Source organism: uncultured Aureimonas sp. (assembly GCF_913775355.1).
GTDB lineage: Bacteria > Pseudomonadota > Alphaproteobacteria > Rhizobiales > Rhizobiaceae > Aureimonas.
Genome location: NZ_CAJYIU010000047.1, coordinates 1 through 46,467, shown reverse-complemented (window position 1 = coordinate 46,467; position 46,467 = coordinate 1). Strand labels below are relative to the sequence as shown.

Genomic DNA, 46,467 nt, shown 5'->3' with positions numbered 1-46,467 from the left:
CTCACCGGATTCCGGCCTGCATGCATGCGTCCGCGAGCGCCTTCCTGCACGCCGAGGCCATCGGCGTCGCGGGCTGCGTCCTCAGCGACGTGCGGATGCCCGAGATGGACGGGATCGAACTCCTGCGCCGCCTGCGGGCCGCCGGGTCGGACCTGCCGTTCATCGTGATGACGGGCCACGCCGACGTCCCGCTTGCGGTCGAGGCGATGAAGGCGGGAGCGATGGACTTCATCCAGAAGCCCTGCGCCGGGGAGGCCTTGCTCGAACTCGTCGGCCGCGGGCTGGACAGGTGGCGCGAGATGTCCGCCGGGAAGGCGCGGCAGGCCGACGCCAGCGCCGGGATCGCCGTCCTGTCGAAGCGGGAATTGAGTGTCCTCGAAGAGGTGGCGCGCGGGAAGGCGAGCAAGGTCGTCGCGCACGAGCTCGGGATCAGCGTCAGGACCGTCGAGGTCCACCGGGCGAATATCCTCGCCAAGCTGAAGGTCGACAACACGACTTCGGCCATCGCCAAGCTCGTGGCTTCCAGGACCTAGGACCGTCTCGCGGAGCGCTGCCCTTCGATTCCGGCTCCCGCCGCCTCAGTCCGTCTCGCAGACCCGGTGAGTGTTCCGGCCGGCGTTCTTCGCTCGGTAGAGGGCGGCATCGGCGCGGCGGTACAGGTCTGCCGGAAGCTCGCCCTTGCGAGCCCGCGCGATGCCGATGGACACCCCGACTTGAAACGCCTGGCTCCCCGCCAGGATCGGCTCGCCGACGCGTCCTGCGATAAGGGACGCGAGGCGCTCGGCCACGTCGATCGGTCGATCGAATATGAGGGCGAACTCGTCCCCGCCGATCCGGGCGACGAGCGTTCCATCCTCGCAGACCGACCGCAGGCGTGTCGCCACGGCCTTCAGGACATCGTCGCCGGCCGAATGGCCGAACCCGTCGTTCACGCCCTTGAAGCCGTCGAGGTCGAGCAGCATCAGCGTTGCGCCGTCCGCGGTGACCGCGTCCGCGATGGCACCGTTGAACTCCGCCCGATTCTTGAGGCCCGTCAGTTCGTCGTGGTTGGCCAGATAGAGCGTGCGCTCGAGGAGATCCCGCTCGGCCGTGACGTCCCGCTTCACCCCGAAGATGCGGACCGCCGCGCCGGCGTCGCCGACGTCAGCCTCACCCTCGAGAAGGGCGAGATCTTCTGCATCATGGGCCTGTCGGGCTCGGGCAAGTCGACGCTGATCCGCCTCTCCAACCGCCTGATCGAGCCGAGCCTCGGCCAGATCCTCGTGCGCGGGACGGACATCGCCAAGATGAGCGAGGCGCAGCTGCGCGAGGTGCGCGCCAAGCACGTGGGCATGGTGCTCCAGAACGTCGCGCTCCTACCGGAACGCACCGTCCTCGAGAACGCCGCGTTCGGCCTCGAGGTGCAGAAGGTCGAGAAGGGGAAACGCCTCGACGCGGCCCGCTCTGCGCTCGCCAAGGTCGGCCTCTCCGACTGGGCCGACCGTTTCCCGCGCGAGCTTTCGGGCGGCATGCAGCAGCGCGTCGGCCTTGCCCGCGCGCTCGCCGCCGATCCCGAGATCATCCTGATGGACGAGCCCTTCTCGGCGCTCGACCCGCTCATCCGCCGCCAGTTGCAGGACGAGTTCCGCCAGCTTTCGAAGACCCTCGGCAAGTCGGCGATCTTCATCACCCACGACCTCGACGAGGCGATCCGCGTCGGCGACCGCATCGCCATCATGAAGGACGGCGCGATCGTCCAGGTCGGCACCGCCGAGGAGATCGTCCTCAACCCGACCGACGATTACGTCGCCGACTTCGTCGCCGGCATCTCGCGCCTCCACCTCGTGAAGGCGCATTCCATGATGCATCCCGTCGACGCCTTCCGGGCCGCACGTCCGGACGTCGACATCGACGCCCTGCCCAGCGCGAGCGCCGACGCGGACGTCGAGGCGCTGATCCGCATCGTCCTCGACAAGCGGCGCGAGGCGATCGCCGTTCACGACGCGGGAACGCTCGTCGGCGTCGTGACGCTCCGCAGCCTTCTCCAGGGCGTCAAGGGCAAGGGCTCCAACGAGGCGACGGCGCTCTAGGCGCCGGCAAGTTCGAACCGGAGGCGCGCAGGCATGGACCTCTAGCAACTCACACAGTCGTTCGACACCGCGGTCGACGACGGGCTCATCTGGCTCCAGGACAACGCGACCGGCTTCTTCGACGGCCTGCGGGCGCTGCTGGACGGCGTCTACGAGAGCGTCGAATGGTGCCTGTCCGCACTGCCCTTCTGGGTCGTCGCGGTCTTGGTGGGCCTTCTCGGCTGGCGCACCGTCGGCGCCCGCTTCGGCGTCGCCGCCGCGCTCGGCCTCGCCTTCTGCGCCGTCATGGGCCTGTGGCCGGAAACGATGCAGACGCTCGCGCTCGTCCTGTCGGCCAGCCTCCTGGCGCTCGCGCTCGCCATCCCGCTCGGCATCCTCGCCGGCTACAATCCACGGCTGAACGAGGCGCTGACGCCGGTCCTCGACATGATCCAGACGCTGCCGCCCTACATCTATCTCCTGCCGGCGATCGCACTCCTTGGCTTCGGCCCTGCGACCGCCCTGGCGGCCACCGTCGTCGTCGCGATCCCTCCCGCCCTGCGCCTCACGGCCCTCGGCATCCGGCATACGCCGCTCAATTTCCTCGAGCTCGGGCGGGCGAGCGGCACCACATCCTTCGACCTCTTCGCCCGCATCCGCCTGCCCTTCGCCATGCCGAGCATCATGGCGGGCGTGAACCAGACGCTGATGATGGCGTTCGGCATGGTGGTGATCGCCGGCATCGTCGGTTCCGGGGCCTCGGGGCCACGATCTACGACGCCGTGCGCACCCTCGACATCGGCAAGTCGATCGACGGCGGCATCGCCATCGTCATTCTCACCATGGTGCTCGACCGGGTCACCGAAGGCGCGGTGCAGAAGCAGAAGCGAGCCGTCGCATGACCGAGCTGGGCTTCACCCTCTCGCCGGGCTCGTACATCGCGCCCCTGTTTTCCTGGCTGAACACCAACTTCCACGGGTTCTTCGCCGCCGTCTCGACTGGGGTCGAGAGCGTCCTCGCCGCCGTTCTCTGGGTGCTGACCCTGCTGCCGGCCTGGGGGCTCATCGCGGTGGTGGCGGCTCTGGCCTTCGTCCTCGCCGACTGGCGCGTCGCGCTGCTCGCGGTCGGAACGCTCGGCTTCTGCTGGGCGATGAACCTCTGGGCGGCCTCGCTCCAGACGATCGCGCTGGTGCTGGTGTCCGTCACCGCGTCCGTCGCCATCGCCTTCCCGCTCGGCGTCCTCGCCGCACGGCGCCCGAAGGTCGAGGCTGCCTTCCGGCCGGTCCTCGACGTGATGCAGACCGTGCCGCCCTGGATCTACCTCATCCCCGCCATGATGATCTTCAGCCTCGGCCGCGTGCCGGCCCTCATCGCCACCGTCGTCTACGGCGTGCCGCCGATGCTGCGCCTGACGACGCTCGCGCTCAAGCAGGTGCCGAAGAACTTCCAGGAGCTCGGCGACGCGCTCGGCGCCCCCCGCTCGACGGTCCTCTGGATGATCGAGCTGCCGCTGGCGAAGCCCACGCTCCTCGTCGGTCTCAACCAGTGCATCCTCCTGTCGCTCGCCATCGTGGTCCTCGCCGGTCTCGTCGGCGCCGGCGGTCTCGGCGCCGAGGTGACGCGCGGGTTGATGCGCATGGAGATCGGCATCGGCCTTCGAGCCGGCCTGTCGATCGTCGCCGTCGCGCTCCTCCTCGACCGCCTGTCGCGCGCCGCCCTCGACCGCGCGCCGCGCCGCGGCCTCGCCTGAACCTATCGCAGCATCGGGAATACCGGCATGACCATCGAACAGCGGATCGGCATCATCGTCGGCAACGGCTGGCTCGGAAGCGCGATCGCCTCGGCCGCCGTCGCGGCGGGCGCAGTCGATCCCGCCCGTCTCACGGTTTCGGGACGGAGCGACCTGTCGACCTTCCCCGACCTCCCCGGCGTCCACCGCACCAACTCGAACGACGAGCTCGTCGAGCGCTCCGACGTCGTGATCCTGTCGGTCGGTCCGGCGCAGTTCGCCGACGTGCGCATCGGGGCTGCGGGCAAGCTCGTCGTCTCCGTCATGGCCGGTATCCCCGCCGCCCGGATCGCAGAGCGGACCGGCGCCGCGCAGGTCGTGCGCGCGATCCCGAACGCGGCCGCCGCCATTCGTCGCTCGTTCACGCCCTGGTTCGCCACGGCCCCGGTGAGCGCATCCGGCAAGACTCTCGTCCAGGCGCTGTTCAAGGCCTGCGGCGAGGCGGCCGAGGTGCCGGACGAGGGTCATATCGACTATTGCGTCGGCATGACGGGATCGGGCGCCGCGTTCCCCGCTCTCCTGGCCGAGGCGATGATCGCCCATGCCGTGGCTGACGGTCTGCCGCGCGACTTCGCCGAGCGGGCGGCCAAGGGCGTCGTCGCCGGGGCCAGCCAGCTCCTCGCCCAGCCCGGCGCGGACGCGGCACGCGTCGTCCGGGAGATGATCGACTATCGCGGCACCACGGCGGCGGCCCTTCTCGCGATGCGCGAACGCGGGTTCGACGAGGCCGTGGCCGCCGGGCTTGCGGCCGCGTCGGAAAAAGCCGCCGCGATGAGCAAGGCCTGACGGGGGACGGGACGGATGGAAACGGAACGCTCCACGACCCGGCGCGACACAGCGCTGCAGACCTTCGTGAACCGCCTGCGCGAGGCCTTCGAGGCGGCACGAACGAGCCCGGACAGCGACGCCGCGCTCGGGCGCATCTTCCAGGCGCTCGACAGGGTCGCACCCCGCGGAACGACGGCACCCGAACGCCTGCCGGTGTGCGAGCACCTGCCGACGGCGATCGCCGCGGTGCGGACGGCCCGGCCCCCCTTCGCGGACCTTGCCGAAGGCTTCCGGGCGATCGAGCCGGACCTTCGCTGGGCGCGGCGCGCGTCCGGCGGCCCTCATTCCAGCGACAACTGGCCGGACGGCCACGCCAACGCGACCATTCTCGGCTCGGGCGGGCTGGAGGATCGGCGGGACGTATCCGTCGGCGTGTCGCTTCTGGCCCCGAACGTGCGCTATCCCGACCACGATCATGGCCCGGAAGAGGTCTATCTCGTCCTCTCGCCCGGCCGCTTCCAGCATGGGTCATCCGGCTGGTTCGAGCCCGGCATCGGCGGCACGCTCTACAACGAGCCGAACATCCGCCACGCCATGGCGTCCGACGATGCGTCGCTCCTGGCGTTCTGGTGCCTCTGGATGGGTGGGGCGACCTGAAAGGACGTCGCGGATCGCCGGCCGTTCGATGCGCCAAACCCACACAGGGAATGGGTCCATGCCCACGCTTCTCGTCATTAGCCACCCCGAGGTGATCGTCGATCCCGGCAGACCGGTCGAGCGATGGTGCCTCAGCCCGACGGGCGTCGATCGCATGCGGACCTTCGCGCAGTCCCCGATGGCCGCCAACGTCGGATCGATCTGGTCCAGCACCGAAACGAAGGCGATCGAAGCCGCCGGCATTCTGGCCGGAGCTCTCGGCGTCGGAATCCGCGTGTCGCACGACCTCGGCGAAAACGATCGCAGCGCGACCGGCTTCCTTCCCCCGGACGAGTTCGAGAGCGTCGCCGACAGGTTCTTCGCATCTCCCACGCAGAGCGTTCGCGGATGGGAGCGGGCCGTCGATGCACAAGCGCGCATGCGCAAGGCCGTCGCTCGGATCGCAGACAATCACCGGGAAGGCGATCTCGCCATCGTCGCGCACGGGGCGGTCGGCACGCTTCTGTTCTGTGCCCTATCCGGGAAGCCGATCAACCGATCCTTCGACCAGCCGTTCCAGGGACACGTCTGGACCGCAGCCCTTCCCTCGCTACAGCCCATCACGGGCTGGACACCAATCGCACCTCGCATCTGAGCTGTCGCCGATCCGCCGATCCCGCGGGGACGCTGCCGGATCGGATTTCGGCCCCTTGCAGACGAACGGTCCGATTGTTGGTAGGACGGACCGCATGACGGACCAAGCAAACATTCGCGTGCAACGCGCCGATCATGTCGGCTTCGCTGTCGCATCCCTCGACGCGGCCCTCCGGTTCTGGATCGATGGGCTCGGCGCGCGGCTCGTGCGGACGGGCGAAATGGGAGGTGCGTTCCTTGGTCAAGTGACGGGAGCGCACGGGGCCGAGGTTCGCCTGGCGATCGTCTCGCTGGCGGATCAGATGATCGAACTCCTGGAGTATCGGGGGTTGGATCGACCAAGCGTGCCGGCCAAGCCGTTCGACCCTGGCTTTGCGCATCTGGCCCTCGTGGTCGATGACATCGACGCACTCCTCGCGCGGATCGCCCCCTACGGATGGAAGGCACAAGGCACGCCACAGCTGATCACGGGCGGCGCGCGGGCGGGGACACGGGTGATATACGTCGTCGGCCCTGACGGTGGGACGATCGAGTTCATGCAGCCGCCAGCTAGCGCGCAAGACCACTGATCTCGCCGAGATAACATCCGCTTTCCACCCGGTCAGGACGATCTCTCCCGTGGAATCGAATGGCATGGAGCGGTCGGTCCGGACATGTCCGAGGGTGCCTTTCCCGTGCGCCCCCGTCCGGCATGGAGACGAGTGCCGCCGATGGGGCGGGGACGGGTCACACGGCTCGCGCGACCGAGGACCGCCAGACGAGGGATGCCTCGAACACGCGATCGGCAGCGCCCTCGACGATCCCGTCCGCGACGATCCGCACCGTCCAGTCGGCGATATCATCGACGGGCTGCGCGAAGGTCGTCAGATCGTAGGACGCCCAGCCGGCCTGCTCGATGTCGTCGAAGCCGATCACGCCGACCTCGTCCGGCACGCGGCGCCGGAAGCGGTGACGGGCGGCGTCCATGACCCCGCAGGCCAGGAGGTCGGTCACGGCGAAGACGGCATCGGGTGGATCGTCGGAGGAAAACAGCGCCGTCCCGCCCTGAAGACCGCTCTCGTAGGCGGTCGCGCCGCCCTCCCAGACCGCGACCTCGACGCCGGCGGCGCCAGCAGTCGCCAGAAAGCTGTCCCGCCGGATCGTCAGGCTCGGCGTGCCGATCCCCGAGGTGACGATGGCCAGGCGGCGATATCCGGCGCGAAGAAACAGGGTCGCGGCCGTTTTCGCTGCCATCGCATTGTCGACGGAGAGATTGACCGTGCCCGGCAGATGATCGTTCCGGTTGAGAAGGACAAGACGCTGCCCGCTGTCGAGGCAGCTTTGCGCGATCGAGCGGTAGGGCGTGCCGGACAACACCACCGTCGCGTCGGCGCGGTAGTTGAGCGTCTGGCGCAGAGCCCCCTCCACGTTGCCGGAGGCCCGCCCGGCATTCAGCACCATGACGACCTTGCCCGCCTCCTGAAGCGATCGCGACAGGCTCTCGAGCAGCCGCGAGAGATAGGGCGTGTGGATGTCGGCGACGACGAGGCAGACGATGCCCGTCTGCTGGCGCATCAGCCCGCGTGCGAGGTGGTTCACGTGATAGCCGAGTTCGGTCGCCGCCGCCTCGACCTTGGCGCGGGTGTCCGCCGAGATGCTCGCGCCGGGCGTGAAGGCACGCGACACGGCCGAGCGCGAGACCCCGGCCAGCCGTGCCACCTCCTGCGCGCTGGCGAAGGCGGGCCCGGCGGTCACATCGCGCGTCGTCTTGTTCAGGACCCTACCCTCTTGCAATGCCGTGCACCTCTTGCCGGGACCATATTGACGGCCTGATCGGCAGTTGACAATCGATGACGCAACGTCGAGCTTGCACAGGAGTGCAAAACGATAACGATGCTGGGAGGCTCGACCATGCGCACCAAACTTCTCGTCACGACCATGCTTTTCGGCGCCCTGGCGGCGGCCCTGCCTGCCCACGCCGCCGGCACGCTCAACCTCGTCTGCGCCGCCGACGTGAAGTGGTGCGAGCTGATGGAGCGGGAATTCGAGGCGAGCCACGACATCGACGTCAACATGGTGCGGATGAGCTCGGGTGAGGCCTATGCGCGCCTGCGCGCCGAAGCCCGCAATCCGAAGACCGATGTCTGGTGGGCGGGCACGGGAGACCCGCACCTCCAAGCCGCCGACGACAACCTGACGCTGGAATACAAGTCGCCCGCCTTCGACCAGTTGCAGCCCTGGGCGCAGCGCCAGGCCGAGGTGTCGGGCTTCAAGACGGTCGGCGTCTATTCCGGCGCGCTCGGCTGGGGCTACAACACGCAGATCCTGGAGAAGAAGGGGCTGGCCGCGCCCGCCTGCTGGAAGGACCTCACGGACGCCAAGTACAAGGGCGAGATCCAGATCGCCAATCCCAACTCCTCGGGCACGGCCTACACCGCCCTCGCCACGCTCGTGCAGCTGATGGGCGAGGACGAGGCCTTCGCCTATCAGAAGGCGCTGAACGCCAACGTCACCCAGTACACGAAGTCGGGCTCGGCCCCGGTGAAGGCGGCGGCGCGCGGCGAGACCGGCATCGGCATCGTCTTCATGCACGACGCCGTCGCCATGACCAAGCAGGGCTTCCCCGTAAAGACCGTGGCGCCGTGCGAGGGCACCGGGTTCGAGGTCGGCTCGATGTCGATCGTCAAGGGCGCCAAGAACCTGGAGAACGCCAAGGTCTTCTACGACTGGGCGCTGTCGCCCGAGGTCCAGTCGAAGGCCGGCGAGGCCGACAGCTTCCAGCTGCCGTCGAACAAGGGCGCGACCGTGCCGCCCGAGGCGCCCAAGCTCGATGACATCAAGCTCATCGACTACGACTTCGCCAAGTACGGCAACGCCGCGACGCGCAAGGCGCTGCTCGAGCGTTGGGACCGCGAGATCGGCGCCGCCGCCAACTGATCCGGCCTCGGCGGGCGCCGCCTCGGCGCCCGTCGTCCTCCAGTCCTCGGGAGATCCAGCCGATGGATTCGCGCGCGCGCCGGCTCGACGGTGCTCTCACCCTCGCCCTCGTCGCCTTCGTCCTTCTGCCCTGGTACGGCATCGGAGGCGGCCTCTGGTCGCTTCGCTGGCTCGGTGCGTGGCCCCTCTCCCCGGACGCCGCGCCGGGCCTCCTCCAGATCGGCCTGCGCTCGGCGCTCTGGCTCGTGCCACTCGCCGCGCTCGTCGCCGCGGCCGTCGCCCTGCGCTTCGTGTCCCCCGGCGAGCGGCGCGGGCGGTGGCTCACGGCCGTCGGCGGCATTGGCCTCGCCTTTCTCGTCTCGGAAGGTCTGGCGATCGGCTACGGCGGCTGGAACTGGAGCGGATGGGAGAGCCTCTTCGGCGCACTGGACGACGGCCAGCCACCGTTCGGCCTCGGCGCTTTCGCGCTGGCGCTCGCCTTCCTTCTCTTTCTCTCGTTCGGCCTTGCCGAGCGCGGGCGCCTGCGCGGCGACGCCTTCGTCCTGTCGGCCATCGCGCTCGTCGTCGCGCTTGTCACCGCCTTCGTGCTTTATCCGCTGGCGAGCCTCTTCGCGGGCGCCTTCCAGGCCATCGACGGCTCGTTCGACGCGACGAGCTTCCTCGCCAACATCCAGGACCCGTCGATCTGGTCGCTCGCCTGCCTGACGGGCGCCGGCAGTTGCGGCCTCGCCTGGCGCACGGTGACGCTCGCGATCTGCACCGGCCTCGGCACGACGATCCTCGGACTCGCCTTCGCGCTCGTCGCCACGCGCACGGCCTTTCCCTTCAAGCGCCTGCTGCGCCTCCTGACGATCCTGCCCATCATCACGCCGCCCTTCGTCATCGGCCTTGCCCTCATCCTCCTGTTCGGGCGCTCGGGCGTCGTCACGCAAGGCATCCTGACCCTGACGGGCCTCGACGGCGGCCGCTGGCTCTACGGCCTGCCCGGCATCTGGATCGCTCAGATGCTGAGCTTCACGCCGATCGCCTTCATGGTGTTGATCGGCGTGATGGAGGGCATCAGCCCGGCGATGGAGGAAGCGGCGCAGACCATGCGCGCCAACCGCTGGCGCACGTTCTGGACCGTCACCTTCCCGCTCATGCGCCCCGGCCTCGCCAACGCCTTCCTCGTCGGCTTCATCGAGAGCATGGCCGACTTCGGCAATCCGCTGGTGCTCGGCGGCAGCCACGGCGTCCTGTCCACCGAGATCTTTTTCGCGGTCGTCGGCGCGCAGAACGATCCGGCCCGCGCCGCCGTCCTCGCGCTCGTGCTTCTCGGCTTCACGCTCTCGGCCTTCTTCCTCCAGCGGCTCTGGCTGCGCGGGCGCAGCTACACCACCGTTACCGGCAAGGGCGATGCCGGCCGCCATGTGCCGCTCGACCCGAAGCTGCGCGCTGCCGCGGTCAGCGTCGTCTCGATCTGGGTCGTCTTCACGCTGACCGTCTACGCGATGATCGTCGCCGGCAGCTTCGTGCGCACGCTCGGCCTCGACAACACCCTGACGCTCGAACACTACGCCAAGGCCTTCTCGGTCTCGGCCGGAGACGCGGGCCTTCGCTGGACGGGCGTCGCGTGGGACTCGTTCTGGACGACGATGGAGATCGCGCTCATCGCCGCGCCCCTCACCGCGCTCCTCGGCCTCCTCTCGGCCTATCTCCTGGTGCGCCAGCGCTTCGCCGGGCGCGAGATGCTCGAATTCGTGCTGATGCTCTCCTTCGCCATCCCCGGCACGGTGATCGGCGTCTCCTACGTCCTCGCCTTCAACCTGCCGCCGATCGAGATGACCGGGACGGCGCTGATCCTCGTGATCTGCTTCGTGTTCCGCAACATGCCGGTGGGCGTTCGCGGCGGCATCGCGGCCATGAGCCAGCTCGACCGCAGCCTCGACGAGGCCTCGCTGACGCTCGGCGCCAATTCGTTCACGACGCTGCGGCGGGTCGTGCTGCCGCTGCTCAAGCCCGCCATCGTCGCGGCGCTCGTCTACTCGTTCGTGCGCTCGATCACCTCGATCAGCGCCGTCATCTTCCTCGTCAGCGCCCAGTACAACATGGCGACCTCCTACATCGTCGGCCTTACCGAGAACGGCGAGTACGGCGTCGCCATCGCCTATTCCACCATGCTCATCGTCGTCATGATCTGCGTGATCGCGCTGTTCCAGCTCGCGGTGGGCAAGCGCACGCTGCGGCGCGAGACCCGCAACGCCGCCCCGGCGGCCGCCGCCACGCTTTCGCAGGAGACGCCCGCATGACCCAAACCCCCGCGGTGAAAGGGTCCGTCCGCTTCGACGCCGTCGAGAAGCGCTTCGGATCGGTGGTCGCCATCCGCTCCCTGTCGTTCGACATCGAGCCGGGAACGCTCGTCACGCTGCTCGGCCCCTCCGGCTGCGGCAAGACCACGACGCTGCGCATGCTGGCGGGCCTGGAGCAGCCGACGGCCGGGCGCATCCTCATCGGCGGCCGGGACGTCACCAACCTGCCCGCCAACGAGCGCGACGTGTCGATGGTGTTCCAGTCCTACGCACTCTTTCCGCACATGAGCGTCGGCGAGAACGTCGCCTACGGCCTGCGCTCGGGCGGCCGGCCGAAGCGCGAGGCCCAGGAGCGCGCGAAGCAGGGCCTCGCGCTCGTCGGGCTGGACGGCTATGCCGAACGCCTGCCGAGCGAGCTTTCGGGCGGCCAGCAGCAGCGCGTGGCCGTGGCGCGCGCCCTCGTGCTGGAGCCCCAGGTGCTCCTCCTCGACGAGCCGCTGTCCAACCTCGACGCACGTCTGCGCCGCCATGTGCGCACCGAGATCCGCGAACTGCAGCAGCGCCTCGGCTTCACCGCCGTCTACGTGACGCACGACCAGGAGGAGGCGCTGGCCGTCTCCGACCGGATCGTCGTCATGCAGGCCGGCGAGATCGCCCAGGCCGGCACGCCGCGCGAGCTCTACGAGACGCCGGCCTCTTCCTTCATCGCCGATTTCATCGGCGAGGCGAACGTTGTCCCCTGCGAGGTCCGACGGCGCGAGGACGGACGGCTTGAGGCCCGCCTCGGCGACCTGCGACACCCGGTGCGTGCCGCGCCTGCGCCCACGCGCGAGGGTGCCGCCAAGCTCGCGATCCGCCCCAACGCCATCACGCTCGGCGAGCCCGGCCCCGGCCGCCTCGACGGGCGTGTCGCCAGCGCCGCCTATCTCGGCGACCATATCGAATACGAGGTCGAGACCGCCCACGGCCGCCTCTTCGTCGTCGATACGGCCATCGAGACCGTCCGCCCCGTTTCCAGCGACGTCGGCATCGGGCTGCACGAGCGCGGCGTCGCCCTGATCCCTGCCTGAGAGAACACCCATGTCCGAACCGATCGAGCCCACCCGGACCGCCGTCGCGGACCGCCAGAGCCTTGCGGAAGCGATCGCCCGCGAGGGCGGCCGCGTCGCGCTCGCCTACTTCCGTGACCGGTCCCGACTGACGATCGACCAGAAGATGAACGGCCAGGACGTCGTCTCCATCGCCGACAAGGAGGTCGAGACGCTTCTGCGCGAGCGGATCGCCGCGCGCTTTCCCGACGATGGGCTGCTCGGCGAGGAATACGGGCTTCAGGACGGCTCGTCGGGCTTTCGCTGGGTCATGGACCCGATCGACGGCACGAGCCCCTTCGTCTTCGGCATCCCCGCCTGGTGCGTGTCGATCGCCGTGATGGAGGGCGAGACGATCGTGGCCGGCGTGATCTACGCCCCGACCACCGACGAGCTCTACTCCGCCCGGCGCGGCGGCGGCGCGACGCTCAACGGCCGGCCCATCCGCGTCTCCGGCGAGGCGACGCTCCAGACCGGCATCCTCGGTCTCGGCGCCAATCACCGCGTTCCGAGCACGGTCGTCTCGCGCGCCATCGGGCGGCTTCTCGACGAGGGCGGCATGTTCATCCGCAACGGATCGGGCGCGCTGATGATGGCCTATGTCGCCGCCGGCCGCCTCGCGGCCTATTGGGAGCCCCACATGAACGCGTGGGACTGCTATGCGGGCTTCGTGCTGATCGAGGAGGCGGGCGGCTGGATCGTCGACCCGTCCGGCTGGAGCGCGATGATGGCAGGCGGCCCCGTGGTGGTGGGCTCGCCGGGCACCCGGTCGGACCTCCTGCGCATCATCGACGCATACGCCGCCTGAACGGAGCGGTGCCGGCACCACTCCCCTCATCCTCCGGCCGATCCGTCGGCCAAGGCCCCCGTGATCGCCTTCCCTCTCCGCCGGCTGCGGATCGTCGATGGTTCGGGACGCTGGTGCAGGCCACGCTCCGGCGTTCGTCCGCCCTCGGTCGGGCGGGCCGGACCCCACCGGTCCTCGGTAGGCGATCTGCCGCGATGTCCGGCGCCGAACGGCCGCACATGTCCCGTCCCGTCGCCGGAAACGGCACGCGCGCCCGTCCGGGCGTGACCGGCAGCGGTCAGGCGTCCGGGCGCTCAAGGCACGTCGCGACGGTTCCGAGCGTGAAACGGACGCCGTCCGGCGCATAGTCGAGGTGGGCGCTCGCCTCGAAGTTCGCCGCGATCACCCGCTCCAGAAGCTTCGAGCCGAAGCCGCGCCGCCGTGGCGCGGCGACCGGCGGACCGCCCGCCTCCACCCACTGGAACCAGAACCGCCCGCCGTCTGCGCCCCATCGCACGCTGGTGCGGCCGGCGGCGTTCGACAGGGCGCCGTATTTGACGGCGTTGGTCGCCAGTTCGTGGATAGCGAGCGACAAGCCGATGGCCTGCTGGGACGACAGGCGCAGATGCGGACCGTCCAGGAGGATGCGCCCCGTCCTGTCGTCGTGCGGCGAGATCGCGGCCCGGATGACGTCCGCGGCGTCCGCTTCCTCGAACGTGGAGCTTGCGGTGAGGATGTCCTGCGCCCGCGCCAGGGCACCGAGACGAGCGTCGATGGCCATGCGACCGGCGTCCACGCTCTCGGCCTGGCGCAGCGTCTGCGAGGTGATGGCCTTCACCACCGCCAGCGTGTTCTTCATGCGGTGCGCGAGCTCGAGGTGGAGAACGCGCTGCTGCTCGTCCTGCCGGATGCGGGCGAGCGCCGCCTGCGTCCGGTCGGCGACCTGACGCACGAAGAGGATATCCTCGGGCGACAGCGGGTGAAGATCCTCGAAGTGAACGAAGGCGACCATCACGAAGCGGCCCCTCTTGATGACCGGGAAGTTGAGAAGGACGCGGATGCCGAGCGACACGATGGCCTCGGCGTTCGCCATCGTGCGCGGGTCCGTCGTCACGTCCTCGATGACGACGATCTCGCCGGCTTTCAGGTCTTCGATATAGGTCCCGTAGTCGCGAAACCGGAACAGGCCCTCGATCGCCACGGCCCCGTTCCGCCGCCAGTTCTCGTGCATCATGACCGTCTCGGCCTCTGGATCGACCGTGCCGATGCCCGCGCGGGTCGCGCCCAGCGTGCGGGCCATGACCTCCGAGGCGGCCATGGCGACGGCGTGGGTGTCCGTCAGGGTTCGCAGGTGCTCGCCGAGTTCGGCCAGCGCCGTCTGGCGCCGCAGCTGATCGACATGCGCGGTCACATCGTGGCCGACGGTGAAGATGCCGACGACCGCACCGTCCTCCACGATCAGCTGGTAGTGGATGTCGAGGTAGTTCTGGACGCCCGGCACCGCGGGGTCGGGCTGGGGCGACCAGGGCGAGGCCCGCATCGTGCGCGGCACCTCGGTCGCGAAGATCTCGTCGAGAATGTCCGCGTAGCCCTGGTCGACGGCGTCCGGCAACGCGTCGCGTACGCCGAGCCCGATCACGTCGCGTCCCCCCTCGGCCTGCCGGTGGGCCGCGTTGACCAGTTCGAAGACATGATCCGGTCCGCGCTGGAGGGCCATGAAGCTCGGGGTGTGGTCGAACAGCGAGGCGAGCGTCTCGTGCCCGCGTTTAGATTGCGCGCTGGTCTGCCGAAGGCGCTCGACGAGAGCGTCGCGTTCGCCGAGAAGCTGCCGCATCTCGATCTCAGTGACAACCTGCCTCGCCAGATGGCGCAGGACCGCCGACTGCCGGTCCGTCAGCCCGGCCGGACGCGGCAGCGTGTCGATCACACGGAAGGCACCGAGCGCCTGTCCGCCCGACGACACGAGCGGGACGCCGGCTTAGAAGCGGATGGCCTCCGGTCCCGTCACAAGGGGATTGACCGCACTGCGGGCGTCGAGCGTCAGGTCGGGAATGACGAGGATCTCGGAGCCGCCGAGCGTGAAGGCGAAGATCGATCGGTCGAGCGTCGTCTCGGCGGGCTCGAAACCGACGCGCGCCTTGAACCACTGACGCTCCCGGTCCAGGAGGCTGACGAGCGCGATGGGCATCTCGCAGATCTCGCAGGCCACGGCCACGATCGCGTCGAACGCGTGCTCCGCCGGCGTGTCGAGGATGCCGAGCCCGTCCAGAGCCTTCAGCCGGATAGGGTCGCGCACCGCATCCGCGGGGAACGAAGCGCCCATCGGGGCGTTCGCAAGGTCCGTGACTGAATTCGTGGACATCTCGACGGCCTAGCCTGCCACCTGCCGCAGGCGCCTCGCGCTTGGAATGTAGCGGAACGACCCGCCTTGGGAAGTTCGGAGGCGGCGCGTTCGGGAACTGCTTCGCCGATGCCTTGCCGTCGGCCGCCAGGCGGGCTTCCGCCCATGCGTTCCGCGGCCGCTCCGAATGCTGTGCCTCCGTCAAAACCGGCCGGCTCAGGGGCCGGCATCGTACGGTGACAGGGGGATCGTCGCGGCGCTCATCACCTCTTCATCCCGTCGTGGTAGGCGACGCGCATGACACGTTGGCTCTCCACCACCAAACGATGGGCCCGGACGATCAAGCGCGACGTTCACGCGCTCTGGATCGCCGCCCGAGACCCTCGCACACCCGTTTCGGCGAAGATCGCAGCAGGCGCCGTGGCCGCCTACGCCCTGTCGCCGATCGACCTGATCCCCGACGTCATTCCCGTCCTCGGCTATCTCGACGACCTCGTGATCGTGCCGCTCGGCATTCTGCTTGCGGTGCGGCTGGTGCCCGCCGACCTGATGGCCGAGTTCCGCAGCGCGGCGGAGGCGAAGGGCTCACGGCCGGTGAGCCGGGGCGGGCTGCTGTTCGTCGTGGCGATCTGGCTCGTCGCAGGCGCGGCGGCATCGTGGTTCGCGTGGCGGTCTCTCAGCGGAAACTGAGGCGACGCGGTCCGGCGCGGCCCGCGCCTGTCGGCTGATCGGCCGGCCCCCGTGCGATGGGCTCCTTCGCTTCCGCCTGCGCTGGACCCGCCGCCGACAGGCGCATCGCTCGCACGCCTGATCGCGCGACCCCGGCGACCGCGCGGGCGAAGGCCGCGCCCACGGCCGTCGGGCGCGAGCTCGTGCCGCTCGTCAAGCGGATGCTCGACGAGTTCGACACGTCGCTGTTCTCGGTGCGCGAGCTCGGCCGGCGCCAGTCCGTGGTGGTGACCATCGCCTGCCTGCCGACGGCGGCCTTCCGCTTCCTGCCGCGGGTCATCAAGCGCTTCAATGAGCAGTACCCATAGATCCGCTTCCGCATCCTCGATCTCAGCGCCTCGGACGGGCTGGCGAGCGTGGCGCGCGGCGAGGTCGAGTTCGGCATCGACCTGTCGGCGTCATCGGACCCCGATCTCCAGTTCACGCCGCTGATGGACGATCCGTTCGTCCTGGCCTGCCGCAGGGATCATCCGCTCGCCGCGACGGGCGGCCCGATCCGGCGGTCGGAACTGGAAGGGCACCGGCTCATCACGGTCGGCCGGACCAGCGGCAACCGGACGCTGCTCGATGCGGCGCTGGCGCGCTCGAACCTGCGCCTGCAATGGTTCTACGAGGTGACCCACCTCTCGACATCGCTCGGCCTCGTCGAAGCGGGGCTCGGCGTCTCCGTCCTTCCGCGACTCGCGACGCCGCAGGACGACCACCCCCATCTCACCACCCGGCCGCTCATGGAACCCGAGGTGTCCCGCTCGATCGGCGTGGTTCGCCGACGCCAGAGCCGCCTGTCACCGACCGCCGGGCACTTTCTGGAAATGCTTCCCGGCGAGTGGCGCAAGGCGCAGGCCGGCGCGCCGGCGAGCCCCTCCCCGGACGCCCGCCGCCTCCGCCCCTCGCCCGAACGCGACGCCGCCGGGTAAAACGGGGCGGTCCGTGCCGCCTTCGGACGACATGCCCTTTCGGCCGAGGCGGCGAGACAGGGCGGGGAGCGGACGAGCCCCCGGAGCGTCCGCCTAGAGCGCCGCATCGATGCGCTGCGCGACCTCGGGGCTGACCCACGTCTTCCAGAGGTCCGGGCGCGTCTGGAGGAAATGCAGCGCGCCGTCCTTCCCGGTCCCCTGGTTGTCCGTCGTCCAGGCCATCACCGCGTTCAGCGTGTCGTTGCTCCAACTGCGCGCCTTGAGGTAGCCGATGACGGCCGGGTCGGCCGCGTCGGCAAACTTTTTCGAGACCATCGTCGACACCTTTTCCACCGGCCAGGCATTCGGCTTCGGGTCGGGGCAATCGGCCACGGAGGTGCAGCGCGACCATTCCTCCTTGTTCTCCGGCACGCCGAAGTCGACCTTCACCATGTCGACCTTGGCGAGGAGGCCGGTCGGCGAATAGTAGTAGCCGAGCCACCCCTTGCGGTTCTCGTAGGCCCGCAACAGCGCACTATCGAGACCGGCCGACGAGCCGGGATCGATCAGCTCGAAGCCCTTTTCCTGGAACCCGAAGGCCTTGAACAGCTGCGACGTGATGGTCGCCGCGCCCCAGCCGGACGGGGCGCCGTAGAAGCCGCCCTTCGACGGATCTTCCGGCGAGGGGAACAGTTCGGGATGGGCAAGGACGTCCGCGACCGTCCTGATGTCGGGATGCGCCTCCTGGATGTAGCGGGGCATGAACCATCCGTTCAATCCGCCGTCGAGAAGGATCGGGCCGAGTTCGACCACGCGTCCTTCCCCGATCCCGTCCTGGATCAGCTTGGGCGCGACGTTCTCCCAGGCCTCGGGGACGATCGAAGGCTCGCCCCTTTCGATCATGGACGTGAAGGCGGTGATCGTGTCGCCGGAGATGATGTCGGCGTCGCAGCCGAACCCTTCCGTCAGGATGAACTTGTCGAGCTCGGCCGCGATGTCGCCGTTCTGCCAGCTCATGCCCGCGATGGACACGGGCCCGCAGTCCGCGAGGGCACTGCCGGACAGGAGGATGAGAGGGAGTGCGAGCTTGATGGCGGCCATTCTCATGATCTTCATCCCCTTGGGTTGTTGCTAGTCTTCGATGAAACATTCGGGCCGACCGCGCGCGGGTGCTATAGGCCCTCGTCCGCGGCGGCCCTGGAACCGGCGGGCTGACCGACATGCCGGCCGACGCCGTCGGGTCTCGGCAGCCCTGCGTGCAGGCCGGCCAGCGCCGCCACCTTCGAGCGCACCTCCGGCGGTGCCGGAACGGATCGGCCGGCTTTCGTGTCGACATGCAGGAGCATGTGCTCGCCGGTGGCGAGAAGGCTCCCCGTCGCCGCGTCGAACATCCGGTGGAAGACGTGCAGCCGCTTGTCGTCGGCGGCGATCACCTGCGTCGTCGTCAAGAGGCTCTGGCCGATCGTCGCTTCGCCGAGGTGCCGGATATGGCTTTCGACGGTGTAGTAGCTTCGCCCGGCCTCGATATAGGCCATGTCCACACCGACGAGACGCAGCAGCGCGTCGGTGGTGTCTCCGAACACCTGGAGGTAGCGGTGCTCGGTCATGTGTCCGTTGTAGTCGACCCAGGCGCTCGCGACCCGGGTTTCGAGAAGGCGCAGCGGTTGCGTCGCGTCCCGGGGGGTCTCGACCGGCCCGGCCGAGCGCCAGAGCCGATGCTCGAAGTCCTTCAGGAGCTTGCCGGCGCCCCAGCCGCGGCCTCCGTCGCCCCCCTTCAGCGCCTGAAGGATCCCGACGAGGTTCTCGTCGCGGATGCGCTCCAGTTCGCGGATGGAGCGGCCGCCCGCCTGTTCGTCGGACTGCCGGCCGATCTTCTCGACCAGCGCGTCGTCGAGATCGACGACATCGGTGAGTTTCGTCCACGGCCACTGGAGGCAGGGCCCGAACTGGGCGAGGAAATGGCGCATGCCCGCTTCGCCGCCGGCGATCCGGTAGGTCTGGAAGAGACCCATCTGCGCCCATCGGAGGCCGAAGGAGTAGCGGATCACGTCGTCCAGCGTCTCGACGGTGCAGATGTCGTCGTGGATCAGCCAGAGTGCCTCGCGCCAGAGCGCCTCGAGCAGCCGGTCGCCGACGAAGGCTTCGATCTCCCTGGCGATGGGGACGCCCTTCATGCCGATCGCCTCGAGCCGGTCGATCGCGGCCGCGACCGTCTCCGGCGCCGTCTGCCGGCCGCCGACGATCTCGACCAGCGGCAGGAGGTAGACCGGGTTGTAGGGATGGGCGACGAAGACGCGGCCGGGATGGTGGAGGCCCTCCTGAAGGTCGCTCGGCAGGAGGCCGGAGGTGGACGAGCCGATCAGGGCATCGGGCCGGGCCGCCGCGTCGATCTTGGCCAGCACCGACCGCTTGAGGTCGAGCCGCTCGGGCACGCTTTCCTGGATCCAGTCGGCCTCCGCGACCGCCTCCTCGAGCGTCCGGCAGAAGGTCAGCGTGCCGCGCGGCGGAAGCGGCGCCCCGGTGAGAAGGCCGTAGGCCCGCTCGGCGTTGGCGACCACCTCCGCGACGATCCGCTCGGCCTCCGGGTGCGGGTCGAAAACCCCGACGTCGATGCCGGCGAGGAGGAAGCGGGCGATCCAGCCGCCGCCGATGACGCCGCCGCCGACGCAGGCCGCCCGGGCGATCCGGCTCATGCCCGGCCTCCGCGCTTCTGGAGCTTCAGCCGCTCGCGGACCTCGGCCGGGCCGACGATCCGCGCCCCCATCCCTTCCGCGACCTGCGCCGCCTTCTCGACGAGCTGGGCGTTGGTCGCCAGAACCCCCTTGCCGGCGTAGAGATTGTCCTCGAGGCCGACACGGATGTTGCCGCCCGCCAGCACCGCCGCCGCAGGGTAGGCGAGTGCGTTGCGGCCGATCGAGAAGGCCGAGAACGTCCAGCCGGGCGGCACGTTGTTGACCATCGCCATGAAGGTGTTGAGGTCGTCGGGCGCCCCCCAGGGAATGCCCATGCAGAGCTGGATCAGCACGGGATCCTCGATCAGGCCTTCCTCGACGAGCTGCTTGGCGAACCAGAGATGCCCGGTGTCGAAGGCCTCGATCTCCGGCCGGACGCCGAGCTCGGTCATTCGGGCGGCCATGGCGCGAAGCATGCCGGGCGTGTTGGTCATCACGTAGTCGCCGAGGCTGAAGTTCATCGTGCCGCAGTCGAGCGTGCAGATCTCGGGCAGGCACTCGGCGATGTGGGACACGCGCTCCGTGGCGCCGGCCATGTCGGTGCCCTGCACGTTCAGCGGAAGCGGGCTTTCGACGTCGCCGAAGACAAGGTCGCCGCCCATGCCGGCGGTGAGGTTCAGGACGACGTCGACCTCGGCGCTGCGGATGCGGTCGGTCAGCTCCCGGTAGAGATCGTTGCGCCGGCTGGCCGCCCCCGTCTCCGGGTCGCGGACGTGGCAATGGACGACCGCGGCCCCGGCCTTCGCCGCGTCGATCGCGGAGGCCGCGATCTCCTTCGGCGTGATCGGCACGTTCCGCGACTTCGCCACCGTATCCCCACTTCCGGTGACGGCGCAGGTGATGAACACGTCTCGGTTCATGGCAAGGGGCATGGCCTTCCTCCTGGCTTGCGAGGCCATTACGAAGGAAGCGGGACGCCGACAGTTCGCATAAACGGAACCGTTCTCGACGAAATCGGAAATTACGCGACCGATGCGTGTGTCTCGATGGCGCCCCCCCGGACGGAACAGGCCGTTCCTCCCGGCCGCGACGGGGCGATCGCTCAGCGATCCGTCGGTGGGCGAGCGCGATCCAGGAGCCGCCGCCGCGTTTCCGACGGGCTCTCGGCGAAGCAGGCCCGATAGCTGCGGGCGAAGGCGGAGGCGGAGTTGAACCCGGCGTCCGCCGCGATCTCGACGAGCGGGGACTGCGTCTCGATGACCTTGCGCCGGGCGGCGTTCAACCGGAGCGCCAGGTAATGGGCATGGGGAGCCGAGCCGAGGGATTGCCGGAACAGGCTCTGGAGATGCCGGGAGGTGACGCCGAGGCGGCGGGCGATGCGGGACAGGGGGATCGGCTGCTCGATATGGCCCTCCATGATCTCGAGCGCGCGCGAGACGCGGCTGTCGCCGACCTTGCGCGTGCCCGATGGTGCCGGCGGCGGTTCGCTCAAGGACGTCGCGCGCTCGTAGCTGAAGAGCCGGCCGACCTCGAAGGCCAGCGTCTCGCCCTGTCGCCTGCGGATGATCTCGAGCATCAGGTCCACCGTCGGCATCGGCCCCGCCGAGGTGATGCGCTTGCCGTCTATGACGAAGCGGTCTTTGATCAGGTCGACCTGCGGATGAACCAGGGCGAATTCCTCCCGGTCCTCCCAATGGATGGTCGCCTTCGCACCGTTGAGAAGGCTCGCGTCCGCCAGAAGCCAGGCGCCCGATTCCACGCCGACGATGAGGCTCCGGTAGCGCGCGGCGCGCGACAGCCGCATACGAAGATCGCGCGACGCCGCCGCACGCCAGTTGTAGCTCGCCAGCACGAAGAGCGGCCGCTCGTCCGGCTCCCGGTCGAAGGGCCCGTTGGCCGGGATCGGCAGGCCGCTCGTCGTTGGAACGGGCAGGCCCTCCAGCGTCAGCACCCGCCATCGGTAGAGTTCGCTGCCCGATATCCGGTTCGCGCCGCGAAGCGGTTCGACAACCGCCGCGAACAGGAGAAGGTTCGTATCCGGCAGCACGAGAAGATCGAGATCGAGCCGTTCGCTCGAGCGAAGCAGCATGGATGTTGCCTCCAGACGGCGCCAAGCGCCTTCGCTCAGGGAAGCTACAGGAAACCGTCGGGGAACGCTCCGGCGCCGTCTCTGCATCCTCGCGCCGGGGCGGCGAACCCCGCCGGCCGATCTGCGCAACGCAACGGCCGGCCGGGCGGGATGCCTCAGGCGATGACGCCGCCGCCGTCTACCCGCACGGTCGAGCCCGTGGCGAACGGCGTCGTCATCAGGAACAGGACGGCGTTGGCGATGTCGTCGGGTTGGCCGACGGTCCTGGCAGGCAGGTTCGCCGCCGCACGCTCGAACATCGCCTGCCTCGCCTCGTCCGACAGCTTCGACCACAGCGGCGTGTCGATCGTGCCGGGCGAGACCGTGTTGACGCGGATCGGGGAGAGTTCCAGCGCCAGACCGCGTGCCAGGCCGTCGAGCGCGGCGTTGATCGCCCCTTGCGTGACCGATGCCGCCGACGGGCGATCGGCGAGATAGCCGGTGATGAAGGTCAACGAGCCCCGATCATTGATCCTGGCAGCGCGGGCGATCCGGTAGGCACCCCAGAACTTGCTCTCCATCGCCTTGCGCGCGTCCTCGAGCGGCAACTTGCGCACCGGGCCAGTCGCGGTCTGTGCGGCCGACACGACGACATGATCGAAGGTGTCGCGCGCAGCGAAGAAGGCCTCGATCGCGTCCATGTCACCCGTGTCGAGAACCGAGGCCTCGGCATCGGGTCCCAAGGCGGCGCGCGCCTCGTCGAGCTTGGCCTGAGAGCGGGACGCGATCGTCACCGCCGCCCCGACCCGATCGGCCTGCCGGGCGATGGCGAGCCCGATGCCCGAGCTTCCGCCGACCACCAGCACGCGGCGTCCGTTGAGTTCCTTCATCGTCTGGTTCCTTTTCAGCCTTCGATCGGCCCTGGAACGCGCCAGGGCGTCGATCCGGTTCAACTGCCATGCGGAGAGGGGCAGGCTCATCCGGCCGCTGCCCCGTCCTGCGGCTCAGAGGTCGGGAAAGAGACCCCGGACCGGGCTCACGCTTTCGAGCAGCGAGGCGACGTGCAGGATGGTCGATTCCGCCTGCCAGGCGCCGACGACCTGCACGTTGATCGGCAGGCCCTCCCGGCTCGTCCCGAACCGCATGGCGAGCCCGGGCAGTCCGGTGACGTTGAGCGGCACGGTCGCGCCCTGGAGATAGGTCGCGTCGACCTCCTGGCCGTCGATCGTGAACCGGTCGACCCCGTGCTTGTGGGCGGGGATCGGCAGGACATGCGTGATCAGGGCGTCGAAGCGCGTGAAGTAGTCGGCATAGCCGTCGCGCAGCCGCTCGGCCGCCTCTTCGGCGTCGATGAAGTCGGCCATCGACGTGTCGGGCAGGGACAACATCGTCTTCGCCATCTTGTACATCTCGCCCTCGTGGCCGCGCGTCGCTCGCGCGAAGGCGGGCTTCATCTCCATGACGTGCAGCCGGTTGAAGACGTCGAGTGCGAAGTCGCGCTCCAGCGCCGGAATGCCGACAGGCTCGACATGGACGCCGAGCCCCCCGAGCGCTTCGGCAGCCGCCTTCACGGTCGCCGCGACCTCCGGGTCGACGGGCCCGAAGCCGGGGCCGACCATCCAGCCGACGCGCAGCGGTCGGTCCGGCCGCGCGCCAAGCCCTGCATCGAAGCCGCCCGCGATGGTCGAGAAGGCGTCCTGGCCGTCGGGGCCGGCAAGCTGCGAGAAGGCGAGCGCCACGTCCCGCACCGAGCGGGCCATCGGCCCGACATGCCAGAAGCGGCGCGGCGCGCGCGGCCAGATGCCGGTCATCGGCACGCGGCCGTGGGTCGCCTTCATCGAGGTGATGCCGGTCTGGGCAGCCGGTCCGCGCACGGAGATGGCGAGATCGGTGCCGAGGCCGAGCGGGGACATGCCGGCCGCGATCGCCGCCGACTCGCCGCCGCTGGAGCCGCCCGGCGTGCGGGTCAGGTTCCAGGGGTTGTTCGAGCGGCCGGACAGGAGATTGTGGCTTTCGATCCAGTAGGAGAACTCCGGCAGGTTGGTCTTCGCCAGAAGCACGCCGCCGGCCGCCTTCATGCGCGCGACGCTGGTGGCGTCGCGGTCGGGCGTGCGCCCCCGGAAGATCGGCGAGCCGCGCTGCGTCGCGACACCGGCCGTGTCGATCGAGTCCTTTACCGTGAAGGGGACGCCGTGAAGCGGGCCGAGGTCCTCGCCTGCCATGACGGCGGCCTCAGCGGCCCTCGCCGCGTCAAGCGCGCTTTCGGCGACGGTGACGATGGCATTGACCTTGGGGTCGACGGCTTCGATGCGATCGAGATGCGCCCGGACGACCTCGACGGGCGAGACCTCCTTCGAGCGGATCAGTTCGGCCAGACCGGACGCGTCGAGGCGGGTGAGCGAATGGGTCATTTAGAGAATCCTATCTATCACTTGATAGGCAAAACCTATGGCTTCACAAACCGCGCATCAACGTCTATCTATCACTTGGTAGAAAAAATTTTGCAGAGGCCGACGATGGGTTCGAACGTCCGGGAAGACATCATGACCGCCGCACGGCGCGCGGCGCAGGCGCACGGTTACACCGGGCTGAACTTCCGCGAACTCGCGGCCGAGGTCGGCATCAAGAGCGCGAGCATCCACTACCACTTCCCGACCAAGGTCGATCTCGGCGCGGCGGTGGCCAAGCGCTACTGGGAGGATTCGCAGGCCGTCCTCGACGGCATCTGGAACGGCGGGCCCGGCGCTTCGCAGGCCTTGAGGGCGTATCCGGACACGTTTCGCCGGTCGCTCGAGAACGGCAACCGCATCTGCCTGTGCAGCTTCATGTCGGCCGAGCACGACGACCTGCCGGACCCGGTGAGGCAGGAGATTTCCCGCTTTGCCGAGATCAACGTGGCCTGGCTGACGAGGGTCCTGTCGGCCGCGACCGACATGGAGACTGGTGCCTGCGAGCGCCGCGCCCGCGCGATCTTCGCGGCCGTCGCCGGCGCCCAGCTCATGGCCCGCAGCCAGGCCGACGTCGGCGTGTTCGACACCCTGATCGAGGGGTATCGGGACGCCGGGCTGCTGCCCGCCTGACGGCGTCGGGGAGAGCCGGGCGGATCCGCGCCGGCTTCAGGTGCCGCGGGTCGATCGCCCGGCGCGAAGGGCGGCAGGCGACCGGAGGGTCGCCGACGGAAGGCTAGAGCCAGCCCTTGCGCCGGAACCACCAGTAGGGGACGGCGGCGGAGACGATCATCATGCCGAGCGCCATCGGATAACCGACGCGCCAGGACAGCTCGGGCATGTGCTCGAAGTTCATGCCGTAGATCGTGCCCACCAGCGTCGGCGGCAGGAACAGGACTGCGGCGATCGAGAAGACCTTGATGATCGTGTTCTGCTCGATGTTGATGAGGCCGAGCGTCGCGTCCTGGAGGTAGGCGATCTCGGCCTCCGTGCGCGCTTCGTATTCCGAGAGCGAGCGGATGTCGCGCTCGACCGATTCGAGGCGCTGCAGCGCGGCGTCCTTGATCCAGGGTGCGCCCGGCCGAGCGAAGAGGACGAGGCGGTTCAGGCTGAGAAGGCTTTCGCGGATGATCGCCAGCATGCGGTTCTTGCGGCCGAGCCGGATCAGGAGCTGGCGCAGGACCATCGAGCGTTCCTCGGCCTTGCGCACGTCCTCGTCGCCGTAGAAGATCGCGGTGGACACCTCGCCGATCTCGGCCTCGGTCGCTTCCAGAAGATCGGCGACGCGCTCGAGGACGCTTTCCAGAAGCGAGCCGAACACCGTTTCGGACGACAGGTCGGCATCCGTCGACTTGGCCGCCTTGGCATCGAAGGCGCGGAACGGCATCAGGTCGGCGTAGCGGACCGTGACGAGGCAGCGCCGGGTCAGGACGAACGTCACCTGCGCGCGCGAGGGCTGGGTCTGCCCCGCCGCCTGGACGAGGACGGCCGTCATGACCAGCGCCCCGTCCTCCTCGTAGAGACGCGAGGACTCCTCGATCTCGGCCATCTCGTCCTTCGTCGGCACCTCGATACCCAGCATCCGCTCGACGGCGCGCTCCTCCTCGCGCGTCGGGTCGTGGAGATCGATCCAGACGAGCCCGTCCGGCATCTTCGAGCAGTCGCTGCCCGACGGCTTCAGCCGGCCGCCGTCGACGGTGTGAAGCGTCAGCATTGGGAGGCCACGCGCGGAAGGGCGACCACCGTATCCCGGCGGCCGGACATCGGGGTCATGAGCCCGTCGCACCGCATGCCCCCGGCGGGATCGAAGGGCGCTTCCTCCAGCATGGTTCGGCTCGTCATTCCCGTCCCCCCATGACCTCGTCGGCTGGACCGTCCGCCGCCCGTGCGGTCCGTTCGCCGCACCGGCCCATCCGATTGTCGCGCGACATGATCGCGAGAACGCCGCACGGCTCTTCCGGCAAATGGGCGCTCGCCCGAAAAGTCCACAAGGAGCGTGATCCGACCGTGTCCTGCGGAATACGGGGATCCCTGCCCGGCCGCCGGGTCCAGCGATCGAATGGCCGTTGCCGTCGAGCCGGATGGCGCGGACGACCGGTCGCCTCCGAGCCGTTCGATACCGGCGCATCGGCGCGGCGACGGAGCCCGCCCGAGGCCGGCGGGACCGCCCCGGCTCGCGCGCGCCGTCAGGACGGCGGCACGAGACGCAGGAGCCGCCCCTCCTCCCCATCGGTCAGAACCTGGATCGAGCCGTCCGGTGCCACCCTGACGTCGCGCATCCGCTCGCCCAGTTCGGCAAGAAGCAACTCCTGCCCGGTGACCCGACTGCCCTGCCGGTGGAGGAGGCGCACCGTTTTCTCCGCGAGCGCGGGCGCCAGGAGCGCCCCCCGCCATTGCGGGAACAGGTCTCCTTCGTAGACGGCGAGCCCGGCGGGCGCGATCGAGGGCGTCCATTCCAGAAGCGGCGCCTCGAAACCCGGCAGCGAGGCGAAGGGCGTGACGCGCGCGAAGCTGTAGTCGAGGCCGCCGGAGACGAGCGGCCAGCCGTAGTTGCGACCGGGAACCAGCCGGTTCAGCTCGTCCCCGCCGCGCGGCCCGTGCTCGGCGACGAGAAGCGTGCCGTCGAGAGGATCGAGCGCGATCCCTTGCACGTTGCGGTGCCCGAGCGTCAGGATTTCGGACGCAGTGCCGGGCCGGCCGGCCAGCGGGTTGTCCGTCGGGATCGACCCGTCGCGGCCGAGCCGCACGATCTTGCCGAGCGTGTTGGCGGGGTCCTGCGCGTCCTCGCGCCGGTCGAACCCGTCGCCGAGCGAGAGCGCGAGGGTTCCGTCGGGCAGGAAGGCGATGCGGCTTCCGTGGTTGGAGCCGCCGGCCTTCGGCGTCGCGGTGAAGAGGACGCAAAGGTCTTCGAGCGCGCCGTCCTCAAGGCGGGCGCTGACGAGCCTCACGTTGTTGGCCTCGGCGTCGCCGTGCAGGAAGGTCAGAAAGATTCGCGCGGTCTCGGCGAAATCCGGGTCGACCGCCACGTCCATCAGGCCGCCCTGCCCGGCCGTGTAGATCGGCGGCAGACCGCTCACCGGCTCGGGGTCGAGCGTACCGTCCGCATTGACCACGCGCAGCCGCCCCACCGCTTCCGTGACGAGGCGCCGCCCGTCGGGCAGGAACGCCAGCGACCAAGGCCGCTCCAGCCCCTCGATCTCGGTGACGACGCGGTAGAGGCCGGGATCGACCCGCGGCGCCGGTTCGGCCCGCGCGCACGGCGCCGCGCCGAAGACGAGCACGGCGCACGTCAGCAGCATCGAGCCCCACGAGCACGAAGCATGCGCGTTCACGTCAATGTTTGGGTTCATTCGCGCCGCCTCGCCACCAGTTAGACAGCCAACATAGGCAAGGAACGGCCGGCGGCGCCGCTGCACAAGGAATGGTGAACGATGACCCGAACGGTCACCCATTTGGCAATCGCGTTTCTCCTTGCCGTGCTGGCGACGGCGGTCGCGGCCAGCATCGTTCAGACGCAGATCAACCTTGGCCGGCTGGTGGAGCTCGGCGCGGCCGTTCCGACGGGACTTCGCGCGCTCACGACGGCTCAGGATATGGCGCGCTTCGGACCTGTCATGGCCGCGATCACGGCCGCGGCCTTCCTGCCCGCGTTCCCGGTCGCCGGGCTTGTGTCCCAGACCCTGCCGCAGGCTCGGATGCCGATCTTCGCGCTGGCAGGCGCGGTGTCCCTCTGGACGGCGTTCGAGGTGATGGGCGTCTTCACCCCGATGCCGACCCTCGTCGCCGCCGTCCGCACGCCCGAGGGGCTGATGGCGATGACGGCGACGGGCCTCGTCGGCGGGACCCTCTTCGCCGGCCTCACCGCGGTGCGGCGCCGAAACAGTCCCGCACGGATCTGATCCCGGCCGGCGCACGGCCGCTTAAGATGCCTCGGCGCTCCGCCCGCGGGCGGACGCGAGCGGTCAGAAATCCTCCCATTCGGAGGAAGCGGGGGCGGTCTTCAGGGCCGCGCCGCCGCGGCCCGTGCTGCGCAGCTGGGTGACGCCGGTCCGGGGCCTGCCCGGCTTTGCTGCGGACGCGGCCGGGGCCGTGGAGCGGATCTGGAAGCGCTGCGTGAGGGCGGCGAGCCGCTCGGTCTCCTCCGTCAGGGCGTGCGCTGCCGCCGTCGTCTCCTCGACCATCGCCGCGTTCTGCTGCGTCACGTGATCCATCTGATCGGCGGCCGAGGTGACCTCCTTCAGGCGCTGGGCCTGATCGCTGGCGCTGTCGGCGATACGCGAGACGATCGCGCTGACGTCGCCGACCTTGGAGACGATCTTTCCGAGCGACGAGCCCGAGGCGGAGACGAGCTCGACGCCGATCGCGACCTGCGAGGCGGAGCTCGAGATCAGCGACTTGATCTCCTTCGCCGCCTCCGCCGAGCGCTGGGCGAGCCCGCGCACCTCCTGCGCCACCACGGCGAAGCCGCGCCCCGCCTCGCCGGCGCGCGCCGCCTCGACGCCGGCGTTCAGCGCGAGGAGGTTGGTCTGGAAGGCGATCTCGTCGATCACGCCGATGATCTTGCCGATCTGGTCGGACGAGGTCTTGATCGCGCCCATCGCGGCCACCGCGCGGGCCACGATCTCGCCGCCGGCCGCCGCGTCGCGCTCGGTTCCGGTCGCGGCCTTCTGCGCGTCGCCGGCGCCGGTGGCCGTTCCGTCGATGGCGACGGTCACGTCGGCGAGCGCGGCGACGGTCTCCTCCAGCGAGGCGGCCTGCTGTTCGGTGCGGTGGGCGAGGTCGTTCGAGGCGCTGGCGATCTCGCCGAGCCCAAGGCGGATCGTCCCGATGGATTCGACGACCGTCCCGATGGCGCCCTCGAGCGCTTCCACCGACGTGTTGAACGTCCGCCGGATAGGCTCGAACTCTGGCGCGACGGCGGCGGACATGCGCACGGTGAGATCGCCCTGCGAGAGCCGCGCGAAGCTCTCCTCGACGAGGTGGACGAAGACGCGCAGGTCCTCCGACTTGGCCTGATCGACCGCCGCCTGACGGGCAATGCCGGCGGCGCGGACCTCGCGGCTCGCCTCGGCGTCCGCTTCGAGACGGCGCTTTTCGAGAGCCGCATCCTTGAAGACCTGTACGGCGCCGGCCATGTCGCCGATCTCGTCGCGGCGCGCCGTCGCCGGAATTTCGACCGACGTGTCGCCTTCCGCCAGACGGCGCATCGTGCCGGTCAGCCCGACGATCGGACGCGAGATCGTGCGCACCAGCAGCCATCCCATGAGGAGCGCGATGGCGCCGCTGATCGCGAGCGAGCCGACCATCGTGCGCAGCGACATGACGTTCGCGGCCTCGGCCGCCGCCGTGTTGGAGGCGATCAGGTCCTCCTGGATCTTAAGCGCGTCGTCGAGGAGGTCGTAGGCCTGCGTCAGCGGAAACTGCTTGGGCAGCGCCAGCGCGTCGGGCCGCGTTGCGGGATCGCGGCCGAGCTCGATCATCCGGTTGCCGGCCTTCTCCCACCAGGTCTCGACCACGGCGCGCGCCGCCGAGACCTTCGCCTTCTGCTCGCTCGACGGCGACAGCGCGAGAAAGCCGTCCGCGGCCTTGAGGAACCCGGCCTTCGCGTCCGCGTAGGTCTTCAGGAAGCGCTCCTCGCCCGTCAGGAGGTTGTTGCCGATGGCGTTCTGCTGCCGGTAGAGCGAGGCGCGCATGCGCTCGGCCTGCAGGGACGCCAGGAAGTTGCTGGTCTGCGCCCCGTTCGCGACCGTGGCGTCCGTCATGCTCGACCAGAGCAGGCCGTTCGCGGCCAGAAGAACGGTCATGATCGCCGCGAAGGCGAAGACGATCTTTCGGGAAATGGTGATCTTCGGCAGCATCGGCACAGGATCCACGCAGAGACGATCGTCGGCGACGGTCACGACATCCCGTTTTATGACAGCCGGATGAAGGTTCCGTTGCGCGGTCTTCCCGATGGACGGCCCCACGCATCCGCCTCGTTCAAGGATACCCCGCCAGGAGCACAGCCGCGCCGAGGAGCACGACGCCGATACCGGCCCAGCGCCACCGGCGCATCGGCCGCAGGAGCGGGGGCTTTGCCGCGAGCGGGCGCTCCAGATGCCGGATCGCCTCGGCGCGGAAGGGCGACGTGCGCGGCGGCTTCCAGCCGAAAGGGTGCAGGCTCCCGCTCATGCCGTCTCCTCCTCGGCGATACCGGCGACGAGGTCCGATCGGCGCAGGAACTCGGCCGGCGTCCCGGAGAAGCGGCAGGTTCCGTCGATGAAGTGGACCGCGTCGGCCGCCGACACCAGGGTTTCCCGGTGGGTGACCGTGAGGCAGCCGATCCCCCTCGCCCGCAGCCGCTGCAAGAGCCGCGCCTGAAGCAGGTCGGGAACGGCGTTGGTGCCCTCGTCGAGGACGAGGAGGCGCGGCCGGCCGATCAGCGCGCGGGCGATCAGGAGACGCTGCTGCTGCCCGGACGAAAGGGTGTCGGGGCCGACGATGGTCTGGATCCCCATCGGCATGGCCGCCACCTCGCCCGCGAGATCGACGAGTTCGAGCGCCTCCCACATCGCCGCGAGATCGTGGCCGCCGGAGCCGCGCAGGTGTCCGCGGATGGTGGAGGTGACGTCGAGGCGGTCGCCCTGGAACACGGCGGCCATGCCCCGACGCCACGATGCGAGGTCGATCTCGTCGAGCCGTCGCCCGTCGAGCTCGATCCGCCCCTCGCTCGGGCGGGCGAGGCCGAGAAGAAGCTGCAGCAGCGTCGACTTGCCTCCGCCCGACGGCCCCGTCAGCACCGTGACGCGGGTCGGGTCGATCGCAAGGTCGAGACCCGACAGGACGAGCGCCGAGGAACCGGGATAGCGGTAGCCGACGGCGGTGCAGCGCAGCCGCGCCCCACCGCTCGAAGCCGCCCAGCTCCCGGCCTCGCGCGGCGCGGCAAGGAGCGCGTCGGCAGCGCGGCCCCGAAGACGCCCGCCGACGGTGTCGGCCAGCGAGCCGCCGAGGCTCGAAACCGAGAAGGCGAGGAGCCAGCCGAGCCACCCCGCAGCCAGAATGTCGGCGGAACCGCTCGACCCGGCACAGAGCATCGCGACGAGCCCGAGGGCGAGACCCGGCGCGACGGCCAGAGCCGCATCGCGACGCCGCGCGAAGCGGCGCTCGACGGCCTCGAACGCCGCATCCTCCCCGGCCCAGCGCGCCGTCATCGCACGATCGGCGGCGAGAAGACGCAAGGGCGCCAGGCCCGACAGAAGGACGATCAGGCGGCGGCGCATCGCGCGCCCGGCCTCCAGCCGCGGTCGCTCGAACGCGCGCGCCGCCGCGACGGCGGCAAGATGCGGTCCGAGCATGAGGAGCGCGAGGGCCCCCGCCGGCACGAAGACCGCAACGCCCTTCAGCCCGGCGAGCGCGGCAAGGGATGCCGCGGCCAGGATCGCGGCGGGCATGCCGCTCGCCACCGCAGCCTGGATTCGCTTCCGCCCGTCGCCGAGGCCGTGAAGGCCGAGCACGAGATCGGCGGGGCGGCGCTCGCGCCCGACGTCGCCGGGAAGGTCTTGAAGCAGCGCCACGGTCGCCTCGGCCTCGGCCCGCTCCAGGTCGGCAGACAGCCGGTCGCGGGCATCGAGCGCCTGGACCGAGAAGCAACCGGCGGCGGCCAGCGCGAGACCTGCCGAAACCAGTCCGCCCGTTGCCGCAAGGATCGGCACGCCCGCGAGGGCCGCAGCGCGCGCTGCGGACAGGAGCGCCAGCGCCCCGATCGCGCCCGTCCGGCCGACGAGAAGGTCCGTTCGCCAGCCGCGGATCGAGGTCGCGGGCGGGGACGCGGCGCGCGAAAGCTCGAAGGCGTCCTCGTCGAGGTCGGCGAGGCTCGCGGCATCGAAAAGCCCCGCCGCCCCGCCGGGCCCGGCCTCGCTCCATCGCATCGCGCCGTCCCGCAGGCGCAGGAGAAGCGGCGTGCCGTCGCGGCGGAAGGCGAGAAGCGGGCCGAACTCGACGCCATCGAGAAGCGTCGCTCCGAGGCGCACCGGGCGGGCGCGCAGGCCGCGCCGACGAGCTCCTTCGCCGACAAGCGCGTGGCGGTCGTTTCCGTCGTCCAGGTCGAACCGGCCTACAGCCAGCTCCATGCCGAACTCGTGGGCAACCGCGTCGAGCAGCGCCGCGACCGAAGGCTCGGCCGCCGATGCGATCCGGCCTTCGGGTGCGGGCGAGGGACCATGGGCGGAGAAGCCGGCGGTCGATACAGGGGGCGCCCGACGGCCCTCGATGCGAACGATCCGGTCGCCGGCCCGGAGGGAGGCCGCGCGGTGGGTGACGAGAAGGAGGGCGCAGCCGCGACGCCGAAGCGCCGCGCGGATGCGCATCTCGGTCGCAAGATCGAGATCGTCCACGACATCGTCGAGGACGAGGAGCGACGGGTTGCGGGCCAGCGACCGCGCGATCCCCATGCGCCGGAGTTCGCCGCCGGAGAACTTGCGCCCGAACGCCTGAACCGGGGCGTCAAGGCCGCCAGCCCGCGCGGCGAGGACGGTGTCGAAACCAGCGTCCCGGATCGCGCTCCAGAGGTCGGCGTCCGAAACCGCGGAATCGTCGAGGACGAGGTTCTCCCGGACGGTGCCCTCGAAGACCAGCGGCGCGCGATCGACAAGAGCGAGGCGGCGGGCGCGCACGTCCCGCGGCACCCGCCCGATCGGCACGCCGCCGAAGAGAACGTCACCGGCTTCCGGCGAGAGAAGGCCGAGCGCGATCCCGACGAGGGTCGACTTGCCGCCGCCCGAAGGCCCGCAGAGCCCGACCTGTTCGCCGGGCCGCACGCGAAAGCTCAGGCGGTCGACGACCGGCGGCCCCTTCGGATTGAAGCGGAAGCCGACGCCCCGCACGTCGAGACCGGTGCCGGTGGGCGCGATCGGCCGTTCGGGCGCTGGCTCGACCGGCTCGTCGAGGACGTCCGCGGCGTGCTGGCCACAGCGTCGCATGTCGCCAAGAACGCCGCGCAGTCCAGCGAGGGGAGCCGCCGCCAGTCCGAGGGCACCGGTGAGAAGGAGGAGGCCGCCCAGCGCGCCCGCCTCGGCAGGAGCGGTCAGAGCCGTGCCCGCGAGCCCGGCAAGGGTCAGCGCGATGGGCGCTGCGGCCAGACAGGCGGGGGCTCGGGCGATCCGCAGCTCTGTCAGTCGCCGGAGGGCGAGGCGCCCGATCCATTCGTGGCGGAAGGCGTCGCCCGCGGAGCCGATGCGATGGGCCGCCGGTCGCTCGATCGCGGCAAGCCCGGCTTCGACGGTGTCCGCCCGCCCGCCACCGGTCGCCCGTTCTAGGCGTCGGCGGTGGAGGCTCGCGACCGCGACGAGGAGACACCAGAGCGCGAAGACGAGGACGAGAGCCGCGCCGGCAGGTGGCGCAAGAACCGCCGCGCCGGCCAGGATCACCAGACATTCGAGGACGGCTGCGAGCGCCGGGGCGACGCGGGCCTCCAGCCGGATACCGCAGTCGCGGACCGCCTCGAACAGTGCAACGAGGACCTCCGGCAAGCGATAGGCGTGGAACGCACCCGGCAGGTCCGGAAGCCGCGCGGCGAGATCGAGACGCAGGCGATGCGAGACACCGCGCCCGGCGCGAGCGAAGGCTCGGGCCGACACGAGGCCGAGGAGCGCGACGAGCCCGGTCGCGGCTGCGATCGGGACGACGGAACGAGCCCCGTCGGCAAGAAGCACCGCCAGCCCGACCGTCACCGCCCCTCGTGCCCCCGCCGCCGCGACGCCGAGGGCGAGCGGCCCGAGCGCGGGTCGAAGCCGCCAACGCCACCACGCGATCTCCGCGGCACCGGCGCGTGTCCGGTCGTCGGGACGAAAGTCCGGGCCAGGCGTCATCTCGAGCGCGATGCCGGTGAAGCTCTGGTCGAAATGCGCCCGCGTCAGTTCGATCCGGCCGCCCGCCGGGCAGTTGATGCGCACCCGTTCGGGCCCGACCGCTTCGACGACGACGAAATGGATGAAGTTGAGATGCGCGACGAGCGGGAGACGCCGGCTGGAAAGCGCGCCCGGCTCGGCGCGGATCGCGCGGCATTCGAGCCCGTAGGCTGCCGCCGCGCGCTTCAGGTCGGTCGCCGACAGGCAATCGCGCGAGATGCCCATCGCGGCGCGGAGCTCCCGCGCCGAAACCGAACGCCCGAAATGCGCGAGCATCGTGCGCATCACGCCGATCCCGCATTCCGTCGTCTGGAACTGCGCACGCAGCGGCGTGCGGGGAACCCGCGGCGGAACGAAGCGCCGGAACCGTGCGGCCAGATTCGCGATCCGATGCGGGGCGCGAGCGCTCAATCCGCCCCCGCCAGATGGAGGCGGCTGGTGAAGACACGGTCCACCCGCAGGGCCAGCGGCGCGAAGCGGCGCATGGTGAGCGCGAGCATCGCGCGGGCACCCGGATGGGTTCTGTAGCTCGCGCGCGAACGCGGGCCGTAGAGTTCCGCCTGCCGCGAGAAGGCCTGGTGGTATCCCGCGATCAGGATGCCGCTCCGGCTGTGCGCCTCGGCACAGTAGGCGGCGGGATAGTGGACCGAGACGGCCTCGTCGCTCGTGGTTTCAGGTCCGAAACCGGTCTCGGCGCGCTGGCCGATCAGCCAGCCGACCAGGTCGCCGCCGCGACGCAGGACGAAGCTGAGATCGAGATCGAAGCTCGTGCGCCAGGTGAGCGGGTCGGGCGGCCGGATGTCGGAGCCCTCCCCCAGACATCGCTCGACCGCGGCTTCGTCCCGCGCGGTTCTCTCGCTCCAGGGTGTGAAGGCATAGGGCTCGGGACGTTCCAGAAGGCGTCGCACGCCCGGCCATCGCCCTCCCACATCGGACATCGCGCCGGCAAGACCCACGATCTGCACATTTCCGAGGTTCGGCTCGCTCCAACCGGCGTTCGACAGCGCCGCCTCGAGCGCGGGGCGCGAGGCCAGATGGTCCGGGTAGTGCGTTTCGATCCGTCGAATGCCGCGCTCGCCCGCCGCCGACGCGAAGGCTCGCATGAGCTGCGTGGCGATCCCCATTCCGCGGCATCGCCGGTCGACCATCAGCGAGAGAAGACGACCATCGCCCGGACCACAATCTCCGAGAGCCAGTCCCGCCGGACTGTCGCCATCGAAGGCGCCGATTGCCAGCATCGAGGGGCGCGGCTCGGCGACGAGCTTTGCGAGGCGCGGATAGGTGAAGGCGGCGAAACCGGGATCCGGCTTCGAGAGACATTCGACCGAGATTGACACGACCGCATTCCCGTTCTGCGCTTCGGGGGGGCACCCTTCCACGCGGCGATCTCCGGTCGAGGCGGCATCACCACGACCAACCGCCCCCACGGACCTCTGCCCTGCCTGCCGCGTGACGCAGACATCCCTGTCCATCCTTCCATCGCGAAGGTTGCCCGCCAAGCCATCTCGCCCGAGGGAGCCGCCGATTTCGTCCCGGATGACCGTCAAAACGTCCCAGGACGGATCGAACGGCTGGACGCGCGAGTGGGCGCGTGGCGTCTGAAGCTTCGGGATCGGTTCGCCACGACCGAATTCGGCCCGGCGTGTCTGTCGGGCCGCGTGGTTCGCGACGACATCGGCCCCATCCACGTCGTGCTTGCCGGGTGAGAACAGCATGAGCATCGAAACGGTCAAGGCGTTTTTCGTTCAGGCGGACAGCGACCCGTCCCTGTGCGAGAAGTTCCGATCCGCAGCTCTCGACAGCGCGGAGGCTGTCAGCCGTCTCGGCCGCGAACACGGCTACATCTTCTCGCCCGAGGACGCGATGGCGGCCTTCGAAGACTACGAGTCGGGCGAACTCTCGGACGAGGATCTCGACCTCGTGTCGGCCGGCGGTAGTTGCCCGCAATATCCTTCTGGTCAAAGCGACACCGGCGGTGGCCCGACCTGAGCGGAAGCGCTGGGTCCGGGCTAGACGCCGGTTCCACAGAATCGCCGGCGCTCCGCTCGACAGCATGCGACAAGCGGGATTGATCCGCCTCATCAATCGTTCTCCGCGGATCGTCAGAGGAAGAACTCGTCGGACGCGCGACCGCTGCGGCCGGATCGCGGGAAACGCGTTCCCGAAGCGTCGCGTCAGCGGCCGGGCTCGCTTCGCACGTCCGCCATGTGCACCGCCACGGCCCCGGCGGTGGTCCACCAGATGCGCGGGTCGTCCCGCTCCCGCAGGCGCGTCAGGACTCGATCGAGGTGAAGGGCGCGGTGGGCCTGCCCCATGATGTAGGGGTGCAGCGCGATCCCGAGAACGAGGGGGCGGCGCTCGCATTCGCCGAGAAGCTGGTCGACCGCGTCCTCGATCATCGCCGCGAACGTCGCCGCTTCCTGATGGCGCGAGACGATGGACGGGATGTCGTTGATCTCCTGCGCGTAGGGGATCGACAGGATCCCCGCCCCGCTGCGCGTCTCGAGCCGGATCGGCTGATCGTCGTGCGCCCAGTCGAGGACATAGGTGAAGCCCGCTTCCTCGAGGAGGTCGGGCGTGTGGTGGCTTTCGGAGATCCAGGGCCCGAGCCAGCCCTGCGGCCGGACGCCGATCCTGCCGAAGTCGTCGAGCGTGCGCGCGATCATCGACCGCTCCTCGTCCTCGCTCAACTGACCTTGCGCCTCGGCGTTGGTCCGGCCGTGCGCGGCGATCTCGTCGCCCCGGTCGCGGCAGGCTTCCACCAGTCCCGGACACCGCTCGATCGCCGCGCTGTTGACGAGCGCCGTCGTCGACAGCTCCAGCCGGTCGAACATCTCCATGAAGCGCCAGGCGCCGACGCGGTTGCCGTAGTCGCGCCAGGCGAAGTTCATGACGTCGGGCTCGGACTGGGACGGCGCGAGCTTGGCGCCCAACCCGTCGCCGAACCCGAAGACCTCGTGATTGACGCCGAAATAGATGGCGAGCCGCCGCCCTTCCGGCCAGGAATAGTCCGGCCGCCGGACGATGGGCGAATAATCGTATCGGCCGTGATGCGGCAGCTCGGACATGGCGTCATCCTCGGCTCGGGCGGCCGCCGCGCCGCGGCGCCGAAGGGCCGAAGCGAGCGTGCGCAATGCTGCGCCGCGTCAGCCGCGCCGTCCTAGACGCGCGGGACGGGCGGCAGTTCCCTTACTGCGACGGGCCGGGTTCTCCCATGTCCGCCGACGGCGTGCCGAGGCGCCCGTCGGGATCGGATCGTGGGCGGACACCGCCGTCGCCCGCCAGCGCCCCGTCCGTCAGAGGGTCCGGTACATCACCAGCGCGTCGACGGCGCCGAGCGCCGGGTGCCGGAAGGCGCCGGGCAGCCGCCCGACCGTCTCGAAGCCCATCGCGCCCCACAGGCCGACGGCGCGAACGTTGCTGCTGACCACGAAATTGAACTGCATCGCCTCGTAGCCGAGCGCGCGCGCGCGTTCGAGCGAATCGGTGCACATCAGGCGGGCGACGCCACGTCCGGTGGCGGCCTCGGCGGTGACGTAGCCGCAATTGCACACGTGGCTCCCGCCGCCGGCCTGGTTCGTCCGGATGTAGTAGGTCCCGAGAAGCGTGCCGTCCTCCTCCGCCACGAAGGTGTGCTTGTCCGGCGCGGTCCAGTAGGCGACGAGCTCGTCGTCGCTCATGCGCGGGTCCAGCGCATAGGTCTCGCCCGCCGCGACGACGGGGCGAAGGGCGGCGAGGATGGCGGCGGCGTCGTCCGGGCGGGCAGGTCGAATGTGCATGGCGGACGGATAGGACGCGCGTTTCCAAAAGAAAAGATGCGGTGCGGGACGGATCGTTCCTCGCCGGCCGTTCCCCGGCAGGCCTCGCCACGGCATCGGCCGGGAGGCGCCGGTCCGGTTTCTGGGGTATAGAGGCCGCAGACACGAGAAGAGGCGGGAGGTCTCATGCAGAACGACGCGGCGACGACAGGCGATCTGGCCGGGCTGATCGACCACACGGTGCTGAAGCCCGAGGCCTCGCGCGCCGACGTCGCGCGCCACTGCGACGAGGCGGTGGCGAACGGGTTCGCCTCGGTCTGCGTCAACGGCGTCCATGTCGCCTTCGTCGCGGCGCGCCTGAAAGGCACGCCGGTGAAGACCTGCGCCGTTCTCGGCTTCCCGCTCGGGGCGGGCGGCGCGGGGGCGAAGGCGGCGGAAGCGGCATGGCTCGTCTCTGAGGGCGCCGACGAACTCGACATGGTGCTCGACATCGGCGCACTGCGCGAGGGCGACCTCGACCGCGTGCGGGCCGACATGGCGGCCGTGCGCGAGGCCTCGGCGGGCCGAGTCCTCAAGGTGATCCTCGAGACCTGCCTCCTCGACGAGGCGCAGATCGTCGCGGCCTGCCGGATCGCGGCCGAGATCGGCGCGGACTTCGTCAAGACCTCGACCGGCTTCTCGACCGGCGGCGCGAGTCCGGAGGTCGTGGCGCTCATGCGGCAGACGGTCGGGCCCCGCATCGGCGTCAAGGCGTCGGGCGGCATCCGCACGGCGGAAGCGGCGCGCGCCATGGTCGCGGCGGGGGCGAACCGCATCGGCGCGAGCGCCAGCGTCGCGATCGTCGGCGCAGCGAGGGAGACAGCCGTCGGCGGCTACTGACCGCTCCCCCGATCCGCCAGGACGGAGAGCCCGGACCGCCGCGCGGCGGTCCGCGACGGAAAGCCTGACCGCCCGGCGGATTGGGTCGCGGCGGAACACATTTGCGTGCGCGTCGTTTGATCCGGACACCTCATGCCGGAACGCTCGCTTCTCGGACCTCGCGCCATGCTCGACGAATCCCGCCTCCCATGGGCCAACGGTGATGCCGAGGGCTCGATCGCGATCAATCCGGAAGCGCGCGCGGGCGAGCGGGATCACGCCGAGGCCCGCGCGCCGGATACGCGGGACAAGAAGCCGGCGGCCGAGAAGGGCCGCGCCGACGCCGGCGACGAGGCGAAGCCGGACGCGGGCGATGACGGCAAGGCCGAGGAGACCGCCGACACAACGGCCAAGCGCCCCTCGATCCTGCGCCGGCATCCGTTCATCGTGCTTCTGGTGCTGGTCGCGATCGTCGCCGCTGCCGTCGGCGGCTATGTCTACTGGCAGACGGCGATCTACCCTTACGAATCGACCGACGACGCCTTCATCGATTCCCGCCAGTTCGCCGTCTCGCCGCAGGTCGCGGGCTATGTCTCCGAAGTGCCCGTATCCGACAACGAGCATGTCGAGGCGGGCGACGTCATCCTGCGCATCGATCCGCGCGACTACCAGGCTGCCGTCGACGAGGCGGACGCGCGCATCGCGGCCGCGCAGGCCGCGATCAGCGGCGCGGACGCGCAGATTGCCGCACAGCAGGCGCAGGTCAGCGAGGCGCAGGCCGCCGTCGCACAGAACGAGGCGAGCGTCCAGTTCGCGCAGGAGGAAGCCGCCCGCGCGCAGCAGCTCGTCCGCTCGGGCGCCGGCACGGTGCAGACCGCGCAGCAGCAGACCTCGAACCTGCGTCAGGCGCAGGCCGAACTGAACCGCTCGCGCGCCGCCGTCACCGCGGCGGACAAGCAGGTCGGCTCGCTCCAGGCGCAGCGCGCCACCTCGGTCGCGGACCTGCGCGAGGCCAATGCGCAGGCCGTGCAGGCGCGGCTCAACCTGTCCTACGTCACCGTTACCGCCGCCCAGCCGGGCCGCGTCGTCAAGCTCACCGGCGCGGTCGGCCAGTATGTGCAGACCGGGCAGAGCGTCGCCATGTTCGTCCCCGACGACATCTGGGTGACCGCCAACTTCAAGGAGACGCAGATCACCGACATGCGGCCGGGCCAGCCCGTCGACATCCGCATCGACGCCTATCCGGACCACAAGATCCGCGGCCATGTCGATTCCGTGCAGCCCGGCTCGGGCACCGCCTTCTCGCTGCTGCCGGCCGAGAACGCGACCGGCAACTACGTGAAGGTCGTGCAGCGCGTGCCGGTGAAGATCGTGGCCGACGGCTGGCCGCAGGACGTCTCGATCGGCCCGGGCATGTCGGTCGTGCCGACCGTCACCGTTCGCCCGACCAAGGACTGACGCCGGTGTCGGCCGTGACCGCCGCCCCCGCCAAGTCGGCGGGCGCCGGCAATCCGTGGGTGATCGCCGTCGTCGTGTCGATCGCGACCTTCATGGAGGTGCTCGACACGACGATCGCCAACGTCGCGCTGCGCTATATCTCGGGGGGCCTCGGCGTTTCGTCGGACGAGGCCTCGTGGGTGGTGACGACCTATCTCGTCTCCAACGCCATCACGCTGACGGCCTCCTCCTTCATCGCCAAGCGCTACGGGCGCAAGCGCTTCTATCTCGCCTGCCTTGCGGTCTTCACGATCTCCTCGGTCCTGTGCGGTCTCGCCTGGAACATCGAGTCGCTCCTGTTCTTCCGCATCCTGCAGGGGTTCGCGGGCGGCGGCATGGTGCCGATCTCGCAGTCGATCCTCGCGGACTCGTTCCCGCCGGAAAAGCGCGGCCAGGCCTTCGCGCTCTTCGGCGTCGCGGTCGTCGTCGCGCCCGTTGTCGGCCCGACGCTCGGCGGCTGGCTGTCGGACAATGTCTCCTGGCACTGGTGCTTCCTGATCAACGGTCCGGTCGGCGTCCTCGCCTTCGCGCTGGTCTGGTTCCTCGTCACCGAATCCGACGAGGCGCGGCAGGAGCGCGAGGCGATCCGCAAGAAGGGCATCCGCTTCGACATCGTCGGCTTCCTCGCCGTCGCGACCTTCCTCGGCGCCCTGGAGCTCGTGCTCGACCGCGGCCAGACGGAGGACTGGTTCGGCTCGAACTTCATCATCGTCTCGGCGACGGTCTGCGTCCTCGCCTTCCTGTTCATGATCCCGTGGGAGCTTCGTCACGAGAACCCGGTGGTGGATCTGCGGATGGTGGCCAGCCGGCAGTTCGGCTCGTGCTTCCTCGTGATGATGGCGACCGGCGCGATCCTCATCGCGACGACCCAGTTTGTGCCCGAACTCCTGCAGAGCTTCTACAGCTACACGGCGACCTGGGCGGGCATGGCTCTCTCGCCGGGCGGCATCGTCACCATGACCATGATGTTCGTGGTCGGGCGGGTGACCGCGGTCGTGCAGCCGAAATACCTCATCGCGCTCGGCGCGGCGATCGTGGCCGCCGCCATGTGGGATCTCACGCGCCTCTCGCCCGACGCCAACTTCGGCTACTTCGTCTGGTCGCGCATCTTCGTCGGCCTCGGCCTGCCCCTGATCTTCATCCCGATCACCACCGCGTCCTACGACGGCATCCCGAAGAACAAGACCGACCAGGCCTCGGCCCTCATCAACGTTGCGCGCAATGTCGGCGGCTCGATCGGCGTGTCGATCGCGCAGAACACGCTGGCCTTCCGCGAGCAGTTCCACCAGAGCCGGCTGGTCGAGCACATCACGCCGTCGAGCCCGGCCTATCACCAGACGATGGAGGCGACGGTCGCCATGCTGCGCGCGCGCGGCCTCTCGGCGCCCGACGCCGAGCAGGGCGCCATCGCGTTGATCGGGCAGACGCTTCAACAGCAGGTCGGCTATCTCGCCTACATCGACGTGTTCCACGTCCTGATGCTGATCTCGCTCTGCGCGGTGCCGCTGGCGCTGATCCTGCGCAACGTGAAGCCGGGCGGAGGCGCGCCGGCCGGCGCCCACTGAGCGACGGCCTAAGGCGGTTCAGGCCGCCGCTTCCTCCTCGATCGTCAGGTCGCGCAGGAGCGTGTGGATCTCATCGCCGCTGAGGCGTGACGGGTCGAAGCCGCTCGATGCGCCGACGGTCCGGAAGCGCTCGGCATCCCGGTCCGATGCGCCGACGAAGCCCATCGCCCAGTTCGGGAAGCTGCGCGCGGCGATGGGATCGAGGGCGAGGAGCGCCACGTCGCCGTGCCGTTCGTCCTGCTGGATCCGCTCGAAAGCGGCCTCGATGGTGGCGAGCGGGCCTTCGAGGACCTGCGCGAAGCAGCCGGCGTTGAAGAGAAGCGCGCCGGTGATCCCGTCGCGCGCGTTGTTCGTCCGGCTGCGGGCGAGGATGTCGCCGACATGGGCCGCGAATGCCGGGGCGTCGCCGGAAATGTGGTTGCGGCTGTAGTAGACGAGGCGATGCAGGCTGGCGGTCATCGGACGTGTCCCTCTCGGTCCTTGATGTGCTGGGTCAGGAAGGCTTCGACCTGGCCGGCCGGCATCGGGCGGCCCGTCAGGTAGCCTTGGACGTGCGTGCAGCGCTCCTCCCGGATGCGCGCGAGCTGTTCGGCGGTCTCGACGCCCTCGGCCGTGATCGCCATGCCGAGGCTGGCGCCGAGCCCCGCGACGGCGCGCAGGATCGCCTCGCTGTCGGCACTCGCGTCGGCGACGAAGGAGCGGTCGATCTTGATCTTGTTGAACGGAAACTTCTGGAGATAGCTGAGCGACGAATAGCCGGTGCCGAAGTCGTCCATCGATATCTTGACGCCGATGTCGCTGAGGGCCGCGAGCGTCCTCAGGACGTTGTCGGTGTCGTCGAGGAGAACCCCCTCGGTGATCTCGATCTCCAGCCGGTGGGCGGGCAGGCCCGACCTCTCGAGCGCCGAGGCGACGGTGGCGAGCAGCGTGTCCGCCTTGAACTGGAGCGGCGAGACGTTGACCGCGACGATCATCTCGCCCGGCCAGGACGCCGCCTCGGCGCAGGCGGTCCGCAGCACCCATTCGCCGATCTTGACGATCAGGCCGTTCTCCTCGGCCAAGAAGATGAAGTCGAGCGGCGGCACGTACCCTTTCGTCGGGTGCTTCCAGCGCAGGAGCGCCTCGAACCCGATGCAGGTGTCGGTCGCGAGATCGAGGAAGGGCTGGAAGTTCAGCTCGAACTGCTTCAGCGCGAGCGCCCGTCGAAGGTCGATCTCCATCTCCCGACGCCTGTGCAGGAGATCGTCCATGCCGGCCTCGAACAGGCGGTATCGGCCGCGACCGGCGCGCTTGGCCTCGTAGAGGGCGAGATCGCCGTTGCGCAGCATGTCGCGCGCCTGCGTGACGTCGCCCTGCAGCGCGACGCCGACGCTCGCCCCGATGTTGATCGTGTGGCCGCTGAGGACGTAGGTCCGCCCGACGAGATCGACGATCCGCGCCGCCAGCTTCTCGGCATCCGCCGCCTCGCGCACGCCCACCTGCAGAACCACGAACTCGTCGCCGCCGAGCCGCGCCACGACGTCGCCCTTGCGGCAGGCGCTGACCAGCCGGTCGGCGACCTTCTTCAGGAGGAGATCGCCGATCCCGTGTCCGAGCATGTCGTTGATCATCTTGAAGCGGTCGAGGTCGAGGCAGTGGACCGCGACCGGCACCGCCTCGCTGCGGGCGAGCGCGCCCGCGAGGTGCGACAGGAACATGTTGCGCTTCGCCAGTCCCGTCAGGTCGTCGAGGTCCGCGGCGATGGCCGGGCGATCCGACGCGGCCGAGGGGCGCAGATCGACCACGAACCGGCCCTCCCCGAGCGGCGCGAGGGTCGCGTCGTAGGACACGTCCTCCTTCGTCGCGAGCGTCGTGGCGGCGCCCCGGTTCTGGTCGGGCGCGGGGAGCGCGAGGCCGGAGCCGAGGTCGCGCACGTTCAGCCCGACGACCCATCCGCCGAAGGCCGCTTCGGCCGCCGCATTGGCATAGGTCACGGTCCCCCCGGCATCCACCGCCAGCACCGGATGGGGAAGCGCCTGGAGCATCAGCTCGAAACCGGGCGCCTCGAGAGCCGACACGGCCGCCGCCGGCACCGGGGAATTGGGAACGTTCATGGCGGCGTCCATGTGATGGCAAGGGAGCCGCGAACATCGCAGGCAAAGGTTAGCGAAGAGGGGTCGCACCGGCCGATCGCGTCGCGCCTTCCGACATTTTCGCCCTTCTTACCTCTCGCCCCGGGGAATGCCGCGGTGGCACGCGGCCGTCCCGGCGACGGAACCCGTTCGCGATCGCCCATGCCGGCTGGCGGTCGCCCGCGCTTTGCCGCAAGGATGCGCGGACCCCTTCCCGCCCTGGCGAGACAAGACATGCATCCAGTCGAACTCTTCGAGGTCATCGTCGCGATGTTCGTGGCGGTGCTGGTGCTGCACTACATCGCGCAGCGCCTGTCGCTGCCCCCGGCCGTGGCCCTTCTGATCGGCGGCGGCACCCTCGCCTTCGTGCCCGGACTGCCGCCGGTCGAGCTCGACCCCGAACTGGTGCTCGTCGTCTTCCTGCCGCCGCTCCTGATGGACGGCGCGTGGTTCACGGCGCTGGCGCCCTTCCGTCGGCATCTGGCGGGCATCGCCTCGCTGGCGATCGGTGCGGTGCTGTTCACGACGGCCGCCGTCGCGCTGGCGGCCAAGGCCGTCGTGCCGGAACTGCCCTGGGCCGCCTGCATCGCGCTCGGCGCCATCGTCTCGCCGCCGGACGCGGTCTCGGCGCGCGCCGTCCTGCAGCGGGTGAAGCTACCGCGCCGGCTGGCGACGCTGCTCGAGGGCGAGAGCCTTCTCAACGACGCGACCGGCCTCGTCCTCTTCCGCCTTGCGGTCGCCGCGACGCTGACGGGCACGTTCAGCCTCGGCGAGGCGCTCGGCAGCTTCACGCTCCTCGTCGGCGGCGGGCTCGCGGTGGGCAGTGCGATCGGCGCGCTCTGGGTCCTCGTGCTGCGTCGCCTCGGCGACGACTACCTGATGATCGCGGCCTCGGTCCTCGTCTGCTGGGTGAGCTATCTCGTGGGCGAACTCGTTCACGTATCGGGCGTCATCGCCACGGTCACGGCCGGCCTCGTCTGCGGCTGGTACCAGCACACCGTCTTCACCGCGAGCGTGCGGCTGCGCGGCGTGGCGTTCTGGCAGGTCCTGATCTTTCTCCTCGAGGCGGCCGTGTTCGTCCTCATCGGGCTGTCGCTGCGCGGCGTCCTGGAGCGCGTCGGCGGCATCGGGGTCGTCTGGACGGACATGGCGGGCGCGGTCGCCGCGGTGATCGCCGCCATGACGCTGGCGCGCTTTGCCTGGGTGTTCGGGGCCGACGCGGTGCTCGGCCGCCTGCACCGTCGCGGCGCCGGCAGCGCCGAACCGCTCGGCGGGCGCGCCGCCACGGTGATGAGCTGGGCGGGCATGCGCGGCGTGGTGACGCTGGCCGTCGCGCTCTCGCTGCCCGAGACGATGCCCGGGCGCGACCTCATGCTGGTGGTCGCCTTCGCCGCGATCCTCGTCACCGTGCTCGTCCAGGGTACGACGCTCGGCCTCGTGATCCGCTGGGCCGGCCTGTCGGAGGACGAGCGCGCCCATCCCCCGCTCGATCTCTTCGCGGCGGAGGCGGCGATGGTGAAGGCGCAGCTCGCGGCGGTCGAGCGGCAGGCCTTCTCCGCCGACGGCACGCTTCTTCATCCGCGCCTTCTCGACAGCTACCGCCGCCGCGCGTCGCTCTCGGCCGACTTCACCGGCGACGCGGCCGAGCGCGACGAAAGCATCATGGCCCATTTCGACGTGATCCTCGCCGCCATCGCCGCCGGCCGGGCCGAACTCGTCCGCCTCCACCGGACGCACCAGATCGACGACGAGACCCTGCACGATCTCGAGCGCGACCTCGACCTGGAAGAGCTCGGCGCCATCGCCGCCAAGGGGTGAGCGGGCGTCAGGGGACGGCGAGCCGCGGCGAGGCGGCGGGGCGATCCTCGAGGCCCGGCAGTCGGGCCGGCACGTCGGCGCGCTCGAGCGGGCGTCCGATCAGATAGCCCTGCGCCTGTGCCCAGCCGTTGCGCCGCAGCCAGTCGAGCTGCTCCGGCGTCTCGACCCCTTCCGCGGTCGTCGTCATCCGCAGGGCCCGTCCCATCTCGCCGGCCGCGCGGATGATCGCCTCCGCCTCCGCCGAGCGCCCGATGTCGCCGACGAAGGATCGGTCGAGCTTCAGCTTGTCGAAGGGGAAGCGGCGCAGATAGGACAGCGACGAGAAGCCGGTGCCGAAGTCGTCGAGCGCGATGCGGATGCCCGCCTGGCGGAGGGCGTGGAGCGTGCGCATGTTCTGCTCGCTGTCGCTCATCAGCACCGACTCGGTGATCTCGAGCTCCAGCCGCGTCGCCGCGGCGCCTGAGCGGCAGAGCGCCTGCATGACCCGCAGCGGCAGCGTCTCGTCGCGGAACTGGACCGCCGACACGTTGACCGCCACCGTCACGCCGGGCGGCCAGGCCGCAGCCTCGCGGCAGGCGGTCTCCAGAACCCAGTCGCCGATCGGTACGATCAGGCCCGTTTCCTCCGCCAGCGGAATGAACTCGGCCGGGGACACCTCGCCCCGCTCCGGATGCCGCCAGCGCAGGAGGGCCTCGAATCCGACGATCCCATCGGACGAAAGGTCGAGGATCGGCTGGTAGACGAGGCGAAGCTCGCCCCGCTCCAGAGCGCCGCCGAGGTCCTGCTTCATGCTCTGGCGTGCCCGGACCCGCTCGAACATCGGGGCATCGAAGGCCCGGATCGCACCGC

40 protein-coding genes and 2 pseudogenes are annotated in these 46,467 nt (G+C 70.1%); 21 read left to right on the top strand and 21 right to left on the bottom strand.

Annotation, left to right across the window (positions count from 1 at the left end; genetic code table 11):
- Positions 1–533 (top strand): response regulator (locus QZ753_RS03785; protein WP_294641356.1); only part of this gene is annotated, 533 nt, incomplete at its 5' end.
- A gap of 45 nt (positions 534–578) precedes the next feature.
- On the opposite strand, the gene QZ753_RS03780 is transcribed toward QZ753_RS03785, so the two are convergent.
- Positions 579–1,106: a GGDEF domain-containing protein gene (locus tag QZ753_RS03780; protein ID WP_294641355.1), complete on the bottom strand. Its 528-nt coding sequence runs from the start codon at positions 1,104–1,106 to the stop codon at positions 579–581.
- Between QZ753_RS03780 and QZ753_RS03775 the strand changes: the two genes are divergently transcribed.
- From QZ753_RS03775 to QZ753_RS03745, 7 genes and pseudogenes are all read left to right on the top strand, one after another.
- Positions 1,077–2,069 carry a glycine betaine/L-proline ABC transporter ATP-binding protein gene (locus QZ753_RS03775; protein WP_294641359.1) on the top strand — a complete coding sequence of 331 codons (993 nt, stop codon included), beginning with the start codon at positions 1,077–1,079 and terminating at the stop codon, positions 2,067–2,069. The genes QZ753_RS03780 and QZ753_RS03775 overlap by 30 nt on opposite strands.
- Before the next feature lie 87 nt (positions 2,070–2,156).
- Positions 2,157–2,950, top strand: a pseudogene (locus QZ753_RS03770) (ABC transporter permease).
- Positions 2,947–3,798 carry a proline/glycine betaine ABC transporter permease gene (locus tag QZ753_RS03765; protein WP_294641354.1) on the top strand — a complete coding sequence of 284 codons (852 nt, stop codon included), beginning with the start codon at positions 2,947–2,949 and terminating at the stop codon, positions 3,796–3,798. The pseudogene QZ753_RS03770 and the gene QZ753_RS03765 overlap by 4 nt, the downstream one beginning before the upstream one ends.
- 27 nt (positions 3,799–3,825) lie before the next feature.
- Positions 3,826–4,623, top strand: a complete 798-nt coding sequence (locus QZ753_RS03760; protein WP_294641353.1) for a pyrroline-5-carboxylate reductase dimerization domain-containing protein — start codon at positions 3,826–3,828, stop codon at positions 4,621–4,623.
- Positions 4,624–4,638: 15 nt separating this feature from the next.
- Positions 4,639–5,262: a dimethylsulfonioproprionate lyase family protein gene (locus QZ753_RS03755; RefSeq protein ID WP_294641352.1), complete on the top strand. Its 624-nt coding sequence runs from the start codon at positions 4,639–4,641 to the stop codon at positions 5,260–5,262.
- Between the two features lie 58 nt (positions 5,263–5,320).
- Positions 5,321–5,896 (top strand): histidine phosphatase family protein, encoded by a 576-nt coding sequence (locus tag QZ753_RS03750; protein ID WP_294641351.1) that lies wholly within the window; start codon positions 5,321–5,323, stop codon positions 5,894–5,896.
- 94 nt (positions 5,897–5,990) lie between these two features.
- Positions 5,991–6,464 (top strand): VOC family protein, encoded by a 474-nt coding sequence (locus tag QZ753_RS03745; protein WP_294641350.1) that lies wholly within the window; start codon positions 5,991–5,993, stop codon positions 6,462–6,464.
- A 157-nt stretch (positions 6,465–6,621) separates the two neighbouring features.
- Here the strand turns inward: QZ753_RS03745 and QZ753_RS03740 are convergent, their stop codons facing one another.
- A complete protein-coding gene (locus QZ753_RS03740) occupies positions 6,622–7,629 on the bottom strand; it encodes a LacI family DNA-binding transcriptional regulator (protein WP_294641349.1) in 1,008 nt (335 codons plus the stop codon).
- Between the two features lie 183 nt (positions 7,630–7,812).
- On the opposite strand from QZ753_RS03740, the gene QZ753_RS03735 reads away from it, so the two are divergent.
- The 4 genes from QZ753_RS03735 to QZ753_RS03720 all read left to right on the top strand — a co-directional run bounded on the left by QZ753_RS03735 (position 7,813) and on the right by QZ753_RS03720 (position 12,995).
- The gene (locus QZ753_RS03735; protein ID WP_294641358.1) at positions 7,813–8,811 is read left to right on the top strand and encodes an ABC transporter substrate-binding protein; all 999 of its coding nucleotides are present in this window, start codon (positions 7,813–7,815) and stop codon (positions 8,809–8,811) included.
- Between the two features lie 62 nt (positions 8,812–8,873).
- Positions 8,874–11,099 (top strand): iron ABC transporter permease, encoded by a 2,226-nt coding sequence (locus QZ753_RS03730; protein ID WP_294641348.1) that lies wholly within the window; start codon positions 8,874–8,876, stop codon positions 11,097–11,099.
- Positions 11,096–12,169 (top strand): ABC transporter ATP-binding protein, encoded by a 1,074-nt coding sequence (locus QZ753_RS03725; protein ID WP_294641347.1) that lies wholly within the window; start codon positions 11,096–11,098, stop codon positions 12,167–12,169. The genes QZ753_RS03730 and QZ753_RS03725 overlap by 4 nt, the downstream gene beginning before the upstream one ends.
- 10 nt (positions 12,170–12,179) lie before the next feature.
- Entirely contained in the window at positions 12,180–12,995 is an 816-nt protein-coding gene (locus QZ753_RS03720; protein ID WP_294641346.1) for an inositol monophosphatase, read from the top strand.
- Positions 12,996–13,272: 277 nt separating this feature from the next.
- On the opposite strand, the gene QZ753_RS03715 is transcribed toward QZ753_RS03720, so the two are convergent.
- Both QZ753_RS03715 and QZ753_RS03710 read right to left on the bottom strand, forming a co-directional pair.
- The gene (locus QZ753_RS03715; protein ID WP_294641345.1) at positions 13,273–14,937 is read right to left on the bottom strand and encodes an HWE histidine kinase domain-containing protein; all 1,665 of its coding nucleotides are present in this window, start codon (positions 14,935–14,937) and stop codon (positions 13,273–13,275) included.
- Positions 14,938–14,952: 15 nt separating this feature from the next.
- Complete coding sequence (locus QZ753_RS03710; protein ID WP_294641344.1) at positions 14,953–15,336, bottom strand: hypothetical protein; 384 nt, start codon at positions 15,334–15,336, stop codon at positions 14,953–14,955.
- Positions 15,337–15,612: 276 nt separating this feature from the next.
- Between QZ753_RS03710 and QZ753_RS03705 the strand changes: the two genes are divergently transcribed.
- Positions 15,613–16,005, top strand: coding sequence for a DUF1232 domain-containing protein (locus tag QZ753_RS03705; protein ID WP_294641342.1), 393 nt, complete (start codon positions 15,613–15,615; stop codon positions 16,003–16,005).
- Positions 16,006–16,160: 155 nt separating this feature from the next.
- Positions 16,161–16,961 (top strand): annotated as a pseudogene (locus tag QZ753_RS03700) (LysR substrate-binding domain-containing protein); the annotation flags it as partial.
- Between the two features lie 93 nt (positions 16,962–17,054).
- On the opposite strand, the gene QZ753_RS03695 reads toward QZ753_RS03700, so the two are convergent.
- The 6 genes from QZ753_RS03695 to QZ753_RS03670 all read right to left on the bottom strand — a co-directional run bounded on the left by QZ753_RS03695 (position 17,055) and on the right by QZ753_RS03670 (position 24,091).
- Positions 17,055–18,056, bottom strand: coding sequence for a glycine betaine ABC transporter substrate-binding protein (locus QZ753_RS03695; RefSeq protein WP_294641340.1), 1,002 nt, complete (start codon positions 18,054–18,056; stop codon positions 17,055–17,057).
- Positions 18,057–18,112: 56 nt separating this feature from the next.
- Positions 18,113–19,633 (bottom strand): carnitine 3-dehydrogenase, encoded by a 1,521-nt coding sequence (locus QZ753_RS03690; RefSeq protein ID WP_294641338.1) that lies wholly within the window; start codon positions 19,631–19,633, stop codon positions 18,113–18,115.
- Complete coding sequence (locus QZ753_RS03685) at positions 19,630–20,544, bottom strand: 3-keto-5-aminohexanoate cleavage protein (RefSeq protein ID WP_294641336.1); 915 nt, start codon at positions 20,542–20,544, stop codon at positions 19,630–19,632. The genes QZ753_RS03690 and QZ753_RS03685 overlap by 4 nt, the downstream gene beginning before the upstream one ends.
- Positions 20,545–20,714: 170 nt before the next feature.
- Positions 20,715–21,701, bottom strand: coding sequence for a GlxA family transcriptional regulator (locus tag QZ753_RS03680; RefSeq protein ID WP_294641334.1), 987 nt, complete (start codon positions 21,699–21,701; stop codon positions 20,715–20,717).
- A gap of 155 nt (positions 21,702–21,856) precedes the next feature.
- Positions 21,857–22,570: an SDR family oxidoreductase gene (locus tag QZ753_RS03675; RefSeq protein ID WP_294641333.1), complete on the bottom strand. Its 714-nt coding sequence runs from the start codon at positions 22,568–22,570 to the stop codon at positions 21,857–21,859.
- A 114-nt stretch (positions 22,571–22,684) separates the two neighbouring features.
- Positions 22,685–24,091 carry an amidase gene (locus QZ753_RS03670; protein ID WP_294641331.1) on the bottom strand — a complete coding sequence of 469 codons (1,407 nt, stop codon included), beginning with the start codon at positions 24,089–24,091 and terminating at the stop codon, positions 22,685–22,687.
- Between the two features lie 105 nt (positions 24,092–24,196).
- Here QZ753_RS03670 and QZ753_RS03665 point away from each other — a divergent pair, with 105 nt between their 5' ends.
- Positions 24,197–24,760, top strand: coding sequence for a TetR/AcrR family transcriptional regulator (locus tag QZ753_RS03665; RefSeq protein ID WP_294641329.1), 564 nt, complete (start codon positions 24,197–24,199; stop codon positions 24,758–24,760).
- A gap of 103 nt (positions 24,761–24,863) precedes the next feature.
- Here QZ753_RS03665 and QZ753_RS03660 read toward each other — a convergent pair whose 3' ends face one another.
- Both QZ753_RS03660 and QZ753_RS03655 read right to left on the bottom strand, forming a co-directional pair.
- Positions 24,864–25,841 (bottom strand): magnesium transporter CorA family protein, encoded by a 978-nt coding sequence (locus tag QZ753_RS03660; protein WP_294641326.1) that lies wholly within the window; start codon positions 25,839–25,841, stop codon positions 24,864–24,866.
- Positions 25,842–26,313: 472 nt separating this feature from the next.
- Entirely contained in the window at positions 26,314–27,477 is a 1,164-nt protein-coding gene (locus tag QZ753_RS03655; protein ID WP_294641325.1) for a PQQ-dependent sugar dehydrogenase, read from the bottom strand.
- 81 nt (positions 27,478–27,558) lie between these two features.
- Here QZ753_RS03655 and QZ753_RS03650 point away from each other — a divergent pair, with 81 nt between their 5' ends.
- Positions 27,559–28,026, top strand: a complete 468-nt coding sequence (locus tag QZ753_RS03650) for a hypothetical protein (protein WP_294641323.1) — start codon at positions 27,559–27,561, stop codon at positions 28,024–28,026.
- A 63-nt stretch (positions 28,027–28,089) separates the two neighbouring features.
- On the opposite strand, the gene QZ753_RS03645 is transcribed toward QZ753_RS03650, so the two are convergent.
- From QZ753_RS03645 to QZ753_RS03630, 4 genes are all read right to left on the bottom strand, one after another.
- Positions 28,090–30,027, bottom strand: coding sequence for a methyl-accepting chemotaxis protein (locus QZ753_RS03645; RefSeq protein WP_294641321.1), 1,938 nt, complete (start codon positions 30,025–30,027; stop codon positions 28,090–28,092).
- 79 nt (positions 30,028–30,106) lie between these two features.
- A complete protein-coding gene (locus QZ753_RS03640; RefSeq protein WP_294641319.1) occupies positions 30,107–30,298 on the bottom strand; it encodes a hypothetical protein in 192 nt (63 codons plus the stop codon).
- On the bottom strand, positions 30,295–34,422 hold the full coding sequence (locus tag QZ753_RS03635; protein ID WP_294641317.1) for an ATP-binding cassette domain-containing protein: 4,128 nt from the start codon (positions 34,420–34,422) through the stop codon (positions 30,295–30,297). The genes QZ753_RS03640 and QZ753_RS03635 overlap by 4 nt, the downstream gene beginning before the upstream one ends.
- The gene (locus QZ753_RS03630) at positions 34,419–35,348 is read right to left on the bottom strand and encodes a GNAT family N-acetyltransferase (protein ID WP_294641314.1); all 930 of its coding nucleotides are present in this window, start codon (positions 35,346–35,348) and stop codon (positions 34,419–34,421) included. The genes QZ753_RS03635 and QZ753_RS03630 overlap by 4 nt, the downstream gene beginning before the upstream one ends.
- A 376-nt stretch (positions 35,349–35,724) precedes the next feature.
- Between QZ753_RS03630 and QZ753_RS03625 the strand changes: the two genes are divergently transcribed.
- Positions 35,725–36,000: a Nif11-like leader peptide family natural product precursor gene (locus QZ753_RS03625; RefSeq protein ID WP_294641313.1), complete on the top strand. Its 276-nt coding sequence runs from the start codon at positions 35,725–35,727 to the stop codon at positions 35,998–36,000.
- A gap of 185 nt (positions 36,001–36,185) precedes the next feature.
- Here QZ753_RS03625 and QZ753_RS03620 read toward each other — a convergent pair whose 3' ends face one another.
- A complete protein-coding gene (locus QZ753_RS03620; RefSeq protein WP_294641312.1) occupies positions 36,186–37,079 on the bottom strand; it encodes a polysaccharide deacetylase family protein in 894 nt (297 codons plus the stop codon).
- 228 nt (positions 37,080–37,307) lie between these two features.
- Positions 37,308–37,790, bottom strand: coding sequence for a GNAT family N-acetyltransferase (locus tag QZ753_RS03615; RefSeq protein ID WP_294641311.1), 483 nt, complete (start codon positions 37,788–37,790; stop codon positions 37,308–37,310).
- Positions 37,791–37,955: 165 nt separating this feature from the next.
- Here QZ753_RS03615 and deoC point away from each other — a divergent pair, with 165 nt between their 5' ends.
- The 3 genes from deoC to QZ753_RS03600 all read left to right on the top strand — a co-directional run bounded on the left by deoC (position 37,956) and on the right by QZ753_RS03600 (position 41,689).
- Positions 37,956–38,648 carry a deoxyribose-phosphate aldolase gene (deoC, locus tag QZ753_RS03610; RefSeq protein ID WP_294641309.1) on the top strand — a complete coding sequence of 231 codons (693 nt, stop codon included), beginning with the start codon at positions 37,956–37,958 and terminating at the stop codon, positions 38,646–38,648.
- Between the two features lie 165 nt (positions 38,649–38,813).
- Positions 38,814–40,085, top strand: a complete 1,272-nt coding sequence (locus tag QZ753_RS03605) for an HlyD family secretion protein (RefSeq protein ID WP_294641308.1) — start codon at positions 38,814–38,816, stop codon at positions 40,083–40,085.
- A gap of 14 nt (positions 40,086–40,099) precedes the next feature.
- Positions 40,100–41,689, top strand: a complete 1,590-nt coding sequence (locus QZ753_RS03600) for a DHA2 family efflux MFS transporter permease subunit (RefSeq protein WP_294641357.1) — start codon at positions 40,100–40,102, stop codon at positions 41,687–41,689.
- Between the two features lie 18 nt (positions 41,690–41,707).
- On the opposite strand, the gene QZ753_RS03595 is transcribed toward QZ753_RS03600, so the two are convergent.
- Together QZ753_RS03595 and QZ753_RS03590 are read right to left on the bottom strand one after the other, a co-directional pair.
- Positions 41,708–42,148, bottom strand: a complete 441-nt coding sequence (locus tag QZ753_RS03595) for a BLUF domain-containing protein (protein ID WP_294641307.1) — start codon at positions 42,146–42,148, stop codon at positions 41,708–41,710.
- Positions 42,145–43,782 (bottom strand): bifunctional diguanylate cyclase/phosphodiesterase, encoded by a 1,638-nt coding sequence (locus QZ753_RS03590; protein ID WP_294641306.1) that lies wholly within the window; start codon positions 43,780–43,782, stop codon positions 42,145–42,147. Before QZ753_RS03590 ends, QZ753_RS03595 begins: the two co-directional genes overlap by 4 nt.
- A 252-nt stretch (positions 43,783–44,034) precedes the next feature.
- Between QZ753_RS03590 and QZ753_RS03585 the strand changes: the two genes are divergently transcribed.
- Complete coding sequence (locus tag QZ753_RS03585; protein ID WP_294641304.1) at positions 44,035–45,618, top strand: Na+/H+ antiporter; 1,584 nt, start codon at positions 44,035–44,037, stop codon at positions 45,616–45,618.
- A gap of 7 nt (positions 45,619–45,625) precedes the next feature.
- On the opposite strand, the gene QZ753_RS03580 is transcribed toward QZ753_RS03585, so the two are convergent.
- Positions 45,626–46,467, bottom strand: an 842-nt coding sequence (locus QZ753_RS03580; protein WP_294641302.1) for a bifunctional diguanylate cyclase/phosphodiesterase, incomplete at its 5' end; no start/stop codon positions are given.

Excerpts from the sequence above, each read along its gene's own strand:
- QZ753_RS03765 (WP_294641354.1), top strand. The coding sequence starts at position 2,947 with ATGACCGAGCTGGGCTTCACCCTCTCGCCGGGCTCGTACATCGCGCCC.
- QZ753_RS03760 (WP_294641353.1), top strand. The coding sequence starts at position 3,826 with ATGACCATCGAACAGCGGATCGGCATCATCGTCGGCAACGGCTGGCTC.
- QZ753_RS03755 (WP_294641352.1), top strand. The coding sequence starts at position 4,639 with ATGGAAACGGAACGCTCCACGACCCGGCGCGACACAGCGCTGCAGACC.
- QZ753_RS03750 (WP_294641351.1), top strand. The coding sequence starts at position 5,321 with ATGCCCACGCTTCTCGTCATTAGCCACCCCGAGGTGATCGTCGATCCC.
- QZ753_RS03745 (WP_294641350.1), top strand. The coding sequence starts at position 5,991 with ATGACGGACCAAGCAAACATTCGCGTGCAACGCGCCGATCATGTCGGC.
- QZ753_RS03735 (WP_294641358.1), top strand. The coding sequence starts at position 7,813 with ATGCTTTTCGGCGCCCTGGCGGCGGCCCTGCCTGCCCACGCCGCCGGC.
- QZ753_RS03730 (WP_294641348.1), top strand. The coding sequence starts at position 8,874 with ATGGATTCGCGCGCGCGCCGGCTCGACGGTGCTCTCACCCTCGCCCTC.
- QZ753_RS03725 (WP_294641347.1), top strand. The coding sequence starts at position 11,096 with ATGACCCAAACCCCCGCGGTGAAAGGGTCCGTCCGCTTCGACGCCGTC.
- QZ753_RS03720 (WP_294641346.1), top strand. The coding sequence starts at position 12,180 with ATGTCCGAACCGATCGAGCCCACCCGGACCGCCGTCGCGGACCGCCAG.
- QZ753_RS03710 (WP_294641344.1), bottom strand. The coding sequence starts at position 15,336 with ATGTCCACGAATTCAGTCACGGACCTTGCGAACGCCCCGATGGGCGCT.
- QZ753_RS03705 (WP_294641342.1), top strand. The coding sequence starts at position 15,613 with ATGACACGTTGGCTCTCCACCACCAAACGATGGGCCCGGACGATCAAG.
- QZ753_RS03695 (WP_294641340.1), bottom strand. The coding sequence starts at position 18,056 with ATGAAGATCATGAGAATGGCCGCCATCAAGCTCGCACTCCCTCTCATC.
- QZ753_RS03690 (WP_294641338.1), bottom strand. The coding sequence starts at position 19,633 with ATGAGCCGGATCGCCCGGGCGGCCTGCGTCGGCGGCGGCGTCATCGGC.
- QZ753_RS03685 (WP_294641336.1), bottom strand. The coding sequence starts at position 20,544 with ATGCCCCTTGCCATGAACCGAGACGTGTTCATCACCTGCGCCGTCACC.
- QZ753_RS03680 (WP_294641334.1), bottom strand. The coding sequence starts at position 21,701 with ATGCTGCTTCGCTCGAGCGAACGGCTCGATCTCGATCTTCTCGTGCTG.
- QZ753_RS03675 (WP_294641333.1), bottom strand. The coding sequence starts at position 22,570 with ATGAAGGAACTCAACGGACGCCGCGTGCTGGTGGTCGGCGGAAGCTCG.
- QZ753_RS03670 (WP_294641331.1), bottom strand. The coding sequence starts at position 24,091 with ATGACCCATTCGCTCACCCGCCTCGACGCGTCCGGTCTGGCCGAACTG.
- QZ753_RS03665 (WP_294641329.1), top strand. The coding sequence starts at position 24,197 with ATGGGTTCGAACGTCCGGGAAGACATCATGACCGCCGCACGGCGCGCG.
- QZ753_RS03660 (WP_294641326.1), bottom strand. The coding sequence starts at position 25,841 with ATGCTGACGCTTCACACCGTCGACGGCGGCCGGCTGAAGCCGTCGGGC.
- QZ753_RS03655 (WP_294641325.1), bottom strand. The coding sequence starts at position 27,477 with ATGAACCCAAACATTGACGTGAACGCGCATGCTTCGTGCTCGTGGGGC.
- QZ753_RS03650 (WP_294641323.1), top strand. The coding sequence starts at position 27,559 with ATGACCCGAACGGTCACCCATTTGGCAATCGCGTTTCTCCTTGCCGTG.
- QZ753_RS03640 (WP_294641319.1), bottom strand. The coding sequence starts at position 30,298 with ATGAGCGGGAGCCTGCACCCTTTCGGCTGGAAGCCGCCGCGCACGTCG.
- QZ753_RS03625 (WP_294641313.1), top strand. The coding sequence starts at position 35,725 with ATGAGCATCGAAACGGTCAAGGCGTTTTTCGTTCAGGCGGACAGCGAC.
- QZ753_RS03620 (WP_294641312.1), bottom strand. The coding sequence starts at position 37,079 with ATGTCCGAGCTGCCGCATCACGGCCGATACGATTATTCGCCCATCGTC.
- QZ753_RS03615 (WP_294641311.1), bottom strand. The coding sequence starts at position 37,790 with ATGCACATTCGACCTGCCCGCCCGGACGACGCCGCCGCCATCCTCGCC.
- deoC (WP_294641309.1), top strand. The coding sequence starts at position 37,956 with ATGCAGAACGACGCGGCGACGACAGGCGATCTGGCCGGGCTGATCGAC.
- QZ753_RS03605 (WP_294641308.1), top strand. The coding sequence starts at position 38,814 with ATGCTCGACGAATCCCGCCTCCCATGGGCCAACGGTGATGCCGAGGGC.
- QZ753_RS03595 (WP_294641307.1), bottom strand. The coding sequence starts at position 42,148 with ATGACCGCCAGCCTGCATCGCCTCGTCTACTACAGCCGCAACCACATT.
- QZ753_RS03590 (WP_294641306.1), bottom strand. The coding sequence starts at position 43,782 with ATGAACGTTCCCAATTCCCCGGTGCCGGCGGCGGCCGTGTCGGCTCTC.
- QZ753_RS03585 (WP_294641304.1), top strand. The coding sequence starts at position 44,035 with ATGCATCCAGTCGAACTCTTCGAGGTCATCGTCGCGATGTTCGTGGCG.